Origin of the sequence: Bacillus sp. PK3_68, assembly GCF_003600835.1 — a bacterium.
Lineage (GTDB): Bacteria > Bacillota > Bacilli > Bacillales > Domibacillaceae > Pseudobacillus.
This window is the reverse complement of the sequence record NZ_NQYC01000001.1, coordinates 519,043-573,704: the sequence shown is the minus strand read 5'-3', so window position 1 is coordinate 573,704 and position 54,662 is coordinate 519,043. Positions and strand designations below refer to the sequence as shown.

The window sequence follows — 54,662 nt, the reverse complement described above, 5'->3', positions numbered from 1 at the left end:
CTTTTGCTATTTTATTTATAGGCAACTGGTGAAGCGTCATCTCGGGACGACTTCCAATTCTTATATTAATGGATGTCTGTCCTAATCCTTCACTAATATAAAAAGGTTTTTCGTTATGATAGTGAAGTCCTTTAATCATATTCATTTTCATCATGACTCTCCCTAGTTTCGCGAGGTGATAAGGTTTAGGCCAATGAATCTGTCCTCCATGGAAATGTCCTGACAGGAGATAGTCGTAATGGTAATTTTTCATATTCAGTACAACGTTGGGATCATGAGTTAAAACTAAATTGTATCCTTCTTTTAGATGAGCAAACGATAATTGTAGATCACTTCTTCGGGTGTGGAAATCATCAACTCCAATTATGTTTACAGGCTGTCCATTGACAATAATTGTCTCATTATCATTTTGGAGTGTCTTACAACCGTATTCCCTTAATAGGCTTCTTAAAATTTCAAAATCCTTTTGTTTAAGATGATAATCATGGTTTCCAAAGACAACATAGATCCCAAAAGGTGCATCTAGACGATTGAAAATTTTTAAATAAGGGGCCAACTTAGGAATGCTGCGTTTCTTATCGAGAAAGTCTCCTGTAATAGCAATTAAATCAATTTTTTCACCTTCCAAATTACGATAAAGCTGTTCAGGTGAAATGGAAATTTTCTCAAGGTGCATATCTGAGATGTGAAGAACATTGAAAAATGTGTCCGGTGACTGATGAGAGTTTAAGGCGGGCAAATTTATTTTATTTAAAGCGACTTTTTGAGTGTTTCTATGCGCTTTATAGAAAAGAAGCATCGCGATGGTAAATAAAATTAAAATAACTGATAAAAGTAAGATCATCTTCTCCCTCCCTCTTTTCATATTATAAAGGAGGCAAGAATGAATGATTAGCGGTAATTAATGGAGAGCCAGGTAATAGCGTCATCTCCAAGTCATTTACAAGACTGCTTAAAAATTAAACAAAGGCTGTAAAATAAAGTTCATTGTAAAAAAAACATTTTTTAAATCTTTTTAGTACACTACAACGAAAATCTTCCTCTATAAAGTAATTTAAATAAGCCTCTTCTTTTTGGATATAATCTCCCTTGTCATTTACTTTCATAAACCAATTGCAGATTGGTGATTTCTCAAAAAAGCAAGGTTCAATCGCAATAACTTTTCCTCCGGGCTTTAAAATCCTTCTGAACTCTTGTACATAGCCTCGGATCATTTCGGGAGGAATATGATGCAGGACGGCGATAATTAAAACAACATCAAAGCTGTTATCCTCTGTAGGAAGTTCATTTCCCGTAAACGTTTCAAAACGGTATGGAGAATATAGCCGCTTGGCGAAGTCAATTCTACGTGAATCAGGATCAATTCCGAAGTAGTGATCGGGTGAACATAAAGTGCAATTGGCTCCAGTACCTGCTCCAAAATCCAACACTTTTTTATTTGCAAAATCAAAATGCTCTTGAATCTTATTTTGGATATAAATCCTTGTAAACCATTTTGGTCGAACAAATGAATGATAAATTCTAGGTGATAATTGCAATGAGAGCACCTTCACTTTTTAATCTAGTTAGTGTTTTTTTGACATCATTAATTACTGTCATCCATGATTCCTCCTTACATTTGAGCAACAGTTTTAGAATGAGAAGAATGCTGTTTGATTATGTGTTAAAAAAATATCCAACGCATATAAAAAGTGCTATATCCATCTTTATGGAAAAATAAAGCTACAGATACAATACATTGAATCGGACCTTCCGTATTTTTTCAGGGTAAGCGGGCAATTTAACAATACGTATGGAACAATGTTTATAAATATGAAGAATAAGGAGAGGGATATATGAATTGATAAAAGGAGTAGGTGAAGAAATTAGTTGGAATACATTCAATAGTACGTTACAAAGAGGAGAAACGAATTTTTAAATCCATTAATACATAGACAAGTGTACTCCTTTTAGTCCCTGTTTTTACAAGTAAATGATAAGAACTTTTACAGATGAGGCGATAAATATGAAAAAGAAAGCCATATTGATATTAAGCATAGGGTTTGCTGTCTTGATAGCATCTGCTTTCTTCTTACAACATTTAAATGGATCTTCCCCTAAATGGACAGACATGCTGGGGAGAATTGTGATTGGTTTTCTGCCTGTCCTTCTTTTATTTTTAAAAAGGATTCCTTTTAGCTTGCCGTTGATTATAGGGTATTATGCTTTGCTTTTTTTCGCATTTTTCCTAGGCGCCGTTTTACGTTTTTATGATCGTTTTTCTTGGTGGGATACGGTTCTGCATTTTGGAGGAAGTGTTTTCACAGCCTTTGTTGCAATGGCTTTATACAGGCTTCTCATTCCTGAGTCGGCAGAAAGAAGAATTTCTCGCTGGCTGATTTTTCTATTTGTCCTAACATTCGCGGTAACCTTCAGTGCCTTTTGGGAAGTGATAGAGTTTATTGGGTCTGTTATGGGGGCTTTGGAAAGTGATGATAATAAAGATACGATGACCGATACGCTATCAGGCATGGCAGGAGGGGTTATCATAGCTATCTATGCAGCCTTTCACAAAAAGGTAAGCGACCAAAACTGAGGGACAAAGACGTAAATAAGTGAATAGATTAGGGAGCTACCTTAGAAGAATACTCATTAAGGCAGCTCCCTTTCTGTTGTAAAGGTATTTATTTATCTTTTCTTATTATTAGGATCTTCCGTATCTCTATTGTTTTCAAGGAGATCTTCATCATTTTCATTCATATTGTTATCCCCAGGCATCAGATTATTTTCATTGTTTTGGTTATTATCACCATCGGGGAGTATATCATTTCCGTTGTTCGTGTCATCTCCACCGTTAGGGAGTATGTCATTTCCGTTGTTCGTGTCATCTTCACCGTTGGGGAGTATATCATTTTCATTGTTCCTATCGTCTTCACCATCAGGCAGGATATCATCGTCCCTATTCATGTCATTTTCGTTGTCAGGGCCTATATCATTAATCTCATTCTCATTGTTATTGTCATTTTGAGGTGTTTGTTGTGTATCATTGTCATCTTCTACTGGATCATTATCATTGTTACAACCCATTAATACTACGGCTGATAATAAAAAGGCAGGTAGTATATGTAACCACTTTTTAGGCACTTTTGTTTCCTCTCTTTCATTGTTATTTTTGTTGCTTTATCATTTTGTTCAGTTTATTAATTTTTATGTATAGCTTAACATGAGGCCGATTTGTTTTATTTGTACAGTAGATCCTAACATGGAGTTAGTATAGCTTATCATTTTTATTCATATTTTCAGCTGCTTTACTGGTATGTTTTTCTTTACTAATTCGTTTATATTAAGGTAAATAGTTACCAGCATAATCAATCATTAATTATATAAAGCTAAATAGGGTTCTAAAAAACAAACTTTTTAGAACCTGCGCATTTCAATATCCAGTAAAGGAAGGGTTTTTATGAACAATCAACGCGGGGTTTTGACTTCTATATTAGCTGTAGGTGCTACTGGGGCTGCTATTTACGGAATATCAAGAGGAGTACAGAACGGAACTTTTCGGCAGATGACAAAGGTTGTATCCAATGCGTTAAACAGTCAGCCTATTCAGCAGATGGCACAACCTATGATGGGTGATATGACCAATAACTCGAATTCACAGCAAACGTTATCTAACCAAAACAATCAATAAGCTTGATCAATTTCTATATAATAGCATTTAATATCTTGTGAAAAAGCTCTTTTGAACCAAAATTCAAAAGAGCTTTTTATATGAAATCTATACAAAAATTAAGCATACATAATTTTCTGTTTAACTACTTAAGCGGTTATTTTTGGCACTAATAAGGGCCTTTTTCAAAGACCATAATATCATTGTGTTTCAAATGTTCGCACATAGTCGCCAGTCCAGGAGGTAGTAAACTTGATCATTACGCTATTGATATCCGGCCTGGTTATCCTTGCTGTTATTTATTTTGTTTCCACAGATAAAGGGAGACAAGTGGAGAACGGGACTGATGACTTGGTGATGGAAAGTGTGCCGAATCTAACAAAGGAGGATTTTATAATGGCTAAGAAAACAACAGAAGAAGTAACTGAACAAGTGGTAGAAAGAGTAGCAGAAAGAAAATTCGAGGAAGAGATTGGAGAAGAATTAGCACCTCTAAGAAACCAGTTAGATTCTATGGAATCTGCATTGAGCCAACTTCAAAATTCTCAACAGCAATTAAGTTCCATGGGGCAATCATCTACAACTCAGAATCAGCAGGCTTCTCAGTTGTTACAGCAAATGCAGCAATTTAGAAGTCAAGCACAGAATCAACAACAACAAACTTTTCAACAACTTCAAGGAACCATTCAACAAGCAGCTCAAATGTTGCAAGGTGTGGGGCAAAGCCTCCAATCATTTAGTGTCCTTAATCAAATGACTCAGCAGATTGACCAATCCCAGCAGCAACTGAAACAACTGAGCTCTCAGCAGTCTCAGCAAAACCAACAAAATCAACAGAATCAAAACAATCAACAAATAAATTCTATTACTCAACACTGATTTCCTAAGAGTGAGAAAGAGAATAGTTAAAGTTATCTAATTATAAAAAGCCCTTCTCGTTTGAGAGGGGTTTTTTCATTGGAAGGATTTTGTAATTTTGTGTAGAAATATGCCTGTGTACGATAAAAAGGGGGAGAGTAGAGTGATTCGCTCGCTAGAAGGCGTGAGAACGCTTGAGGAGTTAGAAGAATTGGTGTTTAATCGAGGGTACGAATTTAGATGTAAAAAAACGAGGTTGCCGGTTATGGTAGCAACACCAGTGCCGATTAATAAAATTTTTCTCGGGTTGACAGATGGAACATCTCGTTATTTTTCTATTGATCAACTGCATCAAAGCTTTGAACTTGTGAAAGCTAAAAATAATAAAAGAAAACTCTATGTAGTAAAAGAACCATTATGAAGAAGATGGCTCCTTTGTTTTATTGGGGACCATGGGGACCAATTGGGGACCAAATTCATCAAAAACCTTCTTTTTTGACCCAAATTAATCATAATGGGAAGATTAAAAACCTTGACACAACCGTATTCCTAGAGTGATAATAAGAATTAACTTGAATAGTGTATCCTTCGGGGCGGGGTGAAATTCCCCACCGGCGGTGATGAGCAATGGCTCTTAGTCCGTGACCCGCGTTCGTTTGAAAGCGGTGGATTCGGTGAAATTCCGAAGCCGACAGTGAAAGTCTGGATGGGAGAAGGATGAGGCATTTTAAAAATTGATTTTTAAGATGTTTATTTGGCTATGCCTTTTACGCCCCGTATATTTTATATATACGGGGCTTTGTTGGTTTATTGGCTGTAAACCATTCATTGGACGAAAATACTTATTGGATGGAGAGAGGACTAGCGAAATGTTAAAGGAACAATATATGGAGTTAGCCTTGTCGCTTGCGGAGGGTGTCAGAGGACAGACGTCTCCAAACCCGCCGGTTGGCGCCGTAGTCGTGAAGGACGGACGTGTGATTGGAATGGGCGCCCACTTGAAAGCAGGCACTCCCCACGCGGAAGTTCATGCGCTTCGTGCCGCCGGAGAAGAAGCGATGGGAGCTGATTTGTATGTTACGTTGGAGCCTTGCTCACATCATGGAAAGACGCCGCCGTGCGCAGACCTTGTCGTTTCAACCGGAATCAAGCGGGTCTTTATCGCGACGATGGATCCGAATCCGCAGGTGAGCGGAAAAGGTGTCCAGAAATTGAAAGCTGCCGGTATCGAAGTGGAGATTGGCATTTGCCAGGACCGCGCAGATCACCTGTTACAACCGTTTTTTCATTTTATTCAACATAACACCCCATTCGTCACAATGAAAACAGCCATTACAGCCGATGGCAAAACAGCCGCCTACACAGGTCATAGCCGCTGGATAACAGATGCGCCGGCAAGAGAAGATGTTCATGGTTTGAGACATGAGCATGATGCGATTTTAGTCGGTGTGAATACTGTTCTTCAGGACAACCCTCTCCTTACAACCCGTTTGCCCCACAGAGGAAAACACCCCATTCGAGTCATTTTAGACACACATTTACGTACTCCTATAACTGCAAAAGTAATCGAAAACAAAGAAGCCGAGACGCTTATTATCTGTGGCAACGAAGCCTCTCTTGACAAAGAAGAAGCGTTAATTACCGCAGGTGCTGATGTGATTCGCCTGGAAACGGCTGATATTCCGATCCCTCTTCTTTTAAAAAAATTAGGGGAGGAAGGGATCATGACGCTGCTCGTAGAAGGCGGCGGTGAAGTGAATGCTTCCTTTTACCAGGAAAAAGCCTTTCAACGACTGATCATTTACATGGCACCTAAGCTCATCGGCGGCAAAATCGCGCCGACTCCTTTCGGGGGAGAAGGATTCCCAACGATGGATGAGTCCATTCCATTAACGTTTGATAAGGTGGAAATGATCGGACAAGATATTAAGATTACGGCTTCACGGAAAGAAGGGTGACAATATTGTTCACTGGCATTATCGAAGAAATTGGCACCATTGAAGAGGTGCTTGCCCGGACCCAGTCGATGCAGCTAACAATTGCGGCCTCAAAAGTGCTGGAGGATGTCCAGCTCGGGGATAGCATCGCGGTGAACGGTGTCTGCTTAACCGTTACAAGTTTTACCGCTGAGCGTTTTACGGTTGATGTTATGCCGGAAACGTTCCAGGACACTTCCTTGAACAAAGTAAATCGGGGATCAAAAGTGAATTTGGAACGGGCGATGGCAGCGAATGGCCGTTTTGGTGGTCATTTCGTTTCCGGCCACGTAGACGGTGTCGGGACGATATCGGGCAAGAAACAAGTTGAAAATGCGCTTTATGTGGATATCACTTATCCGGCTGAGCTGGCGCCTTACCTGATGCCGAAAGGATCGGTGGCGCTAGATGGGACATCATTAACAATTTTTTATGTGTCTGAAAAAGAAATAACGATCTCGCTCATTCCGCATACACAAGAGGAAACGATTTTAGCGAAAAAAGCGATCGGTGATCCAGTTAATATTGAATGTGACATGCTTGCGAAATATGTAGAGCGAATGATGAATCGGCAAGCGGAAAAACCAGCTTCCAACGTAACGATGGAGCTGTTGGAAAAACACGGCTTTGCCTAATAATACAAACGAGGTGAAAAAGATGTTTGCATCGATAGAAGAAGCACTGGAAGACCTTAGAAATGGGAAAGTCATCATCGTTGTGGACGATGAAGATCGCGAAAACGAAGGTGACTTTGTCGGCCTGGCAGACCTGGCTGATGCCGAAATGGTGAATTTCATGGCGAAGGTGGGCCGCGGCCTCATTTGCGTACCAGTGGAAGAAGAAAAAGCCCAACAACTCGGCTTAAATATGATGGTTGATCATAATACAGACAGCCACGGAACCGCATTTACTGTGAGCATTGACCACGTATCGACTCACACAGGGATCAGCGCCTTTGAACGGGCAGCAACGATCCAGGAAATGATGAAGAAGGATGCAGCGCCTGCCGATTTTAAACGGCCAGGCCATATTTTCCCGCTCATTGCCAAAAAAGGCGGTGTATTAAAACGGGCCGGCCATACAGAAGCAGCGGTGGATTTAGCGCTGCTTGCCGGCCATCAAGGTGCGGGTGTGATTTGTGAGATTATGAAGGAAGATGGAACGATGGCAAGACTTCCGGATTTATTCACGATGGCGGAAGAGCTGGATTTGAAAATCGTTACCATCCAACATTTAATTGAATATCGCCGCAAGAAGGAAGCATTGGTTACCCGGGAAGTAGAAATTGAGCTGCCGACAGAATTCGGCCACTTTAAAGCGGTTGGCTACACGGAAAATTTGACGGGCAAAGACCATGTAGCCCTTATTAAAGGTGATGTAAGCGATGGTTCTCCTGTGCTTGTCCGTGTTCATTCGGAATGCTTAACGGGCGATGTTTTCGGTTCCTACCGTTGTGACTGCGGCCCTCAATTGCATGCGGCGCTTCAGCAAATCGAAGAAGCGGGCCGCGGCGTCTTGCTTTATATGAGGCAGGAAGGCCGTGGCATCGGTTTGATCAACAAGCTGAAGGCGTACAAGTTGCAGGAACAGGGCTATGATACAGTAGAAGCCAATGAAAAGCTTGGCTTCCCGGACGATCTGCGTGATTACGGCATTGGGGCTCAAATTTTACGTGACCTCGGCGTTAAAGAAATGAAGCTGTTAACAAATAACCCGCGTAAGATTGCCGGCTTAAAAGGCTACGGCTTAGAAATCATCGATCGCGTGCCGTTGGAAATGCCACCGAAAGATGAAAACCGCCGCTATTTGGAAACGAAAGTAACAAAGTTAGGTCATTTTTTAACTATTTAATTAGGGAGAGAAGAACATGAGCAGAACATTTGAAGGGAATTTAATTGGAACAGGCTTAAAGGTGGGCATCGTTGTTGCCCGCTTTAATGAATTTATTACTGGTAAATTACTGAGCGGAGCAGAGGATGCCCTGCGCCGTCACGGAGTTGAAGAAGAAAACGTGGATACCGCTTGGGTACCGGGCGCATTTGAAATTCCGTTGATCGCCAAAAAGATGGCGGACAGCGGCAAATACGATGCCGTTATCACACTTGGCACAGTCATCCGTGGATCTACAGCTCACTTTGAATACGTTAGCAATGAAGCAACAAAAGGGGTAGCCCAAGCCGCCATGCAGTCAGGCGTACCAGTCATCTTCGGTGTGCTGACAACGGACACGATTGAGCAAGCGATTGAGCGCGCTGGTACAAAAGCTGGCAACAAAGGCTGGGAAGCTGCTGCGACAGCGATTGAGATGGCAAACTTGGTTAGATCGATCGAAGGATAATAGAAGGATCTGCTCCTGCTGTTTTGAGACGGAAACGGGGCAGGTTATTTGAGGAAATAATAAGGTAAAGTAAATATTGCAAAGCTTATGACTGAAAGGGAGCACCTATAAAGAAAACCTTGATGCGGGCATCAAGGTTTTCTTCTTGACCGTTAAAATCTAATTTCACTCTGGGAATGCTCTTTAAACTGATAGACGAAAGAAATCCAAGCTTTTCTTTAAGGCATGCTTCACAAAATTCCTCTGCTCTGTATAACATTTCCTTCTTTATCATGTTTATATCTAAGGCGTTTTGGAGTTCTTGAATCTTGCTTTTTACCTCCTCCAACTTAAGTGCATATTCTTTTCCTTTTTTAGTTATTTCGGGAGGAATGTGTTCTTTAAAATGTTCTGATACCTTAGCCACATCCTGACGGTTAAGACTGTCAACTCCACTATTAATTGCATCTTGAATCCTATTTTTAGCTTCATTTACTTTACGTGTCGCTTCTTCTCTTAAACGTCGTTCCGCCGCTTCTGCTTCTCCAACTGGATTGCGGATAGGCATAGTAATTTCTCTCCTTGCAAAAAATGGCTACAGTAAAAGGATTTCCTTTAAATGAAGAAAGGAGTGTGAGAAAGATGGGGAGATGAAAAAACGCCAGATAAATGGCGTTTAATCATTATTCATCATTGGTTGTCTCGCTTCTTTTTTGTGTTATCTGTTAAATTATTTACGGCGTTTTTAGTTGCATCAACAGTATTCATTGCAACGTTTTCTGTTGTTTCTAAAGCATTATGCATTGTTTCAAATGCAGAGCCTGCTGTGTTCTTAATGCTCTCTGTGACACTTTTGTTATTTTGTTGATTTTGACTATTTCTTTGATTATTCATTAAGTTTCACCTCCTAAGCAGGAATAGGATATGTATTTTATAATTAATTATTCAGACCATCTACACGAATCAATTTTCTTCAATTTGAAATCGTGTCACACACTCCTGTTTACCTGTTCTGCTTATTTGCAAACGGCAACGGGGCAGGTCCTTTTTTGTCAGTGTTGTTCTTCAAGTAGTGCTTTGATACAATACTTGTTGTGGCTTGGCTGTTTATGCAGCAAAAGCGGGTAGGGAGAGGGCGATGTACGAGAGGTACATTTATTTATGAAGAAGAGTGGAGGTTTTTTTCAGTTAGCTGATCACGGAACAACCATTAAGCGGGAAGTGACAGCGGGAGTTATCGGTTTCTTCACAATTATTTATATTGTGGCTGTTAACTCATTGATTTTGTCGGAGGCAGGCGTGCCATTTGAAGGAGCAGTCATTGCGACCATTCTCACTTCATTTATCGGCTGTGCGATTATGGCTTTTTGGGCAAATGCCCCTATTTTACTTGTGCCAGGCATGGGGCTGAACGCAATGTTTACGTATACATTCGTTCATGCGATGGCGCTGAGCTGGCAGGAAGCACTTGGGGTCGTCGCGGTATCAGGACTTATCTTTTTCCTAGTGACAGTGACGAAATTGGCCGATTGGCTCAATGCATCCATTCCGTCTGTTTTAAAGGAGGCCATTTCAGTCGGGTTAGGTTTTTTCCTAATGCTCATTGGACTGGAAAAGGGCGGGCTCGTTGTACGGGGAGAGCACTCCATTTTGGCGATGGGGAATCTGGGAGAACCGGCTGTGCTCCTTACCGTATTGACGCTGATCGTTACGATCATCGTCTTTTTGAAAGGCATTCAAGGCGGCTTCTTATGGAGCATTTTATTTGGCACCATCGCTGCCTGGGTAATGGGGTTGCTGCCGGAAGTAGGAGATACCTCTTTTTCGTTCGCTGTGTACGGCGATGTGTTTTCAGCATTTTCCCTGTCAAAGTGGGCCACGGTTCCTTTCTGGTCTGCCGTGTTTTCGTTAACGATGGTGCTCATATTTGAAAATATCGGCCTTGTGCACGGCCATACGGAATTTGCCGGCCGTCCAGATAAGTTTAAGCGGGCGCTGCAAGCCAATGCCTTTTCCTCTTTTTCTTCAGGGATTTTGGGAACGAGCCCAACGGTGTCCACTGTGGAAAGTTCAGCGATGATCGCTGCTGGCGGAAGAACAGGGCTAACGACATTGACGACAGGCGTCTTATTCCTGCTGTCGGTGTTTGCCATTCCTTACATGAAGCTGATTCCTGACATGGCCATCGCTCCGGTCCTAATGATGATTGGCAGCTTGATGATACAAAATATCCGCCATTTGGATTTGACGGACTTAACGGATGCCATCCCGGCGCTGTTTATTATTGTGATGATTCCATTCACATACAGCATAGCGGACGGGATTGCTGCCGGTTTTATTTTATATCCAGTCTTAAAGATAGTTATGGGCAGAGGCCGCGAAGTATCCAAGCTCTTATGGATTGTTTCGTTGCTGTTTCTGTTTAACTTTGTCTTGCATTATGCATAATAGATAAAAAAGCACACCGCTGTCCAACAGCGGTGTGCTTTTTTATCCTAGAGATTCTTCTCCATCTGATTAGGTTTTTTTACCCATTCTTCCACGAAACTCATCATTTTGTTAATCGAGGGGGTGTGTACATGTTTCGTTGTATTTGTGAGGATGCCTACTTTTCTGGAGACCAGAATGCTTAATGGTTTGGCTGTAATGTTGTCTAAAGCAGAATTACTCAACAGCAATTGGGGCAGCAGACTGATCCCCAGGTTGTTCTGTATCATGGCAATGATCGTTTCATCTCCTCTTATCTGATAAGCAACCCGAGGAGTGAATCCTTCTTTTTTGATTAAGTGATGCACCTCGAAAAGTGAATCTGAATACGGGAGAATCCAGTCAGCCGCTTTGATTGCTTCTAGGTCGATGATATCTGATTGAGCCAGCTCGTGCTGAGTACTCATAACAGCCATAATCGGGTCCTCCAGCAGAAAGCGGAAGTGCCATTTATGATTGTAGGAAGAACCAATAGCAAAGTCGATGATGTCTTCTTCCAGCCAGCGATCCAGTTCAGATGCGTTTCCTTCATACAATTCAATCTCTATAAAAGGATACAGACTTTTGAACTCACTCAGTATGCGCGGCATCCAATTGGTGGCGATGCTAATGTAGGCGCCGATCCGAACTTTCCCTGTTTCTAGCCCATTAATTTCGTCCACGGTTTCCATCAATTTTTCATAGCCTTTCTGAATGTCCCGCATCGCTTTCAGTACCTTCCAGCCATTTTCTGTCGGCTTTACGCCGTTTTTCTGTCTGACCAACAGGGCGAAGCCGTATTCTTCTTCTAAGCTGCTGATCATCTGGCTAATGCTCGGCTGTGTGTAGCTTAATAGTTCGGCCGCTTTCGTTAAACTGCCGGTTTCCACTACCTTAATGTAAGTCATGTATTTCTTTAGGTTCATTTGTATGGCTCCTAAGATATAAGGTTTAATTATATTTAATATTAATTATATTTAGTTTACTTATATATAGCCAGAGAATAAAATGGTCCCATCTAAAGATTGTTACATAAAAGGGGAGAGCGACATTGAGTTATATTGTACAATTTGCCATCGGTGGTTCTATTTTGGTATTGGCTTCGCTTTTAAGCAAATCCAAGTATCTTTTTTTGTCAGGAGTCATCACCTTGCTTCCAATCATGACGTTGATCAACATCAGTTTACAAATGAAAAATATGAATCTCACAGAGTTTAGAATGACGCAGAAAAATGCCATCGTCGGTGCTTTCGGAGCGGTTATTTTAATGAGCAGCATTTTTCTTCTGTCCAATTGGGTCAAACCTCTATATGCGGTTATAGGCGCGTCGGTGATTTATGTTGGTTACATGGTTGGTTATATGTGCTTTGTTTCTCAAAAGCTAAGTGCATAAAAATTGGAAGGATATCAAGTGATAAATTAAAAATTAAACGGTTTTATTTATATTTAGATGGGCATCCCATTTCCTAGCTTCCTATCTTTTCGAAAGACAACTCGTCCGGAACGCTCGCATATTTGTGACGAAAGCATAGACCAATGCCTGTTTTTTTTGTATGCTAATAAGAAAAAGCAAAAGCGGATTGTGGGGAGAAGACATGCAAATTGAGTTAGTTAAATGCCATGGATCAAGCAATGATTTCTTATTAATAGATGAATGGACAAACGGTTATTCCTTTTCCGAGGAAGAGAGAAAGAATCTATCGATTGCTTTGTGTGACAGAGAATCAAGCCTCGGAGCAGACGGCATTTTGTTCGTCATGGAAAGCGAGCGGGCCGATGCGAGAATGAGAATTTTTAATTCCGATGGTTCAGAAGCTTCTATGTGCGGGAATGGCCTTCGCTGTCTGGGCCGTTACGTATGCGAATTGCTGAAAAAAGATGAAATTGTCGTTGAAACGATGAAAGCTGATCTACAAGTAACAAAGGACGAAGAGCTATATGAAGAGGTGCCAACTTACCGTGTGGAAATCTCACCGGTGCTGTTCTCACTGTCAAGCCTGCCGATGTACCTTGAAGGGAAGGACACACTACTGAATGAAATCGTGCCGGAACTATCTGATTCTATTGCATTCTCGGCAGCAGCAGTGCCTAATCCTCATTTAATTGCGATGGTAAATCAAGATCAAATCGCTTCTGACGAGCAAAAACAGATTGCCGAAAAATTAAACGGTCCAAATGACATATGCCCTGACGGTGTGAATGTGAGCTTCGTCTATCCAATTGAACCGGGAAAAATCTATGTAAGAACATTTGAGCGCGGGGTTGGGTTCACCAATGCTTGCGGAACAGCGATGTCCGCTTCTAGCTTAATTACTTGCTTACTTGATAAAAATGAGCTGGAAGAAATCATTGAAGTGTATAATAATGGGGGCAAAGTCCGCTGTGTCGCGCACAAAAAAGCAGACGGCGGCTACTGGATTGATTTAATTGGCAATGCTACTTACTTATATGACGCGGTTGTTGAAGTGAATCTGAACGATCCAGCTTCATTTGCTGTAGTGAATAAACAAGAGAGAACAGAACAGGCACAGTATGAGAAGCTTGGCGGCGAAGTAAAAGAACTTTTAAAGCAAACGGTATTTGCTTAAATCATAACCTAAAGAAATTCCAAGAGGCCGCTCTTGGAATTTTTTCATTATGAACAGGGGGATGTAGATGAGCAACGAAAAACAAGAAATAAAGAGACTGGAGAGCCAATGGCCGCTCATAGCTGCAATGAGGAATGGCGAGGAAGTAACATGGATAAACGATCAGAAGTTAAAAAATGGACCAGACGATTGGCCGATTACGCTCGAGGAAATACATGAGGCCGATGCCAGGCTCAGAAGATTTGCGCCTTTTTTGACGGCCGTTTTTCCTGAAACAAAAGAGGTAGGCGGCATCATTGAGTCACCATTGCTGGAAATTGAACATATGAAAACTTTTCTTGAAAAGTATCATTGCGAAACGATTACCGGCTGCTTATATATGAAGGCTGATCACCTTCTGCCGGTTGCTGGTTCTGTAAAAGCACGCGGCGGCATGTATGAAGTGTTGAAGCATGCAGAAAGTCTTGCAATTGAACATGGGTTATTATCGACAGAAGAAGATTATAGTAAACTAGCAAACGAAGAAATGAGAGCGTTTTTCTCTAATTATTCACTCGCTGTCGGTTCTACCGGGAATTTAGGCTTAAGCATTGGCATAACAGGAGCAGCTCTTGGGTTCCGGACAACCGTCCATATGTCCGCGGATGCGAAAGAATGGAAAAAGACGCGGCTGCGGGATAGAGGGGTTGAAGTCATTGAGTATGCAGATGACTATAGCCGTGCCGTAGAAGAAGGCAGAGAGCTGAGTGCAAAAACAAAAAACAGTTTCTTCATTGATGATGAGCATTCAAAAGAGCTGTTTCTCGGCTATTCAACAGCTGCCCTCCGTCTGCAGGAGCAGTTTCAGAAAGAGAACATTGCTGTCGATGAAGACCATCCATTGATTGTGTATTTACCGTGTGGAGTAGGCGGCGCACCTGGAGGGATTTTTACCGGCTTGAAGCGGGTGTTTGGAGAACATGTCTATGGCTTTTTCGCCGAACCAGTGCAAGCTCCCTGCATGCTGCTCGGTTTAATGACCGGACTGCATGATCAAATCTCTGTCCAGGATGCCGGGATCGAATTGAAAACTGAGGCGGATGGCCTCGCCGTCGGCAGACCATCCAGTTTTGTCGGCAAAGCAGTAGCAAATGATTTAGACGGAGTATTTACCGTGTTGGATGACAAGCTGTTCATCTGTTTGAATCAAATGGCTAAGCTTGAAGGTGAGCAACTGGAGCCTTCCGCTCTTGCGGGAATAGAAGGGCCTGTTCGGGCAAAAGTAAGCGGCTGGCTGGAGAGCCATTTCACCGACAGTCAGCAAAAAGGTGCTGTTCATCTTGTATGGTCGACAGGAGGTGGCCTCGTTCCTGAAGAAGAAATGATCGTAATGATCAAAAAGGGAGAGCAGTATTGATTTAAAATAAGGTGGTGATGCTTTACCCTATTTGGGCAATGATAGCAAACTGGATAGTAGTATGCTTATAAACCGTTCCATAAATGGGAAAGAAAATTAGAAAAAGTGTGTATTAATGAAAAGTTCTCATTGTTTAACAATTAGTGGTGTCCGAAAATTGCTCATCTTCAATCCATTTAATAGCAAAATGTAAGAATAATATAGAGTTACATAATCGATCTCCATATAGTTTCTTCATCAGGCTTTATTACAAAGCAGCAAGCCGCTATATCCGAAATAATAATCCTTCGTTAGTACGTTTCTCTTTTGTTTACTTCTACGGGATTTAGGCAATGAAAAGAAGGAGAGAATAAAGTAGTGGTGATAATATGGAGAAAGTCATTCGTTTTTTTTCAATGGATCATTTTGCGGGCAGGCTGCTGGATTTTTGCTTATTTACGGCCATTATCTTGCTCGTTAAATGGCTGGTTATGAAACTCATCAGAAGAAAAAATATGAGCCTGGCTCCTGGAAAGAGGAGTTAATCCCTCTTCTTAATACGACGTTAAACTGGCTCACTTTTTATGGCGTTCTGTTACTGTTTCTCTATTATTTTTCTAGGGAAAAGTGGCTGTTTTATCCTCTATATACGTCAGGAGAGGCACAGGTAACTGTCTTTTTAATTCTTGTGGCAATCCTTACTGTATCGCTCTCCCAAAGGCTTGTGAAGCTGTTTAATCGTTTTGTGATGAGCAGAGTCTATCATTATTATGGATTAGATAGTGGGGTTGCTTATACTTTTAATCGGATGATCTACTATACGGTTATGATTATTGCACTGGCCATCAGCTTTGCGACCGTAGGGCTTGATTTAACAGCAGCGGCCGCCTTATTTAGCGTGCTCGGTATCGGAATTGGCTTTGGCATGAGAAATGTAGCTGGTAATTTTATCTCGGGCATTATTATTTTGTTTGAGCGACCGATTGAAGTCGGAGAAGTAGTCGAAGTGAATGGCAAATTTGGCCGGGTAGAAAAAATCCGGCTCCGTTCCACTGTTGTCAAAACAGCAACCGAAGGCTCTTTAATTGTGCCGAACCAGTATTTTATTGAACAGATTGTACCGAATCGTTCCGGAGCTGAAGTGGTAGCTCAAGTAGTAGTGGAAGTAAAATTCGGGCAGGATACGGAAAAGGTTGAAGAATTGTTATATGCCGCTGCTGATAAAGTCATTGCTGAAAAGGAAATCAAGCCGCAGGGGCCACAGTCTGTCCGTTTTATTGATTTTCGCAATGAAGCGATGGTGTTCAAGATAGAAGTCCCTGTCCAAAGCATCGTCATTAAGCAAAAAATAGAAAGCAGGCTTCGTCATGCGATTGCTTCTCTATTCCAGAAAAATGATATCCGGCTTGCTTCGCAGCCGATCGAGGTGAAGCCGTCATAATTGCCAGAAAGGTGCAAATGTATGTGTTTAATTAACTTTTGTTTTCAGGCGTATGCCCCCTATAAATTAGTTATTGCTGCCAACCGGGATGAGTTTTTCAATCGTCCGACTCAAAAAGCTCATTATTGGGAGGAAACGCCCAGTGTTCTAGCTGGGCGTGATCTTGAGAAGATGGGAACATGGCTCGGAATCACAAAAACAGGCCGGTTTGCGGCGCTAACGAATTTTCGTGATCCTTCTGAAAAAACCGAAGGAAAACGGTCGCGTGGGGAAATTGTTCAAGCTTTCTTAACAGGCACAGAGCCGCCGGAAGTATTTATGGATGAGCTGCGGGAGCAAAAAGATAGTTATCCCGGCTTTAACTTACTGGCTGGAACAGCGGATGAGCTTTGGTATTATAACAACAGAAAAGATTTGAAAGAAGCTGTTGCTCCCGGCGTTCACAGCTTAAGCAACGCCACGCTGAACACGCCCTGGCCGAAATCAAGAAAAGGAAAAGCTTATCTAGAAGAGTGTTTGCATCATTCGCCAGCTTTATCTGTTGATTGTTTGTTTTCCTTTTTGCAGGATGAAGAATTGGCTCCGGATGAAGAACTGCCTCGTACAGGCGTCTCTCTCGATTGGGAAAGAAAGCTTTCGCCTCTTTTTATTAGAAGTGAAGACTATGGGACCCGCTCATCAACGGTTGTCACAATTGACCAGACGAACCATGTTACTTTCACCGAACGGAGCTATCTTCAGGGAAATCTTGTTGGTGAAGAAGCGTTTCAGTTTAAAATTGAATCTATATAAAAAGAGCTGTCTTACAGTTAGTCATCAGTGACCAACTTGTCAGACAGCTCTTTTTGGCAATTAGGCCGTATGGTTATAAGCCGATTGCGGCAGCAGGCGGGCTGAAGCTAAGCGTTTACGTGCCTGAATACCGATCCAGGCAGCAAGAAAGGCTTTAATGATGCCCCCAATAATAAATGGGATAAATCCACTAGCAAAGGCTTCCACCCAGCCAAGTTCAGCGAAAATCTTTAACCAGACCGTACCGAAAGCGAGGTTAATCACCATGCCGATAATGTTGGCTAGAAAAGCTTGCAGCACAGTCGGTTTAGTTATTTCAATATACCAGCCGATAAAGAAGGCCGATAAAACAAAGCTGATAATATATCCGCCCGTTGGACCGAAGATAATGCCCATTCCTCCGGACATACCTGAGAACACAGGAAGGCCGACTGCCCCGATCAGCATGTATAAAAGAGCTGCCAGTGCTCCGTATCTGGAACCGAGAATGGTGGCTGCCAAACCGACCGCCAGCGTTTGTCCTGTAATAGGAACGAGTGGCAAAGGAATGGTAATTTGAGCAAAAATACCGATGATAGCAGCGAAAAGGGCGGCTGTTAGCATCATTCTTAATCTTTCGTGCTGAGCAGACATAAGAATCCCTCCAAATAAAATTAAACAAGCAATAAATGTTAACCTTATTTTAAATAAAGGCGACTCATTGTGTCAACGGCGTTTTTTTGTTTATTTTTTCACAAATTTCAATTTGTGAAAAATTCAAATAAAGTCTTATTAAACAAAAGGCAATAGGAGCATTGAGGCATATGATCTCCTGCTAGTCACTAAATGACTGTAAGAATGACAGCTAGGGCATTAAAAATCGCATGAATGATCATTCCGGGGATAATTGATTTAGTCTTTTCATAGGTCCAGGAAAAGACGAGGCCGGATATGAAAGTAATCGGCAGCACATTGTATGTTGGAATATGGACGAGCATGAAGATAAAAGAACTGCCTATCATTCCAATAACCAGTCCATATTTGCTTCTTAACCAGCGGTAAAGAAAGCCGCGGTAAAGAATTTCTTCATACACAGGCGAAGTGACAGCTGCTGAGATAAAACCAATCGTAAAATTAATAAAATTAAGATGAGATTGCAGGCTGTCAGTTTTTTTATTTCCATAGCCAAGCCCAAATAAATCTCCTGCTATAATTAAAAAAATGCTGGCGATAATTAATACCATTGCCCAGCCGCCGATCGCCCCCCAATAAGTTTTTGGGAAACTGGATAAGCCGACTTCCTTCCAGGTAAGTCGCTGTGGTCTTAAAGCAAGGCAATAAACGGCCAATGTAAAGACAATAGACATGATAAAACCAGTGAGGGTTCCGGCGTATAAATCATTTTGAAATGTGCTTTCCAAGTAATCGTTTAATAGATATTCAATAAAGAAGGGCACGATCACGAACACGAGTAAAAGAAGCTGGAGAGTTTCCTTCCGCTTCCATGGTGAATATTTAAAAAATAAAGGTTTCTCATTCATTCTTATTCTTCCCGTTACATTGTGATATAGTAAGTGTAAAAGGTGACGCTGCGTCACGTGGAAGCACTTTTTTAGGGGTGAGTGAAGTGAGCTATTATTCTACAGGGGAAGTGTCAAAAAAATTAAATCTTTCTGTCCGGACGCTGCGATATTATGATCAAATCGATTTAGTGACTCCTTCATTTAAAGATGAACATGGAAAAAGGTTTTACAATGATGCAGATGTTCTGAAAATAGAGAAGGTGACAATTTTAAAAAGTCTCCAACTGCCGCTTAAAGTTATAAAGAAAGTGTTATCCCAATTAACGATTGAGCAGTTGTTGAGCATACATAAGCAGTCATTGAGGCAAAACATAGCGGAGCTTGAACAAGCGGTGCTTCATACGAATACGCTGTTGAATATCTTAAAGGTGGAAGGGGATTTACAGTGGGAGCACTTAATTCCTTTAGTCAGAAAAGAAAGAAGCGATGAAAAAGAGAAAGGAAATTGGAATAAGTTCTTTGATGAGGAAGAGCAAACCATCCTGCAGGAGCAGCTTCCGAAACTGGAACAGGATGATAAGCTGATCAATAAGTGGATGAACTTATTGAAAAGGATTGACCTTTGTGTAGCTAAAAATATTGGCCCAGAATCAGAAGAGGGAAAGTTGATTGCTTCTGACGTTCTCTTACTGACAGATGAAATGTTTGCCGGAAATCGGGAGCTGGAAGAAAAGTTTTGGCGTGTACGGAAATCAGCAGATAAATCAGGGCTTCTAAATTTATATCCTATTAAAAAAGAGGTGATCTGTTTTTTGGAGGACGCTATTTACTTATTTGAACAAGCACGTGAATGAGGTGGTTATATAGTGAAAAAAGGAGTTGGAAGATCCACCGGTACATTTGGCGAGCTTGCCCAGGGAGAAAAGAATGGTCAGCCGTTCCTATTTACGCTGCCTGTTCCCTTAACAAGCAAAGTATGGTTTGTTCCCACTCACTCTCCTGGTGTACGCAGTGACCATCCTTATAAGAGAAAAGCGATCTACGCTGCAGAGCTTGCATTGAAGAGAGCTGGGATGAGTGTAGGAGGAACATTATACTTTTCGTCACAAATTCCTGTCAGCAAAGGGATGGCAAGCAGCTCTGCGGATATAACTGCTGCCGTGCGCGCTGTCGCTATGAGTGTGGGGATAGACTTTACGGACTCAGCTATTGCAGAAATCGCTGCTGCTGTTGAACCGACAGATGGAGTTATGTATCAGGGCATCAATGCCGTGAACCAGAAAACAGGCGAACTGCTCTATTCTTATCCAAATTTCCCTGAGTTGTTTCTTATCGGTTATGACAGTGGGGGACGATTGAATACACAACAGTACTATAGGATGAAAGGTGAATATTCTGCTGCTGCAAAGCTGCAAATGGCTCAATTATTTGATGAAATGCATGACAGTCTCTTGTCCGGCAGTGTACCTGCCATTTTGTCTGCCGTCACGAAAAGCGCGAAGTTAAATGAGGAGCTGCTGCCTAAGCCTTTTTTCTCGTTGTTCGCTGAGCTGGCTAAAAGATTTGAATTGGGAGTCATTGTAGGTCACAGCGGGACCGTGATAGGCTTGCTGTGTCATAGATATGACCCTTCTTTTTTAGAAAAAATGTCTGCCGTCAAGCAGGTCATTAAGCAGAAAACAGGCTGGAAGCCTTTCATTTCCGTTCCTGTACCTGCTTTGTCTTCTTCTTCATAGTTCAACAAAAGAAACGTTGTGTAAAATTTCCCTTGTCAAATGAATGAAGAACCTGCTAATCTAATAAAAGAGTTTGAAATTTAGAAAAATCAGGATGACATACATAAAAATTGAATAATAAGAAGAGAGTGCCCGGGAGAGTCATTTCTGGGATAATAGGGAAATCGGTGAAAGTCCGATGCAGCCCCCGCTACTGTAAACGGTGATGAAATTGTCAACAGCCACTGGCGTAATGCCGGGAAGGGACAAGAGTAAGTGGACCCGTAAGCCAGGAGACCTGCTTTCTTCTTCGAACCATCATTCTTCGGAGGGAAGAACAGGATGACTGTATGGAACGGTGTCGGCGCATTCGGCATGATTACTCGTTCCTTGAGTAGCTTATATACGTAGCTCTTAGTCCTTAACTTCTTCTGAAGTTAAGGACTTTTTTATTTTCCAAAAAGGAGTGGGGAATGTGGCGACATGGGATTTAACAGAAATGAACCATCATGTATTCATTTGCAATGGTTCGAGCTGTATGCGAAAAGGCGGAGAAGAGGTCACGCAGACAATCAGGGAAGAAATAAAAAAACGGGAGCTTGATGTTCGGGTGCATACGACAAGAACAAGATGTAACGGCCGCTGTAAAGATGCTTGTGTCGTCATCGTTTACCCGGAAGGCACATGGTACCACGAGGTGGATGAACAGCTCGCAGAGAAAATTGTGGCTTCCCATCTCCAAGAAGGCCGGCCGGTTGAAGAAGCTGTCACGTACACTTATTACGAAAAAGGCATGATTCTTCAAAATGACCGTGTAACCGGTGTGGCCAAAGATAAAGAAAAGCAAACAGCCAAGTAAGCAGAGGAGGGCGAATAGAGTGAAGGGAAAATTATTGGTTGTCGGATTTGGACCGGGCAGCGCAGAGCACATTACAGAACGGGCCAAGGAAGCGCTAAAGGAAAGCGACTGTATTATCGGTTATAAAACATACGTCGATTTGATCGCGGACTTTATTGAGGGAAAAGAAATCATCAGCACCGGGATGTCAGAGGAAGTGAGCCGTGCACAGGCCGCTGTTAAATTAGCGGAAGAAGGAAAAACGGTGGCGGTCATTTCAAGCGGAGATGCCGGTGTCTATGGCATGGCAGGTCTTGTCTATGAAGTACTCGTTGAACAAGGTTGGAAAGAAGCGGACGGCGTGGGAGTAGAGATTGTACCGGGAATTTCGGCGATCAATTCCTGTGCTTCTCTTCTTGGGGCACCGGTTATGCACGATGCTTGCACAATCAGCTTAAGTGACCATCTAACGCCGTGGGATTTGATTGCCAAGCGGATAGAAGCAGCAGGGGCAGCTGATTTTGTCATCGCTTTATACAATCCAAAGAGCGGCAGAAGAACGAGACAAATTGCGGAAGCGCAGCGCATTTTATTAAAGCACCGTTCACCGGATACGCCAGTCGGCCTCGTCAAGAGCGCTTACCGGGAAAGAGAACAAGTGGTGATCACAGACTTGAAGAATATGCTGGATCATGATATCGGCATGCTGACGACCGTAATCATTGGCAATTCAACCACATTCCTTTACGACAACAAAATGATTACACCGAGGGGCTATCAGCGCAAATATACATTAACATCAGAAAAGCAGCCGCTAAAGCCGCACGAACGGTTGAAGCCGAAAAATGAGCCGTGGGCTCTTCATGGAGGGCAAGAGGAGAAAACAGACCTGTACAAGCTTGGAATGAAAGCGCTCCGCCTTTTAGATGGAAAAGACAAACAAGAGACAAGTCAGCCGCTGTTCAAGAGAAAAGTAGAATCCATTTTTGAAGTAGCTGTCAGCCCGGGAGTGGCGAATAAGGTGTTCTCGGCTGAGCAAATGCTCGTTCTTTCAAAAGCAGCCGGAGAAAAAGGGGCTATCGAATATACGCCTCATCACCAAGTAATTTTACGGGTGCCGACAGAAGATCCTCATCAAGTAACAGCTTCCTTAAAGGATGCCGGATTTTTGCTTTCACCTATTGGGGATGTTGCAACGGTGAAAGCCTGTGACTTCTGTGACGGAGAAAAGAAAGATGCAATTCCGTACGCTGAACTGCTTCATGAGAAATTTGACGGCTTAGAAATGCCGAAAGAACTAAAAATTGGATTGAATGGCTGCGGAATGGCCTGCTATGGAGCGGTGAAAGAGGATATCGGCATTGTATTTCGCAAAGGCAAATTTGATTTGTTTCTAGGGGCAAAGACAGTTGGACGTACGGCTCATGCTGGCCAGCCTGTTGCTGAAGGAGTCGAACCAGAGGCGCTCGTTCCGCTGCTGGAGGAGATTATTGCTGAATACAAAGAAAAAGGCCATCCAAATGAGCGATTCTTTAAATATTTTAAACGTGTAAAAAGAATTCAAAACTTTGACTATCGCGACATGGAACCAAAAATAAATCTTGAACCTGCACCATGTGGGGATTAAAGGAGCGGAAAAGTATGAAGGCAATTTTATTTGTCGGCCATGGAAGCCGGGACCCAGAAGGAAATGAACAAATCAGACAATTTATCGATCAGCTTGTCCCGGAGCTCGCAAAGAATGTAATCTATGAAACTTGTTTTTTAGAGTTTGAACGGCCGAACATTGCTAAAGGGATCGATACATGTATTGCAAAAGGAGCAACATCTGTTGCGCTTGTCCCGCTCATGCTGCTGCCAGCGGGCCATTCTAAAATCCATATTCCTCACGAGATCGACGAAGCGAAGGAGAAATACCCTGCCGTCCAATTTACTTACGGCAAACCAATTGGCATTCACTATGAAGCGGTGGATATTTGTAAAAACCGCGTGTTGGAAACGGGTGAATACAAAGAAGGATCAGACGAGCAGACGGCTGTTATCCTGCTTGGACGAGGTGGCAGCGATGCTGATGCGAACAGTGATTTATTCAAAATTACCCGACTGTTATGGGAAAAGCTGCCTGTTCCCATCATTGAGACGGCCTTTATTGGCGTCACTTCACCAAGCTTGGAGGAAACAGTAGAGAAAACGATCCGTCTTGGCGCCGAAAAAGTGATCATTCTTCCCTACTTTCTGTTTACCGGTGTGTTAATCAAGCGCTTGGAGAGCATGACGGAACAATTTTGCCTCGCCTATCCGGGAGTTTCTTTCTCTCTGGCAGAATACTTTGGCTTCCATCCGAAGTTAAAAACTGTCATTAAAGACCGGGTGGAAGAAGTGCTGAAAGGCGAAGTGTATATGAATTGTGACACATGTCAATACCGCTTTGAGGCGATGGAGCACATTGATCATCACCATCACCATGATCATGATGATCATCACCATCACCATGATCATGATGATCATCATCATCACGACCATGATCACCACTATGAACATAGCCACGGAGAAGAAAGTGAGGCGGCAACAGTTAAATGATTTTCTTTTTAGCGGGAACAAGCGATGCACGGGAGCTTGCGGTCGCTTTGCAGCAGGATGGCTATCCGCTGATTGCCTCCGTTGTAACAGAGAATGCGGCGAAAGAGCTGAAGCAGGTAAACGTTCCGGCATTTGCCGGACGCATGGATGCAGAAGCAATGCAGGCATTCGTATTGAAGAAAGAGGTATCGGCCGTTGTCGATGCGAGCCATCCGTTTGCAGAAGAAGCATCCAAAAATGCGATGGAAGCTGCAGAACAGGCCGCTGTTCCTTATATTCGTTTTGAAAGAAAAGAGCAGAGCTTTACAGAATCGCCGCTCATTACATATGTGTCTACGTACGAGGAAGCGGCAGATAGAGCAGCCAAGACAAAAGGAACGGTTATGCTGACAACCGGAAGTAAGACATTGGCGACTTTTACCGAAAAACTGCTGCCAATGGAGGACATTCGCCTTGTGTGCCGGATGCTTCCGCGAAAAGACAATATGGAGAAATGTGAACAGCTTGGCCTGCCGCAAAAAAACATTGTCGCCATTCAAGGGCCATTCACAAAAGCTTTTGACCAGGCGCTGTATGAACAATATGACGTAAAATGCATGGTCACGAAAGCGAGCGGCCAAAGAGGATCAGTTGATCAGAAAATTGAAGCGGCCAAAGAGCTTGGCATTGAAACGATTGTCATCGAGCGGCCGGCAATTGACTATAAAAACCGTTGTTCGAGCTTCGAAGAAGTACGGAACATGCTTCATAAATTAGAGATTAGAGGGGGAGAACGAATTGGATTTTAAAACAGAATTTAAACCGGAAACGGTTCAACCAATGGAAATTGAAGGACTTAGCTTTGACATTATTACAGAAGAATTTGGCCCGCATTCGCTGACGGATGAAGAATACAAAGTCGTGCAGCGTGTTGTACATGCTTCAGCTGATTTTGAGCTTGGAAAAAGCATGCTGTTTCACCCGGATGCGATTCAAGCGGGCATCCAGGCCATCCGGAATGGAGAACGAATTATTTGTGACGTGCAAATGGTGCAATCAGGTGTCAGCAAGCCGAGAATCGAAAAATTTGGCGGAAGCATCCACGTCTATATTTCTGATGAAGACGTAATGGAGGAAGCGAAGCGATTAAATACAACAAGAGCGATTGTTTCGATGCGTAAAGCGACAGCGGAAGCGGACGGTGGTATCTATGCCATCGGCAATGCACCAACCGCTTTGCTTGAACTGATTCGTCTTGTGAAAGAGGGAATCGCCAAGCCAAGCCTTGTCATTGGTTTGCCTGTCGGCTTTGTCTCAGCGGCTGAATCAAAAGAAGAGCTGGCCAAGCTAGATATTCCTTATATTACGAACATTGGAAGAAAAGGCGGAAGCACAGTGACTGTTGCTGCTGTCAACGCTTTGTCCCTGCTTGCGCAAAAAGCATGACAATGAAAACGCAAGAAAAGAAAGAAGAGAAGCCGCTTCGAAAAGGCTATACGACCGGTGCCTGCGCGACCGCTGCTGTCCAGGCGGCATTGGTTTCACTGCTGTCCGGGGAAAAACAAGAAACCGCCACCATCTATCTTCCGGCCAAGGTGTTCGCCACTTTTGCTGTTGAGCAGTGCGAAGTAAAGGAAGATCGGGCGATAGCATCCATAAAAAAAGATGCCGGCGATGATCCGGATGTTACACATGGAGCCATTATTTATGCGGAAGTCATTTTAAAAAAAGAACCCGGCATTGAGCTGGACGGCGGGGAAGGGGTAGGCCGGGCAACGAAGCCAGGTCTTGCGGTCGAAGTTGGCCAGGCAGCGATTAACCCGGTACCAAGAAAGATGATTTTATCAGAAGCGGAAAAAATCTTAGCGGATTTTAAGCGGACGGAAGGCTTAAAAATTATTATCTCGGTTCCTGGCGGGGAAGAGATGGCGAAAAAAACGCTCAATGGGCGGTTAGGTATCATCGGAGGCATTTCGATTTTAGGGACACGTGGGATCGTCATGCCTTTTTCCACCGCCGCTTATAAAGCGAGCATCATTCAGGCGATACAAGTAGCGCGGGCTGGCGGCTGTGACCATGTGGCTATTACAACGGGTGGGCGCAGCGAGAAATATGCAATCCAGCAGCTTCCGGGATTGAAAGAAGAAGCATTTATTGAAATGGGTGACTTTATCGGGTTTACCTTGAAGCATTGCAAACGACTGGGCATTAAGCGAATATCCATGGTCGGCATGATGGGCAAGTTTTCCAAGGTCGCCCAGGGAGTCATGATGGTTCATTCGAAAAGTGCCCCTGTTGATTTTAACTTCTTGGCTGAAACAGCACTGCAGGCCGGGGCTTCTCGGGAGGAAGTGGAAGAAGTCAGAGGAGCCAATACGGCTTCTCATGCCGGGGAGTTAATGGCGGCAGCCGGTCATTATCGCTTTTTTGATATTCTTTGTGCCAGCTGCTGCGAGCATGCGCTCAAGGAAGTAGGCGGCGGAATGGAGATCGAAACCACTTTATACACGTTTAAAGGTGAATGTTTAGGAAAGGCGGAGCGTCATGGGTGAACGAATAAAGATTATTGGCATAGGGGACGACGGCCGGACAGGCTTGCCGGCTCTTTATGAAAAGTGGATCAACGAGGCGGACTTATTAGCCGGGGGGGAACGGCAGCTCGCCTTTTTTCCTGACTATGCGAGAGAGACCTTCACGATTAAAGGAAATTTGCGGGAATTAAAGGAAAGGCTGAAAAAACCGCAGCAAGGAAAAGTCGTCGTGCTTGCTTCCGGTGATCCGCTGTTTTATGGGGTCGGCGGTTATCTATCCAAAGAAGCAGAAGCAGATATTTACCCGCAGCCGAGTTCGGTGCAGCTCGCTTTTGCCAGGATGGGCGAAAGCTGGAGCGATGCAGCCGTCATTAGCTTGCATGGCCGGAAAATCACGGGTCTTGCCCAGCGGATTGACGGCAAGGAAAAGATCGCTTTGTTAACGGATGAGGTCAATTCTCCTCAGGCGCTTGCCCGGTATTTAACATCTTTCGGGATGAATGAGTATCAAGCATTCGTAGCTGAGAACCTTGGCGGCGAACAGGAACGCTGCCGCTGGCTGTCATTAGCGGAGATGGAAAAGTCGGAATTCTCACCGTTGAACGTAGTGATTTTAAAGCAGGTAGAGAAGCCGAAACAATGGCCTCTTGGCATTCCTGATGAAGAGTTTGCCCAAAGAAAGCCGGATAAGGGCTTGCTGACGAAAAAGGAAATTCGTGTCCTTACCATCGGCCAAATGAATCTTCATGAAAACAGCATTGTTTGGGATATCGGTACATGTACCGGCTCAGTTGCCATTGAAGCGGCCAAAATTGCTTCAGAAGGGGCGGTCTACGCCATTGAAAAGAATGAAGAGGATCTTGAAAATGCCAGAGAAAACTTTGCAAAGTTCCGGACAGACATTACCGCAGTGCATGGTAAAGCACCGGATGGACTAGAAAGCTTTCCTGATCCGGATTCGGTGTTTATCGGCGGAACCGCTGGAAATATCAATGGGATTTTTGACGAGTGCTGCAGCCGTTTAAAAGACGATGGGACGATTGTGATGAATGTCGTGACCCTTGAAAATTTATACGAGGCGCAGCAGGCACTTAAAGAGCGTGGCTTTCAAGTAGATATCACACTCGCCCAAATAGCGAGAAGCAAACCGATTTTGCATTTAACGAGAATGGAAGGATTGAACCCGATTTACATCATTACAGCAAAGAGGCAGAAGGAGGACCAGTCATGACGACAGGCACATTATATGGGGTAGGTGCAGGACCCGGCGATCCGGAACTGATTACAGTGAAAGCTTTTCGAGCATTACAGGAATCGCCCGTTATTGCTTATCCGAAAAAAGAAAAGGCAGCAAGAGCTATGCACGAAAAATCATCGATGCGTATGTGAATCCATCCGAAAAGGATATGCTCGGCCTCGTGTTTCCAATGACGAAGGATCCAGCGATTTTGGAGCGAGAATGGAATGCGACAGCGGAAGCGGTATGGGAAAAGCTGAGTGAAGGAAAAGATGTCGCTTTTATTACCGAAGGGGACCCGCTTCTCTACAGTACGTTTATACATATGATGAATGTGATGAAGGAGCGCTACGGGGACGTCAGCATGAAAGTCATTCCGGGCATCTCCTCTATCAACGGAGCCGCAGCACGGCTATCACTACCGCTCGCGGATGGAGATGACCTCGTTGCTATTGTGCCGGCGAAGGATGACTATGAGGCAATGAAAAGAGCGATTGAAGAGCACGATTGCGTCATTTTCATTAAAGTGGCGAAAGTGATTGATTTAATGCTTCGTATTTTGAAAGAGCTAGACTTAACCGATAAGGCAAAAGTCGTTTCCAAAGTAACATCAGAAGAAGAAATTGTTTGGAGCATGGAAGAGCTGGAAGGCGCGGAGCCGGAATATCTGACTTTAATGGTGGTGAGAAAATGAGGCTGTTTATCGTCGGAGCGGGCCCGGGAGCGGCAGATTTGATTACAGTGAGAGGGCTTCGACTCATTAAAGAGGCGGATGTCATTTTATACGCGGATTCCCTTGTCAATGAAGAAGTGTTCCGGGAAGCGAAACCGGAAGCGGAAATTTTAAAGACGGCCGGTATGCATTTGGAAGAAATGGTTGACACAATGATCGATCATTTGCAGGCGGGCAAGAAAGTCGTCCGGCTTCATACCGGGGACCCGGCTGTATACGGGGCGATTATGGAGCAAATGGCGCTCTTAAAAGAAAAAGGCGTCGAAATTGAAATTGTGCCCGGTGTCAGCTCGGTCTTTGCAGCGGCGGCTAGTGCGGGCGCGGAATTAACGATTCCTGATCTGACACAAACCGTTATTTTAACGAGAGCGGAAGGACGCACGCCAGTTCCGGAGCGAGAAAAGCTAGCTGATTTAGCGAAGCATCACTGCACGATTGCTTTTTTCCTTAGCGCCACGCTGACGAAAAAAGTTATGAGAGAATTAATGGGCGCCGGCTGGGCACCGGAAACGCCGGTGGCAGTCGTCTACAAAGCAACGTGGCCGGATGAAAAAATCGTCCGTACGACTATAGAGAATCTGGATGAGGATATGAGAAAAAACGGCATTCGCAAACAAGCGATGATTTTAGCAGGCTGGGCGCTTGATCCTGCCATTCATGAAAAGGATTTCCGCTCCAAATTGTATGACAAAGAGTTCACGCACGGCTACCGCCGGGGGTGAAGTCGTGACTGTAAAAACAGAAACAGACCATCTGCCTAAGGTGATAGCAAGAGGGGACTATGCCGTTGTAGCGATTACAAAGCACGGCACCCAGCTTGCCAGAAAGATCAACGCCGTCTTTCCGGGCAGCGATCTTTACTATATGAAAAAGTTTGAGCAGGGCGATGAAGGAGAACGGGGGATTACACTGTTCGAGGGTTCTGTCCGTTTGCTGCTGCCTGAGCTATTTGCCAAGTACCGGGGGTTGATTCTCATCATCTCTTTGGGGGCTGTCGTCCGGATGATTGCTCCTATCCTGAAGGATAAAAAGACGGACCCTGGTGTGGTCGTCGTTGATGATAAAGGGGAGCACGTAATCAGTGTTCTTTCAGGACATATCGGCGGGGCGAATGAGCTGGCGCGGGAAGTCGCCACATTAATCGGAGCCTATCCGGTAGTGACAACAGCTTCTGATGTGCAAAAAACAATTCCAGTTGATTTATTTGGCCGCCGCTTCGGCTGGGTATGGGAATCGGATGAAAAGCTGACTCCGGTGAGCGCAGCGGTAGTGAATGAAGAAAAGGTAGCAGTTGTGCAGGAAAGCGGAGAGAAAAATTGGTGGATGCATGATACGCCGATGCCGGATACGATTCATGTTTTTTCCTCGATCCAGAAAGCGATCGCTGAAAATCCAGCTGCCGCTCTTGTTGTCACGCATCGGCAGCTGGAAAAAGCAGAAGAGGCGATTTTAACGAATGGCGTGCTATTTCGGCCAAAGGTGCTCGTTCTCGGCATCGGCTGCAACCGCGGCACATCGGCAGAAGAGATTGAGCAGGTCATCAGCACGACGCTCGATGAGTTGAAGGTAAGCATCAAAAGTGTCAAGGCGATCGCAACGATCGACTTGAAAAAAGATGAGGTTGGGCTGCTTGAAGTAGCACGAAAACACCGTTGGGAATTTGTTTATTATAAGCCGGAAGAATTGAACCAAAAAGCAATTTCTCAGCCGTCGGACACGGTCTATAAGTTCACCGGCGCCTACGGTGTCAGTGAACCGGCCGCTATGCTTTACAGCAGAAATGATCAGCTGCTGCTCGCAAAAAAGAAATCAGGAAATGTGACTATTTCGGTCGGGCTCATTTCCTATCAGTAAGGAGGAAGAAAGGTGAGCCAGAGAAGAATTATGATCGCCGGAACAAGCAGCGGAGCAGGCAAAACAACGGTCACGCTTGGCTTAATGGCGGCTTTTCACGCACGGGACCACATCGTGCAAGGGTTCAAATGCGGGCCGGATTATATTGATCCGGCTTATCATACAGCGGTTACCGGCAGGCCGTCCCGAAATTTGGACAGCTGGATGATGGATCGAGAAACGGTAAGAGAAGTGTATGCCAGAGGAGCGTCCGGGGCTGAACTTTCTATTATGGAAGGAGTCATGGGCTATTTCGATGGACGGGATCCGCTCACGGATGAGGGCAGCTCGGCGGACCTTAGCGCCCTGCTTGATTGTCCGGTTTTATTAGTCGTCAATTGTGCCAGCATGGCGCGAAGTGCAGCCGCTATTGTGAAAGGGTTTCAGGCCATGGACAAGGCTGGGAAGATTGCCGGCGTGATTGCGAACCGGGTCGGGAGTGAAAGCCACTATCAAATCGTAAAAGCAGCGATTGAACAAGAGTGTGGGCTGCCGGTTGTCGGCTACTTAAAGAAAAATATAGAAGTGGTTATTCCGGAGCGGCATCTCGGTCTTGTGCCGTCGGTAGAAAGAGGAGAGCTGGACGAGCTGTTCCAAGAACTCGGTGAACTCATAACTGCGACGCTCGATTTAGATGGCATTTGGAAGATCGCAGAAACCACTAAAATCAAAGAAAAGGATGCCTCTATTTTTGCCAAGGATAAAGCGGCGACCGTTAAAATTGCCATTGCCAGAGACGCTGCTTTCAATTTTTATTATGAAGAGAATTTGGAATTACTGAAGGCAAAAGGAGCCGAGCTTTCTTTTTTTCACCGCTTGCTGATGAGCCGGTTCCGCAAGGTGTTTCCGGTTTGTATATTGGCGGGGGCTTTCCAGAAGAGTTTGCTGCTCGGCTTGCTGAGAATAAAAAGACCAAGCACTCCATTCGTCTTGCTGCGCAAAATGGACTGCCAGTGCTGGCTGAATGCGGCGGTTTTATGTATTTAACGGAGTCCATTGAAGATACAGACGGACACATTTATCCGATGGTTGGTGTCATTCCAGGCAAAGTGAAAATGCAGAGAAAGCTCGCAGCCCTTGGTTACCGTGAATTAACTGGATTGCGGCCGAACTTTCTTTTGCCTGTCGGTGAAAAGGCCAGAGGCCATGAATTTCACTATTCTACCTTTTCAACAGAAGATCCGCTGCCGACAGCCTGGAAATCTGTTGGAAGGAGAGGAGCGAAAGAAGAAGGCTGCCTTTTCAACAATGTAACTGCCAGCTATGTTCACTTTCACTTCGCTTCTTCGCCAGAAATAGCCGGGCGATTTGTAACGGCATGTGAAAAGTATAGAGAAGAACAACGGGCGATCGGGAGTGAGAACTATGCTTTATCCGGCGATGCTTAACATTACCGGCAAAAAAGCGGTCGTTGTCGGAGGAGGACCGGTGGCAGCCCGAAAAGTGCGTTCTTTAGCAGCGGCCGGTGCACAGATTGAAGTGATCAGCCCTGAGGTGTCGGAAGCGATGAGTCAGCTGCTTGGCTGCAACGGAGTGAGGTGGCTAAGAAAAGAGTTTTCGCCATCTGATTTGGTGGGGCCTTTATTATTATTGCAGCGACGAACAGCAGGGAAACCAATCAGCTCGTTAATAAAAGCACTTCTCCCCACCAGCTCGTTAACCTGGCAGATGATCCGGAGGAAAGCAGCTTTATCGTGCCAGCTTCTTTCCAAAAAGATAAGCTTTCTATAGCAGTAAGCACGCATGGAGCAAGCCCGGCGTTGAGCAAAAGGATCGTTCAGGAGCTGAGAGAGCAGTTCGATGATGAATACATTTCTTATTTGTCCTTTCTTGATAAATGCCGGGCTGCCATTAAACAGTCCTTTTCTGATCCCTCTATTCGGCAACTGGTGTTTAAAGAACTTGCCAGTCCTGCTTTTGAAAAAAGAGCGAAGGCAGCTTCCTGTTCGGAAAGAGAGCAACTGCTTGAAGAGGTATTAACAGATTGGAGGGAAAATAATGAATAAAGGAAAAGTGTTTTTAGTAGGAGCGGGTCCCGGTGATCCGAAATTAATCACTGTAAAAGGAATGGAGTGCCTTCAAGCAGCAGATGTTATTGCTTATGACCGACTTGTGAATAAAGAATTGCTTGCTTATGCGAAGAAGGGAGCCGAACTGATTTTTTGTGGAAAGCTCCCTGGCAAGCACGCACTTATTCAAGAGCAGATTAATCGCCTCCTTGTGGAAAAAGCGGAACAGGGTTTGATTGTTGTCCGCTTAAAAGGAGGAGATCCGTGTGTGTTTGGCCGGGTCGGGGAAGAAGCGGAGGAGCTGGCCAACAGCGGCATCCCCTTTGAAATTGTCCCGGGCATTACAGCTGGCATCGCCGCTCCTGCCTATGCGGGCATCCCCATAACCCATCGTGATCATGCCTCAAGCTTTGCGATCGTTACCGCACACGGCCGGGAGCAAAAAGGTGAAGATCATATTAACTGGGAGGCGCTGGCCCAGGGAATTGATACGATTGCTTTTTATATGGGGGTTGGCAATTTGCCCCATATATGCTCACAGCTGATCCACCATGGGAAAAAGCCTTCCACGCCTGTAGCTCTCATCGAGTGGGGAACGACTGCTGTGCAGCGGACGGTGACAGGAGAGCTGTCGACGATAGAGCAAAAAGCGAAAGAACATCAGATAACGAATCCTGCTATTGTGCTTGTTGGCGAGGTTGTCGGGCTTAGAGAAAAAATCAGCTGGTTTGAGGACGAAATTCTCAAACAGCCAATGACTCTATAAGATAAAAATTAAATACTTAGAAGGTGACAGTATGGGTAACTTAAATAAATTAGTGATCGTGACAGCCGTTTTTGCCTGTTATTTTTGGATGAGTTCTATTCAGCCTGTCGCTGCCATGCATATTATGGAAGGGTTTCTCCCCTTAAAATGGGCGCTTTTTTGGTGGGTACTTGCTATTCCATTTATCGCTGCTGGTATAAGGTCCATTCAAAAAACAATTAAACAGCATCCGGAAACGAAAATGATGCTCGGTCTTGCTGGGGCCTTTACATTTGTGTTGTCCGCTTTAAAGATTCCATCCGTGACAGGAAGCAGCTCTCATCCAACTGGTGTTGGGCTCGGAACCGTTTTATTTGGCCCGCTCGCAATGGCTGTCCTTGGAACGATTGTTTTGTTGTTTCAGGCGCTCCTTTTAGCTCACGGCGGATTAACTACACTCGGGGCCAATGCTTTTTCTATGGCTATAGCCGGCCCGCTTATCACGTATGCTGTTTATAAAGGCTGTCGGAAAATGAACATCGGTTTTGCAGTAGCCGTATTTTTAGCTGCTTTTTTGGGAGATTTGGGCACATATACGGTGACGTCTCTCCAATTGGCGCTCGCTTTTCCAGCAGAAGTAGGCGGTGTATTCGCCTCATTCGTTAAATTTGCCGGCATTTTCTCTCTGACACAAGTGTCGCTCGCCTTATGTGAAGGGATTCTCACTGTGATTGTTATGAATTGGCTGCTGAAATATAATGAAAATGAATTAAAGCAACTGAGTATTGTAGGGAAGGGAGCCTAAGCGATGAAAAACATTCTTTTGCTCATACTGGTTGTTGGTCTCGCTGTCATACCGCTTATTATAAATAAAACGGCTGAATTCAATGGTGCTGACGGCGAAGCAGAAGAAGCGATCACAGAGATTAACCCGGATTATAAGCCCTGGTTTGAATCTTTATGGGAGCCGCCAAGCGGAGAAGTGGAAAGCTTGCTGTTTGTTTTACAGGCGGCTGTCGGGGCATTATTTATCGGTTACTTTATCGGCTCCAGCCGAATGAAAAAGAAATTGGAAGAGAAAGCGGCTGAGCGCCTGCAATGAAAGTGATCGATTACTATGCTCATCATAATCGCCTCGCAGATTGGCATCCGGTGGAAAAAGCGTTGTTTGCTTTTTCCCATTTGTTTTTAGTGCTATTTTTAAAAAATCTTTTCGTTTCCGTTTTTGTCTTCTTTTTGATGAGCCTAATCGCTGTATTGGGTGCAGGAATCCCTTGGAGACGCTATTTCGCTTTATTGTGTCTGCCACTTGTTTTTTTGCTATTGAGCATTCTTCCTCTCCTAGTGTCTATTGCTCCGGCCGGAACAGATACAGTTGCCTTTATTGAGAGTAAGAATGTTTTAGGGTGGCATGTCTACATCTCCCTTTCAGCGGTTGAACAGGCGACTGTTTTATGTCTGTCTGCCTACTCAGCGGTCAGCTGCATGTACTTTTTTATTTTGACGACGCCCTTTCAGGGAATCGCCTTTGCTCTGTACACCTTGCGTCTGCCGTCATTATTTGTTGATCTGACTGCTGTTACTTATCGGTTTATTTTTGTGCTGGCAGCGAAAGCGGAGGAAACCTACAAAGCGCAAAAGTCACGGGCTGGCTATAGCGGCTGGCGTTCTTCTCTCCATTCATTATCCAGTTTAACGGCCAATTTATTCGTACAGACGATGAGAGACGCAAAGGAAGTGCAATTTGCCGCAGACGCCCGTGGAGGGGCAGAGGCAGTGGAACGGCACAGTATTGAATACTCGCTTCGGCCTTATGCATGGGCGATTGCCATACTATTCTTCTCTCTGTCATGCAGCATCGGCGTGCTTTTTTAACAACGGGCAAAGGATGTCTTAAAATGATCGAATTAAAAAATGTTAGCTACAATTATACAGATGGCACAAAAGCACTCAGCTCTGTTTCGCTGGCAATCACTCCTGGACGAAAGATTGCGGTACTCGGTAATAACGGAGCAGGAAAGTCCACACTTTTTCTTCATATGAATGGATTGCTTCGACCGGCAGAAGGAGAAATTTTATTTAATGGGAAACCGCTTATTTATAAGCGAAAACAGCTGCAGGAGTTGCGCAGACAAGTGGGCGTAGTCTTTCAAAATCCCGATACCCAGTTGTTTTCTCCAACGGTTCGAGAAGATATCCTATATGGGCCACGAAACTTGGGATGGGATCATGAGCGAGTAGAGCAGATGGCAAGGCAAGCAATGGAAAAAACCGGCGTGATTGAATTCCAGCATAAGCCACCGCATTTTTAAGTCTTGGACAAAAAAAGAGAGCTGCCATTGCAAGTGTTGTTGCTATGGAACCAAGATTGCTTATCCTTGATGAACCAACAGCTGGACTGGATCCTTATTACGCTAAAAAAATTATGCAACTGCTAAGCCAATTACATAATGAGGAAACGACTGTCATGCTTTCTACACACGATGTGGATTTTGCCTATGAGTGGGCGGATGAGGTATTGATTATGCAGCAAGGGGGCATTCGGGCATTCGGAGAGGCAGGCCACATATTTAAGAAGAAAGAATTGCTGGAAGAGTGTTATTTGGAACAGCCTTGGGTTATCGGCGTGTTTACCGCCCTGCAAGAGAAGGAGAAAAGTGCAGCAGAAACAGCCCCTAAATCCAAAAGAGAACTGCTTGACTGGATCAAACAAGAAAAAAAGAAGGATAGAGATATTTTCACAGAGCGCATGCTTCTTAAATAGAAGTTATGCGCTTTTTATAGGAGAAAATAACTGTTCATCCATAAAAAGGTACCCATCTTGACTTCGAATTGATATGATAAAGAAAAGTGTCTTTCTTTTGAAAAAGTAAATAGGGAAGACTATTGGATTATTTTTGAGGAGGTCATCCGCATGCAAAAGTACAGAAGGAGAAATACCACGGCCTTTACAGTACTGTCTTATTTTACGTTTTTTGCGGGAGTTTTCTTATTTAGCGTCGGCCTTTATAATGCTGATATGCAGCTTAATGAAAAAGGATATTATATTGCTGTGATGATTTTGGTGGCAGTTGGGGCGATTTTAACGCAAAAAGTAACACGAGACAACGCAGAAGATAATGAAATTATCGCTGAACAAGAAAGAGAAAGGCAGCAAGGGATATCATCGATATCTAAAAAGGTAGACTAACCACAACATAACAAATTTGCTTCCATCCGCTCTTTGTGGAATCTTTTTTCTGTCATTTTTCGCAGTGCAACGGAAAAAATAAAGATGTCTTACGAAGAGATTTTGTATAAAAGGGATGGTAGCAGAATGAATCAAACATGCTTTTATTGTGACGACGACTTGGAGCAGCAGCGTGTTCATTACATCTCATTTTTTCATGAAAATAAAGAACGTGAAGAAATGATGTGTGAGTATTGCTACTCTGAATGGCTTCAAGGAATAAAGGGATAAAACGTAAATAAGAGGCTTGCCTGGAAAGGTGGATTCCAGGCAAGCCTCTACATGTTAAACGAGCTTCATTTGCGATTGAATGACTCCTAAATGCATTCCTTCATGGAATAAAAGGAAGTTCAATAAGTCGTCAATGGATTCGAGTTTAAGCGGACCGATCATAATCTCATTCGCTGGCTGATCCGACAGGCGACTGTCTAAATGTTGCTGCATCCGTTTTTGCTGATCAACAAGCAGGTGGATAATGTCTTCTTTCGATGGGACAGTATCCGGCCAGTCCGAGGGCTTCGTGCCCGGGCTGAAAAATGGAGCATATTTCTGTATGTTTGTTTCTAAGTCAGGAGCAGCTTTCGTCATTAAGGCCTCCATGACAAGATAAATGTGTCCAGCATTCCATCTGATCGTATTGGGAAAGCCTTCAGGCTGCTGGTCCCATTTACCTTCATCAATTTTCTCTAATGTGTTTACTGTTGCTGTGCGTGTAAAATTTACGCGTTCCCAAATAGCCATAAACATTCCTCCATTTACATTTTCTCTTTTATTATAAAACAAAAAACAAAAAAAGCCCGTTTCAAGAACTGCCCACACAAAAAAGCTGCTCCTATATTCCATATTTTAGAGCAGCTTTTTTACAAAAGTATTTATTTTTCTTAAGCATCAGCCATTGAGCTTATTTTTAGCTTTACCGACCGTGTCTTGGAATTTGCCTTTGAGCTGATCCACTTTCCCCTCTGATCTTGTTCGCTCATCACCAGTCATATTTCCCCACGCTTCTTTGGCTTCACCTTTCATTTTGTTTCCCATGCCTTTTAGCTTGTCTTCCATTCCATTGTCTCTCATTATAAAACCTCCATTCTAGTATCATTAATTTAAATTGAAGAATAGTTACTTTATTCCCTCTATTAGATAGATCAAACATACTGAAAAAAGAAATGTAAAAAAATACATTTGAAATAGATCTCCTTGAAAAAAACTATCCAGTATAGGAAAATAAATACAGAAAATGTTTTTGCAAAAGAGCGTCAATCAATAGATTTGAAAGAATTTTCAAACAATATTTTCTGGGAAATGTTCATTAAGCAAAGGGCAGAAGGAAGTGAGGAGATGAAAATCATACTGATGAGGCATGGAAAGTCTGAGCACGCTGATCGGTTCCCCATTTCTTGCACCGATTTTGCCAAATGGGTGGATGATTATGATAAAGCTGGAATTATTCAAGAAACCGCCGTTCCGGAATCAACGAAATTACAAGCACAAGAAGCGAATCTAATCGTTACTAGTACTCTCTGCCGTTCGATCCAATCGGCAAAGAGGTTAGAAGGAAAGGCTCCTATCTTATCGGATATGCTCTTTCGGGAAGCAGAAATGCCGGTTACTTCTTTTTCTTTTTTTGATATAAAGTTGCCGCCGTCCTTTTGGGCGATCTGCCACAGATGCGGATGGCTGGCGGGATATAAAGGAAAGAGGGAATCAATACAGGAGGCGAGAGAGAGGGCAGCCCAAGCAAGCAATCGCTTAATTCAGTTAGCCGCAGAGCACGAGCGTGTGCTCTTAGCAGGACACGGGGTTTTTAACCAGTTTATTGCCCGGGAACTATTAAGAGCAGGATGGAGGGGAGAGCGTAAAACTGGGCGGCATCATTGGAGCTGTACAAGCTATACATATAAGGAACCGGAAAATCGACAAGGCCGCTTGTCTCGATTGTCATAAAAGATAGAATTTTGCCAAAAAGTGAAAGAGTTTCCCGGTGGACAATAGACAAGATAAGTATTAAGAAAAGAGGAAAATGTGATGAAGAAATTTGAAATCCCCTCATTAAATGAAGAGATGGGCCGGCAAGTATCTGACTATATTAACACGTTAACGAAGCCTATTGGCAGTCTTGGAAGGCTAGAGGATCTGGCGATTGAACTGGCAAAAATAACAGGCAAGCCGTTTCCAGAAGTGTTGCCGCCCGGCGTGATTGTATTTGCAGCCGATCATGGAATAGTGCAAGAAGGGGTATCTGCTTTTCCGCAAGAGGTCACTGCTCAAATGGTAGAAAACATGGTGAACGGCGGAGCAGCAATTAATGTCTTCAGTCGCCAAATTGGCGCACAGTTTAAAGTCGTGGATGTAGGAGTGGCTGCTGATGTAGTGGATGAAGGGGTCATTCACAAAAAAGTGAGGCGGGGTACGGCAAGCTTTTTAAACGAAGCGGCTATGACAAGAGAAGAAGCCATTCAAGCTCTTTCAGTTGGCTATGAAGAAGCAAAAGGTTTTATAGAGACCGGCATGAAATGTTTAATTGTCGGAGAAGTAGGCATTGGCAACACAACAGCGAGCAGCGCAGTTTTGGCTTGTTTGACCGGCATAAAACCAGAAGAAATTGTTGGTCAGGGCACGGGTATTTCTAAGGAGCAGCTTGAAAGAAAAATAAAAGTAGTGAAGCAAGCAATAGATAGAAGACAACCTGATCCGCAAGATGCGATTGACCTTGTAGCAAATATAGGAGGATTGGAAATGGCAGCAATGGCTGGAGCGATGCTGGCAGCCGCAGAACGGAGGATTCCTATCCTTCTCGATGGATTTATTTGCACGGTATCCGCTTGTATTGCTCATTTGCTTGCTCCTGTCTCGTCAGATTACATGATTGTCTCTCATCAGTCTGCTGAACCAGGGCATTCAGTGGCTGTTCAGTATTTAAAGAAACGGCCTATTTTGCAATTAGGTATGCGGCTTGGAGAAGGCAGCGGGGCTGCGGTTGCTTTTCCAATATTAGAAGCGGCTGTGAACATGACAGCAGAGATGGCCACGTTTGCCAAAGCAAACGTCTCGAATAAAACAGCGGCTTCTATAACTATTAACAAATAAAAACATAACTATTAATAGAGGAAGAGGAGAACTAATATGTTAATCGGTACCATCAAGGAAATCGTTCGGCATCCCGTAAAGTCCTTTCGCGGAGAGAGCGTGCAGAAAACCAAGATAATGGGCTACGGCTTATATGGCGACCGCAGTCATGCACTTTTAGATAAAAGCAGGGCAGGAAAATTCCTGACGATTACTCAATTTCCGGAAATGGTTCGCTATCAAGCAAAGTTTATGGGGGAAGAGCTAAACGATGAATATCCTGAGGTTCAGGTAACAACGCCAGAGGGGAAGGTTATGAACTGGGGGAAGAAGAGTTATTGAAAGAGCTCGAAGGACGAGCAAAAAAGGAAATTTCTACTGTAGTGTATTCTCCCACTCACGTCCCTTTAGGAGCCATTGAAGAGGAACATATTCAATTGGTGACAGATGCTTCTTTGAATCAATTGATGGACATGTGGGGGGAAGAAGAGATTGATTACAGGCGTTTTCGTCCTAATTTACTTTTATCATTAAAAGATAAAATTCCTTTTGCTGAAGAAAACTGGTTTGGCAAACGACTCAAGATTGGGCAGGAAGTGGAGATTCAATTAAACAGGCATTGCGAGAGATGTATGATTATTACCGTTGACCCTGATAGTGCTGAGAGAAATGCTTCCTTGCTTAAAACTATCGTAAAAGAAAGAAGTAACTTTTTCGGAGTATATGCTTCTGTTGTGAAGACAGGCGACATTCAAGTCGGAGATGACGTGTTTTTGATTGACTAGAGGCTAACATAAAGAGCGTTTCTGCAAAAGAAACGCTCTAGACTATAGATAAAGGATTTTCTAGGAGCGTGCTTAAACAACAGGATCGTCAAATGGAGGTATTTCTTTAATCTTTATAATAGCGAATATAATTATAGTTTGAAGTAGGAATGCTTTCTGTTACGTTTCCTTGGCTGTCTGTATAAACTTCGTATTCGCGATATGTTTCAACCACATAATCATCTATCTCCTCGCGATTGACTAACTTCTCTTCCAGTTTGAAATTCCTAGGCTGGAACTGCTCTTTTTGTTCTTTTGACTCAGCTATTACCGGTGTGCTTCCTGGTTCCACGGCGGTTAAAGAAGTTTTTTCCTCCAAAAGCTTTTGGGAAGAAAAATCAAAGCTTGAAGCCGCTATAAGGAGAATTAAAAGAATGGGCAATAGAATAAACTTAAACTTGTTATTCATGGAATTCTTCCTTTCTTGTCCAACATGAAGTTTTGCTCATTCTTATGTGAATGACTGCTTTAATATTCGTATGAGAAGCAGATTTCTTTTTTCGCGAACGGCAGAAAGGATAAATTTGTGTCTTTCTCGAACGTCTTAAAAGGTCAAACGAAATAAACACTTGAATGCTGGCATTTAATATAAATGATGCGATAGAGGTTTTTATTCATTCGACGCTCGGATAAAAGGGGACTTGAGAGGTTGAAAATAAAATAATGGGAGAGAGAAATGAACAATGTAAAAATAAAGCTCATCGGTGTGCTGTTGTTTGCTTTTGTGCTGTTACTTACAGGGTGCGCGGAGAATACAGCCGAGCCAAGCCCGACATTTGAGGCTAAGGGCAAGCTTTTCTACGGGGAAAAGGGGAAGTTTGGGATGGTTAAATTAAATGGAGAAAGCGGGGAGCCGGAATTTACTGTAGAAAAAGGCGGGCATTATCAGCTTTATTTTCTTGATGACTCCACGGGAATAAACGGAGAGGGATATAGCATGACAGCTACTCATGAAGAGACAGGAAAAAAGATTCAACTTTATAAAGCCATGATTGAAAATGAGCAAAGCGGAGCGAAATTGGCATTTGATCAACCAGGTTTGTGGGACATAAGTGTAGCGGTCGATAAAGAACCATATGCAAGTTTTATCGTCGAAGTAGAGTAAGGGAAAGAGACCTCACATTGGCTGAATAAAAAATCAAAGGCTTGGAAAAAGGAGGGAGAAATGCCCAACCTTTTTCCAAGCCTTTTAATGTATGGTTCGTTGAGAAGAAATACAAACCAGCGTAGAAATACTTGTCACGGCTCTTGAGAGAGGGCTTTTCTGCCATACAATACGACAAAATTAAAATATTTATATAGGCAGTCTACATCCGTAAAGCCGCTTTCTTGTAACCAGCTTATTTGATCTTCTAATGTCGCCATGTTATCGAGCTTTGTACGCTCATAAGCTGCTTGAATTTCTGCTTTCGTTAAACCGCTTGCTTCAATTTTATGTTTCCAGTCATTTTGATAGAGTGATTCAATAAAAGGTGTATGCCCAAGAACTTGATCTGCATTGAGGAACATGCCATCTTCATGAAGCCAGGTAAAAATCTTTTTATACAATTTTTTCTTTTCAACATCTCTTAAATGGTGAATGGAAAGAGAGGAGATAATGATATCAAATTTTTGATCAAACTTATATTCTGTATAATCAGCGATAATATAATCAATTTTTTTATCCTTCCTAAATCGTTCTTTAGCGACGTCCATCATTTTTTCAGACAGGTCGATAAGGGTAATCTGTGCGTCAGGATACCTTTCCTTTGCGAAGGAAGAGAATAATCCTGTGCCCGCTCCTATGTCAAGCACGGCGGGAGCTTCCTTGGTTGTTTCTATAATTGATAAAGGAATAGAATAAAAATCATCAAAACAAGGGATTAATTTTTTTCTTTGCTCATCATAGTGGGGAGCGTTCTCATTAAATTTTTCTTGTAAGTGCTTTTTAGTTTGATTCATTTACAGTTCCTCCTCGTCCTTTGAGTAGAGTAGCTCAAACGGTATAAATAACTGGTGTGATATGAATTATAAAATAATTAGAGTATAATGAAAATTAACAAAACAGTTCGTTATCAATAACCAACAGTTATCAATAAGAAGGTTGGAAAATTAAATGGATATAAAGTGGTTAAAAACATTTGTGGCAGCGGCAAAATATGAAAATTTCCGCAAAGCTTCAGAAGAACTTTTTTTAACACAGCCAGCTGTAACAAAGCATATAAAAAGGCTGGAAAGTTATTTAAATGTGGCATTGTTTGAACGGAGAGGAAAAAGCATTTTTCTCACTTCTGCTGGTTATAAGTTTCTCTCATCTGCTATAGAAATCGTCGAGAAGTATGAAGCGGAAATCGAGTCATTTGAAGGATGGAAGCAAGGATATAATCAAAAGCTGACGATCGCTGTTGCTCCGCAAATTGCTGCCTCCGTATTTCCTTCTTTCTTGCGTTTTTTCATAGAAGAGCATCCTGATATTGAAGTGATTATCAATGTAGTCAGCTCCTTTCATATAGAAAGAGAAGTAAGCAGTGGACAGGCAGATGTCGGACTGTCAAGACTAAAGTCAAATCGAATGGGGTTAGGTTATGAAACAGTTCATCAAGACCCGGTGATTCTTGTCGCACCATCGGGTAAAAAGGCTTGTCAAGACAGAGACGATAGGAGCGAGGAGGATCTTCTCCATTCATATCGGCTTTTAACTAATAATCATCCTTCCTATTGGGAATATCTCTTACCGGTAATTAAAAAGCATTACCCAACAGTTCGCATCATGCCTGTCACTCAAATCGAAGTGACTAAGCGGTTGATTGAGGAAGGGTTAGGAATTTCTTATTTACCGCTGTCTATGGTGAAAGAGGAACTAGAAACGAAACGAGTGACTGAAGTGCAGCAGGACAAAATTGTACCGCCTGCATCCTTCACTTATATCGTGACTAAAATAGAAACACCAGAATCAAAGAAATTTGTCACTGCATTAAAAACGGCTTTTGCTGAGAACAGGTTGTAAATAAGAGAAGCTTATGACAGGATAAAGATACGTGAGGTATTCTTATAAAGAAAAATAGAACAACGATTGAATGGGGGAAACAATAATGCCAGCCTTGCCAAATTGTCCGACATGCAATTCAACGTATACTTATGAAGATGGAGCTCTTTTTATCTGTCCAGAATGCGCCCATGAATGGACGAGAGAGAGGGAAAAGGAAGAGGAGAAGGTAATCAAAGACGCCAACGGGAATGTCCTGAACGATGGCGATACGGTCACTGTTATAAAAGATCTTAAAGTGAAGGGAAGTTCCTCTGTGCTCAAAATAGGTACAAAGGTGAAAAATATCCGGCTAGTGGATGGAGACCATGACATTGATTGTAAAATCGAGGGTTTTGGAGCCATGAAATTAAAATCACAATTCGTTAAGAAAGCATAAAAAGCAACTAAAAGAAAAGGCATCCATAAGAAAACTTGATGGATGCTCTTTCTTTATTCCTATAAAAGAAAGCCTTTTAAAATATAGGCTCCGTTACATCTTATTGTGGATATTTGCATAATAATTAAGGAAAATCCTATTAATCAGAGGTTCCCCCATATTTGTTCAACTCAGTTGATTAAGAATGTTTATTAATTGATTTATTTTTTGCATTATCTAGTTCCTTTAATACATATCCATTTTTTATTTGGATTTACATAAAACTCTACTGTGTTAAACCCCGTTTTTTTAAACAGTTGCTCCATATCTTCCTTTGTTTTATAGGTTTTCATATGATAATTAATTTTGTATATCTCGGCAATAATGAAGAAACAGCCCTCTTGTTTCAATACTCTAAAAACCTCTTTTACACTGTTTTCTAAATCCGGCCAAAAGTAATGTGTTTGAAAAGCAGTGATAATATCAAAACTATTTTCGGGAAACGGAATGTTCGTCACGCTTGCTTGTTGAATGTGTACTTTACCTGTTTCTACATCTACCTTATTAGCTCTTATAGAGTCTTTCACTGCCTGTTCGGAATAATCTATACCATATATCTTTCCATATGTATTAATGTCTGACAGTAATTGCAGGGTCTTCCCTCCGCCACAACCTACATCCAACATTACAGATTCTTCTCTTACTTTTATCTTCTCCACAGCCCATTTGTTCATTTCAATATGAGCAGAGTTCATTATCCTTAACATAAATGAACCTAAAATCCCATTAGGATTCTTAGCTTGTTCTATTAACTTATTTAACAAGTTCAATTCTATACCTCCTTTCATTACATCTAACTCTATATATCGTTTACTTAATACGATAGAAAATGATATACGTTCCATTTTTTATTTTTTGTTCAACTATCTTGCCGTCAGTCGAGTAAGGATTACACAGTGAATTTAGATAAACGAAAACTAGCCTATGTTTCTGTCGTTTCAAATACAAAGGATGTTAAAGAGAGGAGAAAGGGGCGGAAAGCAAAGTTTATTAAGGGACTGATACGGTTGAAAGAGTATAAAAAGATTTTTTAAAAGTATATTTGTGTAGGAAATTCCCTTCCCCAAAAATATCATATAGCCAGTTCTTAATTGAATGAATGGAGCTTAAACAAGCATAGAAAATGGATATATGTTACAATTGTGGACAAAGAGGGGAGTGAGGGTGTGATAAGTGAAGAATTGGTCAGGAAGTTCGAAACTTTGACGCCTATTGAAGTACTTGAACGAAACAAATACGAGAAAGCAACTTCGCACGACCTAAAGATTTTAGAGGAACTAAACGATTTGGGATTAAACAAAGGAGTAATAAATGTACTGCTGGAGTTTGTATTGCTTGTTAACGGCATGAGACTAAACGGCAGATTAATTAAGAAGATTGCCAGTCACTGGTTAGAGTATGAAGTAACCACTATTGAACAGGCAATTATCTTTTCCCGAAAAGAGCACAGGCAATACCGCGCGTGGAAACGAACTTACAGGAGAGGGAATGCAGATAAAAAGTGGGCATAGAAAGCAGACAAGCAGTTAATTAAATGTTATTTACTATTGGACGAAGAAAATGACATCCGTAAAGCAAAAGCCTCTTCCGATCGGGGGGTTTTTTTCTATTAAACTTTTATAACTTGAGAAATGGTGGGAGGGAACGCATGTGGAAATCCGAAAGCCGTCAAACTTGGAGGTGGAAGAAATCATAGCCCGGTCTCCGCAAGCAGTATACGAAGGGACATTAAGGAAAGTAAAACCGACAAATAAAAAAGTAGAGCAACTTATAGAACCGCTGTTGAAAAAAGGCTGCTCCTACTTAATAGTAGTGGAAGGAGAAGAGTTAGCGGGTTGGGTGTTATTCGGCACAAGTGAAGACCAATTCTCTGACACGCCGATTGGCTTTATCTATGAACTGTTCATTAAGGAAACATTTAGAGGAAGGGGCTTTTCAGAACCGCTGTTAATGGAGGCTATTAATCATTTAAAGCTGAACGGTTATTCTGAGATTCGTTTAAGTGCTTTTTTAGGAAACCACGCCATCAAATTATATGAAAAATTGGGTTTCTCTATTAGGCATGTAACAATGAGCTTGAATGTATGAAAGCGAGCTATACAGGATCTCTTTTATCATCTATCCGATAGACTGGAAAGAGAAAATCAACAAAATGTTGCGGAAAAAAATAGGAGAAACGAATGAAAAAAATAATGGTAGCCGTTCTTCTGCCCGTTTTCTGGCAGCCTGTCAATTCGGCATGCCCGAGCCGACTAAGCCGGTGATAGCGGCAGGAAAAGAAAAGGTTGAATATCAAATTGGGTCTTATTCTTGGAGTCAAAATGGCAAAGGGGTAGAAGCTGATACTGCTGGACCGGAGGAACTTGTTAAAAACATAGATTATTCTACTGTTCCGGCAGGCTCCAATGTAGTTATCAAATTTAATTATTCTCCTTCTCATATGGAAGGATGGAAGCGACCAACTTATTAAAGTAAAACATAATAAGATTATGTTACTTAAAGAAAAAGGAGCGTTTATCTATGTGATTCATGCAAATTGGAAAGAAGGAGACGCTACCTATGCTTTTCGAATAGTTACAAAATGATCATTTGCATCTTCTGTATTTTCAGTGAACTTGTTAAGATAAGAGATAGATTCCATTTTAATTATAGGAGTGAAAAAGAATGAGTGTACATAAGGACCTTACGCTTCATGCGCAAAAGCAAAATCAATTATACAAAGAGTTTGCCGACTTGGATCAGCAAAGAGAGGCTTATATTCAGGAAGCTGTAGAGTTATGCAAAGCAGGAAAGAATTTCACAACCGACCGTATTAATGAGATTACCGAGCAAATTAATATTCTTGCAAACAAGAGGCTGATACCTAGCCGTAAACTAGTAACGCCAGAGATGGTTGATGAATATGTAAAAACTTTAAAGTGATGAATGAAAAACCGTTCCAAAGCTAATATTGGAACGGTTTTTCATTAAATAAAGATCATGTAGGCTAGATATATGACTCATAAACCGTAACTTTATTTCCTTTTAGTTCAAAAACGATGTAATCCGAGCCAGCTTTTCTCAGATAAAAATAAATTGCCTCGTTATCAACTTCCGTTAGGAGATCGCTAATCCAAACAGGAAATTGATTTTTTAATTCCTTAAACTCTTTACCGCTAATCCAAGAAGCAGAAAGATGCTTGATAGATTGGATGTCACTTGCTTGCTGATACTGTAATTCTGTAATCGCATCTCCGTCGCCATGAAATTCTCTCGTATTCTTTATCACTCGTTCCTTATTTGGCGGAGGAAGTAATAGTCCCCAGTTTGTTTCAAGAGTTTGTACATAGGTAGGAGATAATTCTGGGAAAACCCATTCTGGAAAAGCCAAAATTGCACCAATGATTAAAAGAAAGCCTGCAGTAAACGTGAAAAATACAGCTCTCCATTTTTTCTTCATACGATTAACAGTGAAACTCCTTTCAACGTGATGATAAGGTTTAATTTACTACAAAAAACCAATTTTGTAATTATTATCACTTATTTAAATATAAATGTATTTGGAATATGCTATACTATTCTGAAAAAGGGGGATGAAGATGGAAGAAACAATAATAAAAGCAGTTCAGGATGAGTATCCAGACGATTTTGCGTGGTGCTATGGATGCGGCCGGCTAAATGAAGAAGGGCATCATTTTCGGACGGGCTGGCAAGGGGAACAGACCGTAACCGTGTATACACCAGAGAAGGATCATACAGCCATTCCGGGTTTTGTCTACGGAGGGGTTATCGCCTCATTGATTGACTGTCATGGGACAGGTTCAGCTTCCTTAGCTCTGCACCGTAAAAATGGCCACGAATTAGGAGATGGAGCTGAACTGCCGCGATTTGTCACAGGCTCCTTACAAGTAGACTTTATCAAGCCCACTCCGCAAGGTGTCCCATTAAAGGCAGTGGGAAAAGTAGAAGAGGTTCATCCGAAGAAATGGAAAGTGCACACGGAAGTGTTTGCCAACGATGTACTTTGTGCTCGGGGAGAAGTAGTAGCGGTCGTCATGCCCAGTAGCTTTGTAAATAAGCAAGATTAATAGCAATAAATTAAATCAGGAGAATTCTTCCACGAATTCTCCTTTTAGACTGCAGAGAAAATCAATGAATGTTGAGTTTGCTGTTAAGTAATAATAAAGTGGTTTGAAAAACGACAGTTATACAATTCAACTTTTAGAAAAAATGGTTAGATGGACGAAAGAAAGTTTATTCATTCATATTTCTTTAAAATAATAGCTGCATTGTGACCTCCGAAACCAAATGAGTTAGATAGCCCCGTATTTATTTTCACTTGGCGAGCAACAGATGGTACATAATCAAGATCGCATAATGAATCGGGATTTTCTAGGTTAATTGTTGGAGGAATGATCCCTTCCTTCAAACTCATTGCTAAAGCAATGGCTTCCACCCCACCAGCTGCTCCTAACATATGACCAAGCATAGATTTGTTAGCTGTTACTGGAATCTGATAGGCTTGCTTCCCGAACAGCTGCTTGATAGCCATCGTTTCAGAGATGTCCCCGACTTTTGTACTTGTTGCATGGGCACTAATAACGTCAATTTCTTCAGGCGATATATCGGCATTTTTTAAAGCTGCTCTCATTGCAAGATAGGCCCCTTTACCTTCAGGATGTGTAGCTACGATATGATGTGCATCTGAACTTGCACCATATCCGATGACTTCTGCATAAATCTTTGCCTCTCTTTGCAAAGCATAAGATAAAGATTCTAAGATTAGAATTCCAGCTCCTTCTGACATGACAAACCCATCTCGATTGTCATCAAATGGACGACTAGCTTTAGTGGGATCATCGTTTCTTGTTGATAAGGCTGTCGCATTGCCAAAGCTGGCTATTGATAGGTCTGTTATCGCTGCCTCTGTTCCACCCGCAAACATAACGTCAACCTCTCCAGAACGAATGAGTCTAAAGGCTTCACCAATAGCTGTATTGCCAATTGCACAGGCAGAAACAGGTGACAAGGAGGGGCCCATCGCGTTCCACTTGATACTAATTTGTGCAGCAGCAGCATTAGAAATCATGGCAGGTACTAAAGTTGGGCTGACTCTTCTTGGCCCCTTCTGTCTAAGCACATCAATATTTTCAATTAAAGTGGCAATTCCTCCTATACCTGACCCTACGTATACGCCTAACTTTTCTACATCTATACGATCGAGGGCTAACTCGGAATCCGCCCAAGCTTGTTCAGCTGCAGCTAAAGCAAATTGAGAAAAGCGATCTAAACGTTTTGCTTCTTTCCCCCCTAAAACTTCATTGGCATCAAAATCTTGGACGATACCTGCAATTTTTGTCTTATGATTAGCCACATCAAATGTATCAATAGGGGATATACCAGATTTCCCATTAATCAGATTGTTCCAAAATGTTTGGATGTTGTTTCCTATAGGAGATACCACTCCCATACCGGTAATCACGACTCTTTCCACTTTTCATCCCCCTCAATCAATAATATACTTGTATTTTACAGTTCAGTTATCCTATTACAAGTGAGTATTTATCCTGGTATAAATACTAATAGGCTAAATTGATATGATGAGGAGTTTTAAAAATGAATGATAAAACTAGGCTGGAAGCTTTGTCGACATTTTTGAAAACTAAGCGAGCCCAAATTAAGCCAGAGTCTATTGGTTTACCTGCTGGAACACGGAGAAGGACACCGGGATTACGGAGGGAGGAAGTTGCCCAATTAGCAGGAGTAAGTACCACTTGGTACACATGGCTAGAGCAAGGAAGAGATATTAAGGTTTCTTCAATCGTACTAGATTGTATTTCTACAGCTTTACAATTAAACAATGACGAAAGAGACTACTTATACGATCTGGCATTAGAGGGAAAATCAGAAATTACCCATCAAAAAAAGAATCAATCAGAGCTTAGCCCTTCTTTAAAGCGAATACTAGCTGAATTAACCTATTGTCCGACTATTATTACGGATCGATATTGCCATATTGTAGGCTGGAATCCTGCAGCTGCCCATGTTTTTTTAAATTTCGGACAAATACCGAATGATCAAAGAAATTTGATCCGTTTAGTGTTCAATAGAAAAGAACTAAAGGCATTGGCCGTCAATTGGGAACATTTCGCTAAAGGGTTTCTTGCCATTTTCCGTACCTATTATGGACACTACTTAGGCGATGAATGGTACAACCAATTTATTGAAGAAATGAGCCGTTCGCATCCAACATTCCGAGATTTATGGCAAGAAAGTCAAGTAAGCAAGGCTCCAGAAATGATAATTGAATTCAGACATGCTAAAGCAGGCAAAATGTTGTTTAATTTAACTTCTCTTCAAGTTCAAGGGGAGGCAGATTTACGGTGCAGTATCTATACACCAGTAGAGGAAACAGATACAGAAAATAAATTAAAGCGATTAATGAAGAGGGTTTCCATTGAAAATGAATAAAGTAATTTCATTTCCAGGCGAGGCGGGCGGTGAGCCTTCTCGCTTTTCATTTCAATCAGCAGGGTTGACAAATTTAGATCACTATACCTGTTTTAAAAGTCCAAAAGGGGTTCAGAATAAGACCATTCTGAACCCCTTTTGCTGTCGTGTACTAACTGTCATCTGACGGGTCCCTGCTAGCATGAGGCTCTTCATCTTTATGAGGGGGAGCAACAGGATGAGCGTCGGTAATAACACGAACCGGTCGCATCATATCATGATCTTCGTGCTCAAGGAAATGGCAATGCCATACATAATTTCCGGTGTGTTCTTTAAAGTGCATAATTAGCTTCGTAACCATCCCTGCATCCGCCTTAGCTGTGTCTTTCCATCCTTGCTCATAAATCCGCGCTTTTTCCGCCGGGCCTGTAAATTCTATTTCTCCTGTTTGATTAAATCGTTCCAGGTTAAAGGGCTGTCGCTCGAGAATTTTAAATTGTACCAGGTGAATATGAATGGGATGCGCAACCGGAGTGGCATTAATAATATTCCAGACTTCAATGCTGTCCAGCGAAGGCTTTTCAGTTGCTGGATCATGCCACATTTTTCCGTCCAGCATAAACATGAGCCGCCCGTATTTATCGAAAGAGACACTTAATGGCAAATGACGGATAGTATGAGCCATGTGTTCATGCAGGTCCATGTTTGGGTATAATCTTTCAGGCACTTCGCTTGTGTCTTCGCCCCTTAGCGGCAAATCTACACGAAATTGCATAACCGATCTTGTGTGACTGTCCACAGCCTCGTTCGTATTAAGAAGGGTAATACATTCTCCTTTCCATTTAGAAAAGTCAATGACCAGGTCCATTCTTTCAGCTGTCAGCAATTCAAATGAACTAATTTCTGTCCGGTTGGATAGTAAGCCGCCATCTGTACCAATCTGATAGAACGATCCATTGTTGGACAGGCTGAAATTATATTCTCTTCTATTAGAGGCGTTTAAAATACGAAAACGATATTTGCGGGGCTCTACTCGCAAGTACGGCCAAACTTTACCGTTTACGGTGATCGTTTCTCCAAGAAATCCAGGAACGATAGAAGGAAAGACCGGCAAATTAGGGTTCGGTGTATCTGGATAAAAGAGAGAGCCGTCTTCGTTGAAAGAGCGATCCTGAATCATTAAAGGAATCTCATAATTGCCCTTTGGTAAATTGAGCCGTTCCTCCTGAGAATCACGGAGTAAATAAAATCCGGCAAGCCCAGCATAGACATTTAACCGTGTGAGAGCCATGCTGTGATCATGATACCAGAGGGTTGCACTTTGCTGATGATTCGTATAGGTGTGGATTTTTCTTCTAAACATCGGGCCGGTAATTTCATAATCATTTGTATACCAGGCTTCTGGATGACCGTCACTTTCCCAATCAACGTTTGCTCCGTGAAGATGGACGACAGATCTGACTTCTGGATTGCCCGCTGCTCCATGTAAGGTGTGATCAATAGGAAGAAAATGTTTTTTGGGAAGATGATTCAACCACCTTACTTCCAAATACTTCCCTTTTTTCGCTTCAATGGTTGGTCCTGGACTGATGCCGTTATATCCCCAAATCGTTGTGCGTGAAAAAGCGGGATGAAATTGATGCTTTGTTTCTTTTATCTTTATTTCATAATAGGAATCGCCGATAGTTGGCCTGGCTACAGGGGGCTTTCTTACTTGTTCCACAAATTTAGGGATAGTATTTGGATCTGCGGGGTTTACTCTTTTGCTCAATTGTGCTTCCACCTTCTTTTCTGAATTAAAGCCTTTTGCCTCGCTACATATTATGCAACCACTTTAGAGAAAGGAAATTAAATAATGAAATGATTTCCAAACGTTTAATATATTTGTAATGTAATTAAAATATATTAGACATTTTTCGATGTTAAAATAAGAGAAAAATAGAAAATACATAGAAAGCAGGGAAAAAGAGTGAGAAAATGGATAATCGCAGCAACGATGGCTGGCGCTTTACTAGCGAGCCCGGCTGCAGGGGAAGCAGCCTTAGGTGATCAGACTTTGAAAAGCGGGATGAAACATTCGGATGTAAAGGAATTGCAGCAAGTGTTAAAAGCAAAGGGATATTACAAGTCTTCACTGGATACAACCTTTGGACCTTTAACAAAATCAGCAGTCATTAGGCTGCAAAAAGCTAACGGGCTGACAGCGGATGGCATCGTAGGAAAAAACACATTTAGGGTGCTGGGGAAAACAACATCAAAGTCAACGGCAAGTGCTTCTAGCAAAACGAGCACAGTAGCTTATGCCAAAAAGTTTATAGGCGTTCCTTACAAGTGGGGAGGCGCTACGCCTTCAGGATTTGATTGCAGTGGATTTTTGACTTATGTTTATAAAAACAGTGCAAAGATCTCCTTGCCAAGAACAGTAGCTGGTATTTATTCTGCAGGAAAGAGAACGAGCAGCCCAAAAGTGGGAGACATTGTGTTCTTTGAAACATATCAAAAAGGCGCATCACATGCCGGTATTTATCTCGGCAACAATCAATTTATACATAGCTCTACTTCAGCTGGAGTGACCATCAGCTCTCTTAAGAGTTCATATTGGTCTAAGCGTTACATAGGTGCAAAAACATATTAATAAAAATACCCTATTCTTCAATAAGAATAGGGTATTTTTATTGATAACTTTTCGAGTAATATCGACAAATAAAACCCGAAAAATAGTTGTATAAGCAAGCGCTTTTATTTCCGCGAGCTGTTTGCTGGGATGAACAGAAGAAGCTGAAACAGATTTTTAGTTTCTATCTTATAAAGAGAATTCAGGTAGTTTATCTGCAAAGGGAATACTTCCTACTTAAAGAGAGTCCGAATTAGATGAAAGTGAGCACTGCAAGAGTACCCACTTTTGTTAAATCATTTGCCGTTGAATAAAATAATTTTTCTTGAACAAAGCTCGTTGAAGATCACCCAGCTTATTATTACTCAAGAATCACATCATTGTTTTTTGTTAAGTCCCAGGAAGTAATAATGCCGACCGGTAGTTCATCTGATCCGCCCTCTGGAGTAATGAGGACAGCTTCCAGCTTTTTATTGAGAGACTGGTGTTCTTCAAAAGTGTATTCAATGTCAAAAATATTGGCATCTCGTTTGACGAAGGAAAGAAAATAATCATTTTGCTCAGGCAGGACATCTTTTACTTGGACGTTAGCAATGTTGATTTTTCCCTCAGCATGCGTGTTGGCCATCCATTTCAATATTTCTTTTCCAGTTAACAAGCCCTGGTATTTTCCTTTTTCATATACAGGATATTCATTGATTTGATCATCGCGAATCATTTCTAGCACTTGTACAAGCGGAGTATCCGGTTCGACGATATGAACGGGGGAGGAGGCGATCGACATCGCTTCTGCCGGCTCTGATAACATTTTGTCGATCTGCTCAATGCGCTCAACAATTTCTTGATGAGGCTCAGCTATGTAGTAATCCGCTTCTGTCTTTTGGTGAACAATGGCGTTTCTCAATTTAGCGTACTGCTTCAATTCGTCAAGGTGGGCACGGACGCTTGCATGATTGCGTGCACTTATATGAAGCAGCTCCATAAAAGCATCGCTTTCACTTTGTTTTACTGTTGCCTTGAGTCTGTTGTGTATTCGATTAAAAGCAGCTTCAAAGCGTTCAGATAACTCATCATTAGTTTTTGTCTCTTTTCCCATTCTTTTTTCTCCTTTGCTAACTTACAGCTTATTATCATTAAAAAGCTGAATGTAGTTTATCCTTACCCGCTCTATAGGTGAATTATGAGCGAGTACATGAAAAAATAAAAAAGATTGCTGAAAACAGCAAAAGTATGTTATAGTAATCAAGCGATGAGCTAATTTGCGTAAGTCGGAAAGTCTGCTGTTTGGCAGAACGTCTGGATGTGGCCAGACGGCTTTCCGCCGCAAAATACGTCAGAAAAAGCTGTCATGGAGGGAATATTCCACTCTATGACAGCTTTTTTCGTTGGGCTGTTATTACTGTTGTTTGTTAGCGATCAGGACTAATTTTCCTTTATCCAATTCTTTTTCGTATGTGTCCGCTTCTTGTTGAGATAGGCCGAGTGACTTCATTTTGCTTCGTAACTCATCGCCACGAGACTTAAAGATATTAGTCATGCTATTCAATACACCTTGTTCTTTCATGCCCACTTCATTTGTATGAAGAGCCTCAGCTATGTCTTCTCCACGATGTTCGTCATGGGCAAGGAGATAGACGTTATCTAAAGAATAGCCTTGAGAGAGTAAGCCTTCAATCTCACTTTTTGCTTGTACTGCATTCTCTACTGTTTTTGTTGTAACCATTGTATCTGCCTCCTGATTTTGTATTCTCTATATGTTTACCATCAAACTCCCAGCTCTAAACATAGAAAGTTCAGTGCGATTTTTCTTTGTCGGAATGTCTTCTAACTAGCCAG

65 protein-coding genes, 4 pseudogenes and 2 riboswitches (2 of these 71 only partly in view) are annotated in these 54,662 nt (G+C 42.5%); of the genes and pseudogenes, 50 read left to right on the top strand and 19 right to left on the bottom strand.

Translation table 11 applies throughout. The features are described 5' to 3' along the window. Both CJ483_RS02845 and CJ483_RS02840 read right to left on the bottom strand, forming a co-directional pair. Positions 1–844, bottom strand: the 5' portion of a protein-coding gene (locus CJ483_RS02845) for a metallophosphoesterase (RefSeq protein ID WP_120031752.1). Its footprint begins 23 nt before the window's first position; only the first 844 of its 867 coding nucleotides appear in the window; it begins with the start codon at positions 842–844; the stop codon falls past the left edge of the window. Between the two features lie 115 nt (positions 845–959). Further along, a complete protein-coding gene (locus tag CJ483_RS02840) occupies positions 960–1,538 on the bottom strand; it encodes a class I SAM-dependent methyltransferase (RefSeq protein WP_182916944.1) in 579 nt (192 codons plus the stop codon). 467 nt (positions 1,539–2,005) lie between these two features. On the opposite strand from CJ483_RS02840, the gene CJ483_RS02835 reads away from it, so the two are divergent. Next, positions 2,006–2,575 (top strand): DUF2238 domain-containing protein, encoded by a 570-nt coding sequence (locus CJ483_RS02835; protein ID WP_120031748.1) that lies wholly within the window; start codon positions 2,006–2,008, stop codon positions 2,573–2,575. A gap of 92 nt (positions 2,576–2,667) precedes the next feature. Here the strand turns inward: CJ483_RS02835 and CJ483_RS02830 are convergent, their stop codons facing one another. Continuing rightward, the gene (locus tag CJ483_RS02830) at positions 2,668–3,123 is read right to left on the bottom strand and encodes a hypothetical protein (protein WP_120031746.1); all 456 of its coding nucleotides are present in this window, start codon (positions 3,121–3,123) and stop codon (positions 2,668–2,670) included. Between the two features lie 316 nt (positions 3,124–3,439). Here CJ483_RS02830 and CJ483_RS02825 point away from each other — a divergent pair, with 316 nt between their 5' ends. From CJ483_RS02825 to ribH, 7 genes are all read left to right on the top strand, one after another. Continuing rightward, complete coding sequence (locus CJ483_RS02825; RefSeq protein WP_120031744.1) at positions 3,440–3,670, top strand: hypothetical protein; 231 nt, start codon at positions 3,440–3,442, stop codon at positions 3,668–3,670. Between the two features lie 231 nt (positions 3,671–3,901). Continuing rightward, on the top strand, positions 3,902–4,528 hold the full coding sequence (locus CJ483_RS02820; protein ID WP_120031742.1) for a hypothetical protein: 627 nt from the start codon (positions 3,902–3,904) through the stop codon (positions 4,526–4,528). A gap of 142 nt (positions 4,529–4,670) precedes the next feature. Next, the gene (locus CJ483_RS02815) at positions 4,671–4,928 is read left to right on the top strand and encodes a hypothetical protein (protein WP_120031739.1); all 258 of its coding nucleotides are present in this window, start codon (positions 4,671–4,673) and stop codon (positions 4,926–4,928) included. A 159-nt stretch (positions 4,929–5,087) separates the two neighbouring features. Next, a riboswitch (FMN riboswitch) is annotated at positions 5,088–5,229 on the top strand. 147 nt (positions 5,230–5,376) lie between these two features. After that, the gene (gene ribD / locus CJ483_RS02810) at positions 5,377–6,465 is read left to right on the top strand and encodes a bifunctional diaminohydroxyphosphoribosylaminopyrimidine deaminase/5-amino-6-(5-phosphoribosylamino)uracil reductase RibD (RefSeq protein WP_120031737.1); all 1,089 of its coding nucleotides are present in this window, start codon (positions 5,377–5,379) and stop codon (positions 6,463–6,465) included. A 5-nt stretch (positions 6,466–6,470) separates the two neighbouring features. After that, the gene (ribE, locus tag CJ483_RS02805; RefSeq protein ID WP_120031735.1) at positions 6,471–7,118 is read left to right on the top strand and encodes a riboflavin synthase; all 648 of its coding nucleotides are present in this window, start codon (positions 6,471–6,473) and stop codon (positions 7,116–7,118) included. A 22-nt stretch (positions 7,119–7,140) separates the two neighbouring features. Further along, positions 7,141–8,334, top strand: coding sequence for a bifunctional 3,4-dihydroxy-2-butanone-4-phosphate synthase/GTP cyclohydrolase II (locus CJ483_RS02800; protein ID WP_120031733.1), 1,194 nt, complete (start codon positions 7,141–7,143; stop codon positions 8,332–8,334). 16 nt (positions 8,335–8,350) lie between these two features. Next, positions 8,351–8,821 carry a 6,7-dimethyl-8-ribityllumazine synthase gene (ribH, locus tag CJ483_RS02795; protein WP_120031731.1) on the top strand — a complete coding sequence of 157 codons (471 nt, stop codon included), beginning with the start codon at positions 8,351–8,353 and terminating at the stop codon, positions 8,819–8,821. An 85-nt stretch (positions 8,822–8,906) separates the two neighbouring features. Here ribH and CJ483_RS02790 read toward each other — a convergent pair whose 3' ends face one another. Continuing rightward, on the bottom strand, positions 8,907–9,368 hold the full coding sequence (locus tag CJ483_RS02790) for a hypothetical protein (RefSeq protein WP_120031729.1): 462 nt from the start codon (positions 9,366–9,368) through the stop codon (positions 8,907–8,909). Between the two features lie 122 nt (positions 9,369–9,490). Next, positions 9,491–9,694, bottom strand: a complete 204-nt coding sequence (locus tag CJ483_RS02785; RefSeq protein ID WP_120031727.1) for a hypothetical protein — start codon at positions 9,692–9,694, stop codon at positions 9,491–9,493. Between the two features lie 267 nt (positions 9,695–9,961). Between CJ483_RS02785 and CJ483_RS02780 the strand changes: the two genes are divergently transcribed. Next, a complete protein-coding gene (locus tag CJ483_RS02780; RefSeq protein ID WP_120031725.1) occupies positions 9,962–11,248 on the top strand; it encodes an NCS2 family permease in 1,287 nt (428 codons plus the stop codon). Positions 11,249–11,295: 47 nt separating this feature from the next. Here the strand turns inward: CJ483_RS02780 and CJ483_RS02775 are convergent, their stop codons facing one another. Next, the gene (locus CJ483_RS02775) at positions 11,296–12,192 is read right to left on the bottom strand and encodes a LysR family transcriptional regulator (protein ID WP_120031723.1); all 897 of its coding nucleotides are present in this window, start codon (positions 12,190–12,192) and stop codon (positions 11,296–11,298) included. A gap of 125 nt (positions 12,193–12,317) precedes the next feature. Between CJ483_RS02775 and CJ483_RS02770 the strand changes: the two genes are divergently transcribed. The 5 genes from CJ483_RS02770 (at position 12,318) to CJ483_RS02750 (ending at position 17,462) form a co-directional block, all read left to right on the top strand. Next, complete coding sequence (locus CJ483_RS02770) at positions 12,318–12,659, top strand: GlpM family protein (RefSeq protein ID WP_120031721.1); 342 nt, start codon at positions 12,318–12,320, stop codon at positions 12,657–12,659. Between the two features lie 202 nt (positions 12,660–12,861). Continuing rightward, positions 12,862–13,854 carry a diaminopimelate epimerase gene (gene dapF / locus CJ483_RS02765; protein WP_120031719.1) on the top strand — a complete coding sequence of 331 codons (993 nt, stop codon included), beginning with the start codon at positions 12,862–12,864 and terminating at the stop codon, positions 13,852–13,854. Positions 13,855–13,921: 67 nt separating this feature from the next. Then, complete coding sequence (locus CJ483_RS02760) at positions 13,922–15,250, top strand: D-serine ammonia-lyase (protein WP_120031716.1); 1,329 nt, start codon at positions 13,922–13,924, stop codon at positions 15,248–15,250. Between the two features lie 460 nt (positions 15,251–15,710). Further along, the gene (locus CJ483_RS02755) at positions 15,711–16,670 is read left to right on the top strand and encodes a mechanosensitive ion channel family protein (RefSeq protein ID WP_259455547.1); all 960 of its coding nucleotides are present in this window, start codon (positions 15,711–15,713) and stop codon (positions 16,668–16,670) included. Between the two features lie 21 nt (positions 16,671–16,691). Continuing rightward, positions 16,692–17,462: an NRDE family protein gene (locus CJ483_RS02750; RefSeq protein WP_120031710.1), complete on the top strand. Its 771-nt coding sequence runs from the start codon at positions 16,692–16,694 to the stop codon at positions 17,460–17,462. Positions 17,463–17,522: 60 nt separating this feature from the next. Here CJ483_RS02750 and CJ483_RS02745 read toward each other — a convergent pair whose 3' ends face one another. After that, positions 17,523–18,095, bottom strand: a complete 573-nt coding sequence (locus CJ483_RS02745) for a biotin transporter BioY (protein ID WP_120031708.1) — start codon at positions 18,093–18,095, stop codon at positions 17,523–17,525. A gap of 188 nt (positions 18,096–18,283) precedes the next feature. Beyond that, on the bottom strand, positions 18,284–18,982 hold the full coding sequence (locus CJ483_RS02740) for a CPBP family intramembrane glutamic endopeptidase (RefSeq protein ID WP_120031706.1): 699 nt from the start codon (positions 18,980–18,982) through the stop codon (positions 18,284–18,286). An 86-nt stretch (positions 18,983–19,068) separates the two neighbouring features. Here CJ483_RS02740 and CJ483_RS02735 point away from each other — a divergent pair, with 86 nt between their 5' ends. The 23 genes and pseudogenes from CJ483_RS02735 (at position 19,069) to CJ483_RS24330 (ending at position 36,684) form a co-directional block, all read left to right on the top strand. Then, positions 19,069–19,818, top strand: coding sequence for a MerR family transcriptional regulator (locus CJ483_RS02735; RefSeq protein WP_120031704.1), 750 nt, complete (start codon positions 19,069–19,071; stop codon positions 19,816–19,818). 12 nt (positions 19,819–19,830) lie between these two features. Beyond that, complete coding sequence (locus tag CJ483_RS02730) at positions 19,831–20,700, top strand: GHMP family kinase ATP-binding protein (RefSeq protein ID WP_120031702.1); 870 nt, start codon at positions 19,831–19,833, stop codon at positions 20,698–20,700. Positions 20,701–20,809: 109 nt separating this feature from the next. Next, positions 20,810–20,999, top strand: a riboswitch (cobalamin riboswitch). A gap of 155 nt (positions 21,000–21,154) precedes the next feature. Further along, the gene (locus CJ483_RS02725) at positions 21,155–21,538 is read left to right on the top strand and encodes a (2Fe-2S) ferredoxin domain-containing protein (protein WP_120031700.1); all 384 of its coding nucleotides are present in this window, start codon (positions 21,155–21,157) and stop codon (positions 21,536–21,538) included. Positions 21,539–21,557: 19 nt separating this feature from the next. Further along, positions 21,558–23,144: a precorrin-3B C(17)-methyltransferase gene (gene cobJ, locus CJ483_RS02720; RefSeq protein ID WP_120031698.1), complete on the top strand. Its 1,587-nt coding sequence runs from the start codon at positions 21,558–21,560 to the stop codon at positions 23,142–23,144. 14 nt (positions 23,145–23,158) lie between these two features. Next, positions 23,159–24,097 (top strand): sirohydrochlorin chelatase, encoded by a 939-nt coding sequence (locus CJ483_RS02715; protein WP_120031694.1) that lies wholly within the window; start codon positions 23,159–23,161, stop codon positions 24,095–24,097. Continuing rightward, positions 24,094–24,885 carry a precorrin-6A reductase gene (cobK, locus tag CJ483_RS02710; RefSeq protein WP_120031691.1) on the top strand — a complete coding sequence of 264 codons (792 nt, stop codon included), beginning with the start codon at positions 24,094–24,096 and terminating at the stop codon, positions 24,883–24,885. Before CJ483_RS02715 ends, cobK begins: the two co-directional genes overlap by 4 nt. Continuing rightward, on the top strand, positions 24,875–25,522 hold the full coding sequence (locus CJ483_RS02705) for a precorrin-8X methylmutase (protein ID WP_120031689.1): 648 nt from the start codon (positions 24,875–24,877) through the stop codon (positions 25,520–25,522). The genes cobK and CJ483_RS02705 overlap by 11 nt, the downstream gene beginning before the upstream one ends. Continuing rightward, entirely contained in the window at positions 25,519–26,628 is a 1,110-nt protein-coding gene (locus CJ483_RS02700; protein WP_481747707.1) for a cobalt-precorrin-5B (C(1))-methyltransferase, read from the top strand. The genes CJ483_RS02705 and CJ483_RS02700 overlap by 4 nt, the downstream gene beginning before the upstream one ends. After that, positions 26,621–27,838, top strand: coding sequence for a precorrin-6y C5,15-methyltransferase (decarboxylating) subunit CbiE (cbiE, locus tag CJ483_RS02695; protein ID WP_120031685.1), 1,218 nt, complete (start codon positions 26,621–26,623; stop codon positions 27,836–27,838). The genes CJ483_RS02700 and cbiE overlap by 8 nt, the downstream gene beginning before the upstream one ends. Further along, positions 27,835–28,538: pseudogene (cobI, locus tag CJ483_RS02690) on the top strand (precorrin-2 C(20)-methyltransferase). Before cbiE ends, cobI begins: the two are co-directional and overlap by 4 nt. Continuing rightward, positions 28,535–29,299 (top strand): precorrin-4 C(11)-methyltransferase, encoded by a 765-nt coding sequence (gene cobM / locus CJ483_RS02685; protein ID WP_120031683.1) that lies wholly within the window; start codon positions 28,535–28,537, stop codon positions 29,297–29,299. Before cobI ends, cobM begins: the two are co-directional and overlap by 4 nt. Positions 29,300–29,303: 4 nt before the next feature. Next, entirely contained in the window at positions 29,304–30,431 is a 1,128-nt protein-coding gene (locus CJ483_RS02680; RefSeq protein WP_259455546.1) for a cobalt-precorrin 5A hydrolase, read from the top strand. A 30-nt stretch (positions 30,432–30,461) separates the two neighbouring features. Continuing rightward, positions 30,462–31,283 (top strand): annotated as a pseudogene (locus tag CJ483_RS24880) (cobyrinic acid a,c-diamide synthase CobB); the annotation flags it as partial. A gap of 38 nt (positions 31,284–31,321) precedes the next feature. Next, positions 31,322–31,858, top strand: coding sequence for a hypothetical protein (locus CJ483_RS24875; RefSeq protein ID WP_259455545.1), 537 nt, complete (start codon positions 31,322–31,324; stop codon positions 31,856–31,858). Beyond that, positions 31,836–32,476 (top strand): annotated as a pseudogene (locus tag CJ483_RS02665) (precorrin-2 dehydrogenase/sirohydrochlorin ferrochelatase family protein). The gene CJ483_RS24875 and the pseudogene CJ483_RS02665 overlap by 23 nt, the downstream one beginning before the upstream one ends. Continuing rightward, positions 32,469–33,245, top strand: a complete 777-nt coding sequence (gene cobA / locus CJ483_RS02660) for a uroporphyrinogen-III C-methyltransferase (RefSeq protein WP_120031675.1) — start codon at positions 32,469–32,471, stop codon at positions 33,243–33,245. Before CJ483_RS02665 ends, cobA begins: the two are co-directional and overlap by 8 nt. Positions 33,246–33,333: 88 nt before the next feature. Continuing rightward, entirely contained in the window at positions 33,334–34,029 is a 696-nt protein-coding gene (locus CJ483_RS02655; RefSeq protein WP_259455772.1) for an energy-coupling factor ABC transporter permease, read from the top strand. Between the two features lie 3 nt (positions 34,030–34,032). Then, positions 34,033–34,326 (top strand): energy-coupling factor ABC transporter substrate-binding protein, encoded by a 294-nt coding sequence (locus CJ483_RS02650; protein WP_120031671.1) that lies wholly within the window; start codon positions 34,033–34,035, stop codon positions 34,324–34,326. Then, positions 34,323–35,099, top strand: coding sequence for a cobalt ECF transporter T component CbiQ (gene cbiQ / locus CJ483_RS02645; protein WP_120031668.1), 777 nt, complete (start codon positions 34,323–34,325; stop codon positions 35,097–35,099). The genes CJ483_RS02650 and cbiQ overlap by 4 nt, the downstream gene beginning before the upstream one ends. Before the next feature lie 23 nt (positions 35,100–35,122). Continuing rightward, complete coding sequence (locus CJ483_RS24865) at positions 35,123–35,536, top strand: energy-coupling factor ABC transporter ATP-binding protein (RefSeq protein ID WP_259455544.1); 414 nt, start codon at positions 35,123–35,125, stop codon at positions 35,534–35,536. 44 nt (positions 35,537–35,580) lie between these two features. Next, a complete protein-coding gene (locus tag CJ483_RS24860; RefSeq protein WP_259455543.1) occupies positions 35,581–35,988 on the top strand; it encodes an AAA family ATPase in 408 nt (135 codons plus the stop codon). A gap of 150 nt (positions 35,989–36,138) precedes the next feature. Further along, positions 36,139–36,414: a YiaA/YiaB family inner membrane protein gene (locus CJ483_RS02635; RefSeq protein ID WP_120031665.1), complete on the top strand. Its 276-nt coding sequence runs from the start codon at positions 36,139–36,141 to the stop codon at positions 36,412–36,414. 126 nt (positions 36,415–36,540) lie between these two features. Then, positions 36,541–36,684 carry a hypothetical protein gene (locus CJ483_RS24330; RefSeq protein WP_182916943.1) on the top strand — a complete coding sequence of 48 codons (144 nt, stop codon included), beginning with the start codon at positions 36,541–36,543 and terminating at the stop codon, positions 36,682–36,684. A gap of 54 nt (positions 36,685–36,738) precedes the next feature. On the opposite strand, the gene CJ483_RS02630 is transcribed toward CJ483_RS24330, so the two are convergent. Further along, positions 36,739–37,194 (bottom strand): DinB family protein, encoded by a 456-nt coding sequence (locus tag CJ483_RS02630; protein ID WP_182916942.1) that lies wholly within the window; start codon positions 37,192–37,194, stop codon positions 36,739–36,741. Between the two features lie 147 nt (positions 37,195–37,341). Further along, positions 37,342–37,524 (bottom strand): CsbD family protein, encoded by a 183-nt coding sequence (locus CJ483_RS02625; RefSeq protein WP_120031661.1) that lies wholly within the window; start codon positions 37,522–37,524, stop codon positions 37,342–37,344. A gap of 264 nt (positions 37,525–37,788) precedes the next feature. Here CJ483_RS02625 and CJ483_RS02620 point away from each other — a divergent pair, with 264 nt between their 5' ends. The 3 genes and pseudogenes from CJ483_RS02620 to CJ483_RS02610 all read left to right on the top strand — a co-directional run bounded on the left by CJ483_RS02620 (position 37,789) and on the right by CJ483_RS02610 (position 40,301). Continuing rightward, positions 37,789–38,394: a histidine phosphatase family protein gene (locus CJ483_RS02620; RefSeq protein ID WP_182916941.1), complete on the top strand. Its 606-nt coding sequence runs from the start codon at positions 37,789–37,791 to the stop codon at positions 38,392–38,394. An 81-nt stretch (positions 38,395–38,475) separates the two neighbouring features. Next, positions 38,476–39,537 carry a nicotinate-nucleotide--dimethylbenzimidazole phosphoribosyltransferase gene (gene cobT, locus CJ483_RS02615; protein ID WP_120031657.1) on the top strand — a complete coding sequence of 354 codons (1,062 nt, stop codon included), beginning with the start codon at positions 38,476–38,478 and terminating at the stop codon, positions 39,535–39,537. Between the two features lie 36 nt (positions 39,538–39,573). Further along, positions 39,574–40,301: pseudogene (locus CJ483_RS02610) on the top strand (MOSC domain-containing protein). 106 nt (positions 40,302–40,407) lie between these two features. Here the strand turns inward: CJ483_RS02610 and CJ483_RS02605 are convergent. Continuing rightward, the gene (locus tag CJ483_RS02605) at positions 40,408–40,749 is read right to left on the bottom strand and encodes a hypothetical protein (RefSeq protein WP_120031655.1); all 342 of its coding nucleotides are present in this window, start codon (positions 40,747–40,749) and stop codon (positions 40,408–40,410) included. A 267-nt stretch (positions 40,750–41,016) separates the two neighbouring features. Between CJ483_RS02605 and CJ483_RS02600 the strand changes: the two genes are divergently transcribed. Continuing rightward, the gene (locus CJ483_RS02600; protein ID WP_120031653.1) at positions 41,017–41,445 is read left to right on the top strand and encodes a hypothetical protein; all 429 of its coding nucleotides are present in this window, start codon (positions 41,017–41,019) and stop codon (positions 41,443–41,445) included. Positions 41,446–41,579: 134 nt separating this feature from the next. On the opposite strand, the gene CJ483_RS02595 is transcribed toward CJ483_RS02600, so the two are convergent. Next, entirely contained in the window at positions 41,580–42,281 is a 702-nt protein-coding gene (locus CJ483_RS02595) for a class I SAM-dependent methyltransferase (protein ID WP_120031651.1), read from the bottom strand. A gap of 154 nt (positions 42,282–42,435) precedes the next feature. Between CJ483_RS02595 and CJ483_RS02590 the strand changes: the two genes are divergently transcribed. After that, entirely contained in the window at positions 42,436–43,326 is an 891-nt protein-coding gene (locus tag CJ483_RS02590) for a LysR family transcriptional regulator (RefSeq protein WP_120031649.1), read from the top strand. Between the two features lie 85 nt (positions 43,327–43,411). Further along, positions 43,412–43,744, top strand: a complete 333-nt coding sequence (locus tag CJ483_RS02585; RefSeq protein ID WP_120031647.1) for a zinc ribbon domain-containing protein YjdM — start codon at positions 43,412–43,414, stop codon at positions 43,742–43,744. Positions 43,745–43,956: 212 nt separating this feature from the next. Here CJ483_RS02585 and CJ483_RS02580 read toward each other — a convergent pair whose 3' ends face one another. Beyond that, complete coding sequence (locus tag CJ483_RS02580) at positions 43,957–44,553, bottom strand: class I SAM-dependent methyltransferase (RefSeq protein WP_120031645.1); 597 nt, start codon at positions 44,551–44,553, stop codon at positions 43,957–43,959. 396 nt (positions 44,554–44,949) lie between these two features. Between CJ483_RS02580 and CJ483_RS02575 the strand changes: the two genes are divergently transcribed. The 4 genes from CJ483_RS02575 to CJ483_RS02560 all read left to right on the top strand — a co-directional run bounded on the left by CJ483_RS02575 (position 44,950) and on the right by CJ483_RS02560 (position 46,705). Beyond that, positions 44,950–45,294 carry a DnaD domain protein gene (locus tag CJ483_RS02575; RefSeq protein WP_182916940.1) on the top strand — a complete coding sequence of 115 codons (345 nt, stop codon included), beginning with the start codon at positions 44,950–44,952 and terminating at the stop codon, positions 45,292–45,294. Between the two features lie 139 nt (positions 45,295–45,433). Beyond that, the gene (locus CJ483_RS02570; protein WP_120031640.1) at positions 45,434–45,871 is read left to right on the top strand and encodes a GNAT family N-acetyltransferase; all 438 of its coding nucleotides are present in this window, start codon (positions 45,434–45,436) and stop codon (positions 45,869–45,871) included. A 64-nt stretch (positions 45,872–45,935) separates the two neighbouring features. Next, complete coding sequence (locus CJ483_RS02565) at positions 45,936–46,253, top strand: hypothetical protein (protein WP_142927205.1); 318 nt, start codon at positions 45,936–45,938, stop codon at positions 46,251–46,253. 194 nt (positions 46,254–46,447) lie between these two features. Beyond that, positions 46,448–46,705, top strand: a complete 258-nt coding sequence (locus tag CJ483_RS02560) for a DUF2533 family protein (protein WP_120031636.1) — start codon at positions 46,448–46,450, stop codon at positions 46,703–46,705. A gap of 64 nt (positions 46,706–46,769) precedes the next feature. Here the strand turns inward: CJ483_RS02560 and CJ483_RS02555 are convergent, their stop codons facing one another. Further along, complete coding sequence (locus tag CJ483_RS02555; RefSeq protein ID WP_120031634.1) at positions 46,770–47,222, bottom strand: hypothetical protein; 453 nt, start codon at positions 47,220–47,222, stop codon at positions 46,770–46,772. A 139-nt stretch (positions 47,223–47,361) separates the two neighbouring features. Here CJ483_RS02555 and CJ483_RS02550 point away from each other — a divergent pair, with 139 nt between their 5' ends. Further along, positions 47,362–47,850: a PaaI family thioesterase gene (locus tag CJ483_RS02550; RefSeq protein ID WP_120031632.1), complete on the top strand. Its 489-nt coding sequence runs from the start codon at positions 47,362–47,364 to the stop codon at positions 47,848–47,850. 170 nt (positions 47,851–48,020) lie between these two features. Here the strand turns inward: CJ483_RS02550 and fabF are convergent, their stop codons facing one another. After that, positions 48,021–49,256, bottom strand: a complete 1,236-nt coding sequence (gene fabF, locus CJ483_RS02545) for a beta-ketoacyl-ACP synthase II (RefSeq protein ID WP_120031630.1) — start codon at positions 49,254–49,256, stop codon at positions 48,021–48,023. A 122-nt stretch (positions 49,257–49,378) separates the two neighbouring features. Here fabF and CJ483_RS02540 point away from each other — a divergent pair, with 122 nt between their 5' ends. Further along, on the top strand, positions 49,379–50,233 hold the full coding sequence (locus CJ483_RS02540; RefSeq protein WP_120031628.1) for a helix-turn-helix transcriptional regulator: 855 nt from the start codon (positions 49,379–49,381) through the stop codon (positions 50,231–50,233). A 151-nt stretch (positions 50,234–50,384) separates the two neighbouring features. On the opposite strand, the gene CJ483_RS02530 is transcribed toward CJ483_RS02540, so the two are convergent. Then, complete coding sequence (locus CJ483_RS02530) at positions 50,385–51,983, bottom strand: multicopper oxidase family protein (protein ID WP_120031624.1); 1,599 nt, start codon at positions 51,981–51,983, stop codon at positions 50,385–50,387. 198 nt (positions 51,984–52,181) lie between these two features. On the opposite strand from CJ483_RS02530, the gene CJ483_RS02525 reads away from it, so the two are divergent. Next, positions 52,182–52,847, top strand: a complete 666-nt coding sequence (locus tag CJ483_RS02525; RefSeq protein WP_120031622.1) for a C40 family peptidase — start codon at positions 52,182–52,184, stop codon at positions 52,845–52,847. Between the two features lie 340 nt (positions 52,848–53,187). Here the strand turns inward: CJ483_RS02525 and CJ483_RS02520 are convergent, their stop codons facing one another. From CJ483_RS02520 to CJ483_RS02510, 3 genes are all read right to left on the bottom strand, one after another. Then, positions 53,188–53,922: a CBS domain-containing protein gene (locus CJ483_RS02520; RefSeq protein ID WP_120031620.1), complete on the bottom strand. Its 735-nt coding sequence runs from the start codon at positions 53,920–53,922 to the stop codon at positions 53,188–53,190. 300 nt (positions 53,923–54,222) lie between these two features. Then, positions 54,223–54,549 carry a YflT domain-containing protein gene (locus CJ483_RS02515; RefSeq protein WP_120031618.1) on the bottom strand — a complete coding sequence of 109 codons (327 nt, stop codon included), beginning with the start codon at positions 54,547–54,549 and terminating at the stop codon, positions 54,223–54,225. A gap of 70 nt (positions 54,550–54,619) precedes the next feature. Next, on the bottom strand, positions 54,620–54,662 hold the final stretch of the coding sequence (locus CJ483_RS02510) for a YfhO family protein (RefSeq protein WP_120031616.1). The gene runs 2,567 nt beyond the window's last position; 43 of the gene's 2,610 nt are visible here — the last part of the coding sequence; its start codon lies beyond the right edge, outside the window — the gene reads right to left on this strand; its stop codon occupies positions 54,620–54,622.

Excerpts from the sequence above, each read along its gene's own strand:
- CJ483_RS02835 (WP_120031748.1), top strand. The coding sequence starts at position 2,006 with ATGAAAAAGAAAGCCATATTGATATTAAGCATAGGGTTTGCTGTCTTG.
- CJ483_RS02825 (WP_120031744.1), top strand. The coding sequence starts at position 3,440 with ATGAACAATCAACGCGGGGTTTTGACTTCTATATTAGCTGTAGGTGCT.
- ribD (WP_120031737.1), top strand. The coding sequence starts at position 5,377 with ATGTTAAAGGAACAATATATGGAGTTAGCCTTGTCGCTTGCGGAGGGT.
- CJ483_RS02800 (WP_120031733.1), top strand. The coding sequence starts at position 7,141 with ATGTTTGCATCGATAGAAGAAGCACTGGAAGACCTTAGAAATGGGAAA.
- ribH (WP_120031731.1), top strand. The coding sequence starts at position 8,351 with ATGAGCAGAACATTTGAAGGGAATTTAATTGGAACAGGCTTAAAGGTG.
- CJ483_RS02790 (WP_120031729.1), bottom strand. The coding sequence starts at position 9,368 with ATGCCTATCCGCAATCCAGTTGGAGAAGCAGAAGCGGCGGAACGACGT.
- CJ483_RS02785 (WP_120031727.1), bottom strand. The coding sequence starts at position 9,694 with ATGAATAATCAAAGAAATAGTCAAAATCAACAAAATAACAAAAGTGTC.
- CJ483_RS02780 (WP_120031725.1), top strand. The coding sequence starts at position 9,962 with ATGAAGAAGAGTGGAGGTTTTTTTCAGTTAGCTGATCACGGAACAACC.
- CJ483_RS02775 (WP_120031723.1), bottom strand. The coding sequence starts at position 12,192 with ATGAACCTAAAGAAATACATGACTTACATTAAGGTAGTGGAAACCGGC.
- dapF (WP_120031719.1), top strand. The coding sequence starts at position 12,862 with ATGCAAATTGAGTTAGTTAAATGCCATGGATCAAGCAATGATTTCTTA.
- CJ483_RS02760 (WP_120031716.1), top strand. The coding sequence starts at position 13,922 with ATGAGCAACGAAAAACAAGAAATAAAGAGACTGGAGAGCCAATGGCCG.
- CJ483_RS02755 (WP_259455547.1), top strand. The coding sequence starts at position 15,711 with ATGGCTGGTTATGAAACTCATCAGAAGAAAAAATATGAGCCTGGCTCC.
- CJ483_RS02750 (WP_120031710.1), top strand. The coding sequence starts at position 16,692 with ATGTGTTTAATTAACTTTTGTTTTCAGGCGTATGCCCCCTATAAATTA.
- CJ483_RS02745 (WP_120031708.1), bottom strand. The coding sequence starts at position 18,095 with ATGTCTGCTCAGCACGAAAGATTAAGAATGATGCTAACAGCCGCCCTT.
- CJ483_RS02740 (WP_120031706.1), bottom strand. The coding sequence starts at position 18,982 with ATGAATGAGAAACCTTTATTTTTTAAATATTCACCATGGAAGCGGAAG.
- CJ483_RS02715 (WP_120031694.1), top strand. The coding sequence starts at position 23,159 with ATGAAGGCAATTTTATTTGTCGGCCATGGAAGCCGGGACCCAGAAGGA.
- cobK (WP_120031691.1), top strand. The coding sequence starts at position 24,094 with ATGATTTTCTTTTTAGCGGGAACAAGCGATGCACGGGAGCTTGCGGTC.
- CJ483_RS02700 (WP_481747707.1), top strand. The coding sequence starts at position 25,519 with ATGACAATGAAAACGCAAGAAAAGAAAGAAGAGAAGCCGCTTCGAAAA.
- cbiE (WP_120031685.1), top strand. The coding sequence starts at position 26,621 with ATGGGTGAACGAATAAAGATTATTGGCATAGGGGACGACGGCCGGACA.
- cobM (WP_120031683.1), top strand. The coding sequence starts at position 28,535 with ATGAGGCTGTTTATCGTCGGAGCGGGCCCGGGAGCGGCAGATTTGATT.
- cobA (WP_120031675.1), top strand. The coding sequence starts at position 32,469 with ATGAATAAAGGAAAAGTGTTTTTAGTAGGAGCGGGTCCCGGTGATCCG.
- CJ483_RS02655 (WP_259455772.1), top strand. The coding sequence starts at position 33,334 with ATGAGTTCTATTCAGCCTGTCGCTGCCATGCATATTATGGAAGGGTTT.
- CJ483_RS02650 (WP_120031671.1), top strand. The coding sequence starts at position 34,033 with ATGAAAAACATTCTTTTGCTCATACTGGTTGTTGGTCTCGCTGTCATA.
- cbiQ (WP_120031668.1), top strand. The coding sequence starts at position 34,323 with ATGAAAGTGATCGATTACTATGCTCATCATAATCGCCTCGCAGATTGG.
- CJ483_RS24865 (WP_259455544.1), top strand. The coding sequence starts at position 35,123 with ATGATCGAATTAAAAAATGTTAGCTACAATTATACAGATGGCACAAAA.
- CJ483_RS24860 (WP_259455543.1), top strand. The coding sequence starts at position 35,581 with ATGGAACCAAGATTGCTTATCCTTGATGAACCAACAGCTGGACTGGAT.
- CJ483_RS02635 (WP_120031665.1), top strand. The coding sequence starts at position 36,139 with ATGCAAAAGTACAGAAGGAGAAATACCACGGCCTTTACAGTACTGTCT.
- CJ483_RS24330 (WP_182916943.1), top strand. The coding sequence starts at position 36,541 with ATGAATCAAACATGCTTTTATTGTGACGACGACTTGGAGCAGCAGCGT.
- CJ483_RS02630 (WP_182916942.1), bottom strand. The coding sequence starts at position 37,194 with ATGGCTATTTGGGAACGCGTAAATTTTACACGCACAGCAACAGTAAAC.
- CJ483_RS02625 (WP_120031661.1), bottom strand. The coding sequence starts at position 37,524 with ATGAGAGACAATGGAATGGAAGACAAGCTAAAAGGCATGGGAAACAAA.
- CJ483_RS02620 (WP_182916941.1), top strand. The coding sequence starts at position 37,789 with ATGAAAATCATACTGATGAGGCATGGAAAGTCTGAGCACGCTGATCGG.
- cobT (WP_120031657.1), top strand. The coding sequence starts at position 38,476 with ATGAAGAAATTTGAAATCCCCTCATTAAATGAAGAGATGGGCCGGCAA.
- CJ483_RS02605 (WP_120031655.1), bottom strand. The coding sequence starts at position 40,749 with ATGAATAACAAGTTTAAGTTTATTCTATTGCCCATTCTTTTAATTCTC.
- CJ483_RS02600 (WP_120031653.1), top strand. The coding sequence starts at position 41,017 with ATGAACAATGTAAAAATAAAGCTCATCGGTGTGCTGTTGTTTGCTTTT.
- CJ483_RS02595 (WP_120031651.1), bottom strand. The coding sequence starts at position 42,281 with ATGAATCAAACTAAAAAGCACTTACAAGAAAAATTTAATGAGAACGCT.
- CJ483_RS02590 (WP_120031649.1), top strand. The coding sequence starts at position 42,436 with ATGGATATAAAGTGGTTAAAAACATTTGTGGCAGCGGCAAAATATGAA.
- CJ483_RS02585 (WP_120031647.1), top strand. The coding sequence starts at position 43,412 with ATGCCAGCCTTGCCAAATTGTCCGACATGCAATTCAACGTATACTTAT.
- CJ483_RS02565 (WP_142927205.1), top strand. The coding sequence starts at position 45,936 with ATGTTGCGGAAAAAAATAGGAGAAACGAATGAAAAAAATAATGGTAGC.
- CJ483_RS02560 (WP_120031636.1), top strand. The coding sequence starts at position 46,448 with ATGAGTGTACATAAGGACCTTACGCTTCATGCGCAAAAGCAAAATCAA.
- CJ483_RS02555 (WP_120031634.1), bottom strand. The coding sequence starts at position 47,222 with ATGAAGAAAAAATGGAGAGCTGTATTTTTCACGTTTACTGCAGGCTTT.
- CJ483_RS02550 (WP_120031632.1), top strand. The coding sequence starts at position 47,362 with ATGGAAGAAACAATAATAAAAGCAGTTCAGGATGAGTATCCAGACGAT.
- CJ483_RS02540 (WP_120031628.1), top strand. The coding sequence starts at position 49,379 with ATGAATGATAAAACTAGGCTGGAAGCTTTGTCGACATTTTTGAAAACT.
- CJ483_RS02520 (WP_120031620.1), bottom strand. The coding sequence starts at position 53,922 with ATGGGAAAAGAGACAAAAACTAATGATGAGTTATCTGAACGCTTTGAA.
- CJ483_RS02515 (WP_120031618.1), bottom strand. The coding sequence starts at position 54,549 with ATGGTTACAACAAAAACAGTAGAGAATGCAGTACAAGCAAAAAGTGAG.